The 57,671-nt window shown below is 34.6% G+C and carries 56 protein-coding genes and 2 tRNA genes (2 of these 58 cut by a window edge); 32 read left to right on the top strand and 26 right to left on the bottom strand.

The features are described 5' to 3' along the window. The 6 genes in view from rpl7ae to ACMT7R_RS08825 are tightly spaced (at most 40 nt apart) and all read left to right on the top strand, a layout consistent with a single transcriptional unit that may run on beyond the window. A protein-coding gene (rpl7ae, locus tag ACMT7R_RS08800) for a 50S ribosomal protein L7Ae (protein WP_415311267.1) crosses the window boundary here: on the top strand, positions 1-347 show its 3' portion. 34 nt of this gene lie to the left of the window's left edge; only the last 347 of its 381 coding nucleotides appear in the window; the start codon falls outside the window, past its left edge; the stop codon is at positions 345-347. 21 nt (positions 348-368) lie between these two features. Continuing rightward, complete coding sequence (locus ACMT7R_RS08805) at positions 369-581, top strand: 30S ribosomal protein S28e (RefSeq protein ID WP_134484477.1); 213 nt, start codon at positions 369-371, stop codon at positions 579-581. A gap of 36 nt (positions 582-617) precedes the next feature. After that, positions 618-830, top strand: coding sequence for a 50S ribosomal protein L24e (locus tag ACMT7R_RS08810; protein WP_134484479.1), 213 nt, complete (start codon positions 618-620; stop codon positions 828-830). A gap of 1 nt (position 831) precedes the next feature. Next, entirely contained in the window at positions 832-1,236 is a 405-nt protein-coding gene (gene ndk / locus ACMT7R_RS08815) for a nucleoside-diphosphate kinase (protein ID WP_415311268.1), read from the top strand. Beyond that, the gene (gene infB / locus ACMT7R_RS08820; protein ID WP_415311269.1) at positions 1,237-3,021 is read left to right on the top strand and encodes a translation initiation factor IF-2; all 1,785 of its coding nucleotides are present in this window, start codon (positions 1,237-1,239) and stop codon (positions 3,019-3,021) included. Positions 3,022-3,061: 40 nt separating this feature from the next. Then, on the top strand, positions 3,062-3,346 hold the full coding sequence (locus ACMT7R_RS08825) for a hypothetical protein (RefSeq protein WP_415311270.1): 285 nt from the start codon (positions 3,062-3,064) through the stop codon (positions 3,344-3,346). 5 nt (positions 3,347-3,351) lie between these two features. On the opposite strand, the gene hisS is transcribed toward ACMT7R_RS08825, so the two are convergent. Continuing rightward, positions 3,352-4,662, bottom strand: a complete 1,311-nt coding sequence (gene hisS, locus ACMT7R_RS08830) for a histidine--tRNA ligase (protein WP_415311271.1) — start codon at positions 4,660-4,662, stop codon at positions 3,352-3,354. Positions 4,663-4,741: 79 nt separating this feature from the next. Between hisS and ACMT7R_RS08835 the strand changes: the two genes are divergently transcribed. From ACMT7R_RS08835 to ACMT7R_RS08860, 6 genes are all read left to right on the top strand, one after another. Further along, positions 4,742-5,185, top strand: coding sequence for an archease (locus ACMT7R_RS08835; RefSeq protein WP_415311273.1), 444 nt, complete (start codon positions 4,742-4,744; stop codon positions 5,183-5,185). A 147-nt stretch (positions 5,186-5,332) separates the two neighbouring features. Beyond that, positions 5,333-5,683 (top strand): thioredoxin, encoded by a 351-nt coding sequence (gene trxA / locus ACMT7R_RS08840; protein WP_415311275.1) that lies wholly within the window; start codon positions 5,333-5,335, stop codon positions 5,681-5,683. 196 nt (positions 5,684-5,879) lie between these two features. Further along, positions 5,880-7,598: a succinate dehydrogenase/fumarate reductase flavoprotein subunit gene (locus tag ACMT7R_RS08845; RefSeq protein WP_415311277.1), complete on the top strand. Its 1,719-nt coding sequence runs from the start codon at positions 5,880-5,882 to the stop codon at positions 7,596-7,598. Then, entirely contained in the window at positions 7,598-8,089 is a 492-nt protein-coding gene (locus ACMT7R_RS08850; protein WP_415311279.1) for a succinate dehydrogenase, read from the top strand. Before ACMT7R_RS08845 ends, ACMT7R_RS08850 begins: the two co-directional genes overlap by 1 nt. Positions 8,090-8,151: 62 nt before the next feature. Beyond that, positions 8,152-8,505 (top strand): succinate dehydrogenase, encoded by a 354-nt coding sequence (locus ACMT7R_RS08855; protein ID WP_415311281.1) that lies wholly within the window; start codon positions 8,152-8,154, stop codon positions 8,503-8,505. 98 nt (positions 8,506-8,603) lie between these two features. Next, positions 8,604-9,380: a succinate dehydrogenase/fumarate reductase iron-sulfur subunit gene (locus tag ACMT7R_RS08860; RefSeq protein ID WP_415311283.1), complete on the top strand. Its 777-nt coding sequence runs from the start codon at positions 8,604-8,606 to the stop codon at positions 9,378-9,380. 15 nt (positions 9,381-9,395) lie between these two features. On the opposite strand, the gene ACMT7R_RS08865 is transcribed toward ACMT7R_RS08860, so the two are convergent. Beyond that, complete coding sequence (locus ACMT7R_RS08865; RefSeq protein WP_415311284.1) at positions 9,396-9,761, bottom strand: metal-sulfur cluster assembly factor; 366 nt, start codon at positions 9,759-9,761, stop codon at positions 9,396-9,398. A 108-nt stretch (positions 9,762-9,869) separates the two neighbouring features. Here ACMT7R_RS08865 and argH point away from each other — a divergent pair, with 108 nt between their 5' ends. The 6 genes from argH to ACMT7R_RS08895 all read left to right on the top strand — a co-directional run bounded on the left by argH (position 9,870) and on the right by ACMT7R_RS08895 (position 15,157). Then, positions 9,870-11,375, top strand: a complete 1,506-nt coding sequence (argH, locus tag ACMT7R_RS08870; protein ID WP_415311285.1) for an argininosuccinate lyase — start codon at positions 9,870-9,872, stop codon at positions 11,373-11,375. A gap of 73 nt (positions 11,376-11,448) precedes the next feature. After that, positions 11,449-11,772, top strand: a complete 324-nt coding sequence (locus ACMT7R_RS08875) for a DNA-binding protein (RefSeq protein WP_415311287.1) — start codon at positions 11,449-11,451, stop codon at positions 11,770-11,772. A 32-nt stretch (positions 11,773-11,804) separates the two neighbouring features. After that, positions 11,805-12,455: a hypothetical protein gene (locus ACMT7R_RS08880; protein ID WP_415311288.1), complete on the top strand. Its 651-nt coding sequence runs from the start codon at positions 11,805-11,807 to the stop codon at positions 12,453-12,455. Between the two features lie 52 nt (positions 12,456-12,507). Further along, the gene (locus tag ACMT7R_RS08885) at positions 12,508-13,425 is read left to right on the top strand and encodes a branched-chain amino acid transaminase (protein WP_415311289.1); all 918 of its coding nucleotides are present in this window, start codon (positions 12,508-12,510) and stop codon (positions 13,423-13,425) included. Between the two features lie 60 nt (positions 13,426-13,485). Continuing rightward, on the top strand, positions 13,486-14,442 hold the full coding sequence (locus tag ACMT7R_RS08890; protein ID WP_415311290.1) for a Gfo/Idh/MocA family protein: 957 nt from the start codon (positions 13,486-13,488) through the stop codon (positions 14,440-14,442). Positions 14,443-14,659: 217 nt separating this feature from the next. Further along, the gene (locus tag ACMT7R_RS08895; protein ID WP_415311292.1) at positions 14,660-15,157 is read left to right on the top strand and encodes an acyltransferase; all 498 of its coding nucleotides are present in this window, start codon (positions 14,660-14,662) and stop codon (positions 15,155-15,157) included. A gap of 210 nt (positions 15,158-15,367) precedes the next feature. On the opposite strand, the gene ACMT7R_RS08900 is transcribed toward ACMT7R_RS08895, so the two are convergent. Beyond that, positions 15,368-16,639, bottom strand: coding sequence for a hypothetical protein (locus ACMT7R_RS08900; protein WP_415311294.1), 1,272 nt, complete (start codon positions 16,637-16,639; stop codon positions 15,368-15,370). A 172-nt stretch (positions 16,640-16,811) separates the two neighbouring features. On the opposite strand from ACMT7R_RS08900, the gene ACMT7R_RS08905 reads away from it, so the two are divergent. The 3 genes from ACMT7R_RS08905 to ACMT7R_RS08915 all read left to right on the top strand — a co-directional run bounded on the left by ACMT7R_RS08905 (position 16,812) and on the right by ACMT7R_RS08915 (position 19,582). Beyond that, on the top strand, positions 16,812-17,912 hold the full coding sequence (locus ACMT7R_RS08905; RefSeq protein ID WP_415311295.1) for a DUF354 domain-containing protein: 1,101 nt from the start codon (positions 16,812-16,814) through the stop codon (positions 17,910-17,912). 48 nt (positions 17,913-17,960) lie between these two features. Then, positions 17,961-18,051 (top strand) — tRNA-Gln (locus tag ACMT7R_RS08910). A 544-nt stretch (positions 18,052-18,595) separates the two neighbouring features. Next, positions 18,596-19,582: a hypothetical protein gene (locus tag ACMT7R_RS08915; protein WP_415311296.1), complete on the top strand. Its 987-nt coding sequence runs from the start codon at positions 18,596-18,598 to the stop codon at positions 19,580-19,582. A 67-nt stretch (positions 19,583-19,649) separates the two neighbouring features. Here the strand turns inward: ACMT7R_RS08915 and ACMT7R_RS08920 are convergent, their stop codons facing one another. Continuing rightward, complete coding sequence (locus ACMT7R_RS08920; protein ID WP_415311298.1) at positions 19,650-20,309, bottom strand: MEDS domain-containing protein; 660 nt, start codon at positions 20,307-20,309, stop codon at positions 19,650-19,652. Between the two features lie 435 nt (positions 20,310-20,744). On the opposite strand from ACMT7R_RS08920, the gene ACMT7R_RS08925 reads away from it, so the two are divergent. Then, complete coding sequence (locus tag ACMT7R_RS08925) at positions 20,745-21,131, top strand: glyoxalase superfamily protein (RefSeq protein WP_415311299.1); 387 nt, start codon at positions 20,745-20,747, stop codon at positions 21,129-21,131. A 310-nt stretch (positions 21,132-21,441) separates the two neighbouring features. On the opposite strand, the gene ACMT7R_RS08930 is transcribed toward ACMT7R_RS08925, so the two are convergent. After that, positions 21,442-21,735, bottom strand: coding sequence for a hypothetical protein (locus ACMT7R_RS08930; RefSeq protein WP_415311300.1), 294 nt, complete (start codon positions 21,733-21,735; stop codon positions 21,442-21,444). 366 nt (positions 21,736-22,101) lie between these two features. On the opposite strand from ACMT7R_RS08930, the gene ACMT7R_RS08935 reads away from it, so the two are divergent. After that, complete coding sequence (locus ACMT7R_RS08935) at positions 22,102-22,584, top strand: RidA family protein (protein ID WP_415311301.1); 483 nt, start codon at positions 22,102-22,104, stop codon at positions 22,582-22,584. Positions 22,585-22,876: 292 nt separating this feature from the next. On the opposite strand, the gene ACMT7R_RS08940 is transcribed toward ACMT7R_RS08935, so the two are convergent. Next, the gene (locus ACMT7R_RS08940) at positions 22,877-23,194 is read right to left on the bottom strand and encodes a hypothetical protein (RefSeq protein ID WP_415311303.1); all 318 of its coding nucleotides are present in this window, start codon (positions 23,192-23,194) and stop codon (positions 22,877-22,879) included. A 407-nt stretch (positions 23,195-23,601) separates the two neighbouring features. Next, a complete protein-coding gene (locus tag ACMT7R_RS08945) occupies positions 23,602-23,865 on the bottom strand; it encodes a UBP-type zinc finger domain-containing protein (RefSeq protein ID WP_415311305.1) in 264 nt (87 codons plus the stop codon). Positions 23,866-23,966: 101 nt separating this feature from the next. Between ACMT7R_RS08945 and ACMT7R_RS08950 the strand changes: the two genes are divergently transcribed. After that, complete coding sequence (locus ACMT7R_RS08950) at positions 23,967-24,155, top strand: hypothetical protein (protein ID WP_415311307.1); 189 nt, start codon at positions 23,967-23,969, stop codon at positions 24,153-24,155. A 280-nt stretch (positions 24,156-24,435) separates the two neighbouring features. Continuing rightward, the gene (locus ACMT7R_RS08955; RefSeq protein ID WP_415311309.1) at positions 24,436-24,570 is read left to right on the top strand and encodes a hypothetical protein; all 135 of its coding nucleotides are present in this window, start codon (positions 24,436-24,438) and stop codon (positions 24,568-24,570) included. A gap of 301 nt (positions 24,571-24,871) precedes the next feature. On the opposite strand, the gene ACMT7R_RS08960 is transcribed toward ACMT7R_RS08955, so the two are convergent. The 11 genes from ACMT7R_RS08960 to ACMT7R_RS09010 all read right to left on the bottom strand — a co-directional run bounded on the left by ACMT7R_RS08960 (position 24,872) and on the right by ACMT7R_RS09010 (position 36,243). Next, positions 24,872-25,045, bottom strand: coding sequence for a hypothetical protein (locus ACMT7R_RS08960; protein ID WP_415311311.1), 174 nt, complete (start codon positions 25,043-25,045; stop codon positions 24,872-24,874). Between the two features lie 190 nt (positions 25,046-25,235). Further along, positions 25,236-26,741 carry a N,N-dimethylformamidase beta subunit family domain-containing protein gene (locus tag ACMT7R_RS08965; RefSeq protein WP_415311313.1) on the bottom strand — a complete coding sequence of 502 codons (1,506 nt, stop codon included), beginning with the start codon at positions 26,739-26,741 and terminating at the stop codon, positions 25,236-25,238. 1,062 nt (positions 26,742-27,803) lie between these two features. Next, positions 27,804-28,589 (bottom strand): hypothetical protein, encoded by a 786-nt coding sequence (locus ACMT7R_RS08970; protein ID WP_415311315.1) that lies wholly within the window; start codon positions 28,587-28,589, stop codon positions 27,804-27,806. Continuing rightward, positions 28,525-29,115 (bottom strand): hypothetical protein, encoded by a 591-nt coding sequence (locus tag ACMT7R_RS08975; RefSeq protein ID WP_415311317.1) that lies wholly within the window; start codon positions 29,113-29,115, stop codon positions 28,525-28,527. Before ACMT7R_RS08975 ends, ACMT7R_RS08970 begins: the two co-directional genes overlap by 65 nt. Before the next feature lie 136 nt (positions 29,116-29,251). Further along, positions 29,252-30,343, bottom strand: coding sequence for a cation diffusion facilitator family transporter (locus ACMT7R_RS08980; protein ID WP_415311319.1), 1,092 nt, complete (start codon positions 30,341-30,343; stop codon positions 29,252-29,254). Between the two features lie 269 nt (positions 30,344-30,612). Beyond that, positions 30,613-30,686: transfer RNA gene (locus ACMT7R_RS08985), tRNA-Pro, on the bottom strand. A 94-nt stretch (positions 30,687-30,780) separates the two neighbouring features. Beyond that, positions 30,781-32,160, bottom strand: a complete 1,380-nt coding sequence (locus ACMT7R_RS08990; RefSeq protein WP_415311674.1) for an NAD(P)/FAD-dependent oxidoreductase — start codon at positions 32,158-32,160, stop codon at positions 30,781-30,783. Positions 32,161-32,190: 30 nt separating this feature from the next. Further along, entirely contained in the window at positions 32,191-32,565 is a 375-nt protein-coding gene (locus tag ACMT7R_RS08995; RefSeq protein WP_415311321.1) for a hypothetical protein, read from the bottom strand. A gap of 175 nt (positions 32,566-32,740) precedes the next feature. After that, positions 32,741-33,037: a hypothetical protein gene (locus tag ACMT7R_RS09000; protein ID WP_415311322.1), complete on the bottom strand. Its 297-nt coding sequence runs from the start codon at positions 33,035-33,037 to the stop codon at positions 32,741-32,743. Between the two features lie 7 nt (positions 33,038-33,044). Further along, positions 33,045-34,763 (bottom strand): DUF790 family protein, encoded by a 1,719-nt coding sequence (locus ACMT7R_RS09005; protein ID WP_415311324.1) that lies wholly within the window; start codon positions 34,761-34,763, stop codon positions 33,045-33,047. A 115-nt stretch (positions 34,764-34,878) separates the two neighbouring features. After that, positions 34,879-36,243 carry a DEAD/DEAH box helicase family protein gene (locus ACMT7R_RS09010; RefSeq protein ID WP_415311326.1) on the bottom strand — a complete coding sequence of 455 codons (1,365 nt, stop codon included), beginning with the start codon at positions 36,241-36,243 and terminating at the stop codon, positions 34,879-34,881. 237 nt (positions 36,244-36,480) lie between these two features. Here ACMT7R_RS09010 and ACMT7R_RS09015 point away from each other — a divergent pair, with 237 nt between their 5' ends. Together ACMT7R_RS09015 and ACMT7R_RS09020 are read left to right on the top strand one after the other, a co-directional pair. Next, complete coding sequence (locus ACMT7R_RS09015) at positions 36,481-36,810, top strand: hypothetical protein (RefSeq protein WP_415311327.1); 330 nt, start codon at positions 36,481-36,483, stop codon at positions 36,808-36,810. Between the two features lie 54 nt (positions 36,811-36,864). Further along, positions 36,865-39,264: a helicase-related protein gene (locus tag ACMT7R_RS09020; RefSeq protein WP_415311328.1), complete on the top strand. Its 2,400-nt coding sequence runs from the start codon at positions 36,865-36,867 to the stop codon at positions 39,262-39,264. Between the two features lie 247 nt (positions 39,265-39,511). On the opposite strand, the gene ACMT7R_RS09025 is transcribed toward ACMT7R_RS09020, so the two are convergent. The 3 genes from ACMT7R_RS09025 to ACMT7R_RS09035 all read right to left on the bottom strand — a co-directional run bounded on the left by ACMT7R_RS09025 (position 39,512) and on the right by ACMT7R_RS09035 (position 46,355). Then, positions 39,512-40,468 carry a proteasome assembly chaperone family protein gene (locus tag ACMT7R_RS09025; RefSeq protein WP_415311330.1) on the bottom strand — a complete coding sequence of 319 codons (957 nt, stop codon included), beginning with the start codon at positions 40,466-40,468 and terminating at the stop codon, positions 39,512-39,514. A 1,249-nt stretch (positions 40,469-41,717) separates the two neighbouring features. Beyond that, positions 41,718-42,968 carry a glycosyltransferase gene (locus ACMT7R_RS09030; RefSeq protein ID WP_415311332.1) on the bottom strand — a complete coding sequence of 417 codons (1,251 nt, stop codon included), beginning with the start codon at positions 42,966-42,968 and terminating at the stop codon, positions 41,718-41,720. Positions 42,969-43,376: 408 nt separating this feature from the next. Further along, entirely contained in the window at positions 43,377-46,355 is a 2,979-nt protein-coding gene (locus ACMT7R_RS09035; protein WP_415311334.1) for a PQQ-dependent sugar dehydrogenase, read from the bottom strand. A 241-nt stretch (positions 46,356-46,596) separates the two neighbouring features. Between ACMT7R_RS09035 and ACMT7R_RS09040 the strand changes: the two genes are divergently transcribed. Beyond that, positions 46,597-47,361, top strand: coding sequence for a hypothetical protein (locus ACMT7R_RS09040; RefSeq protein WP_415311336.1), 765 nt, complete (start codon positions 46,597-46,599; stop codon positions 47,359-47,361). A gap of 96 nt (positions 47,362-47,457) precedes the next feature. On the opposite strand, the gene ACMT7R_RS09045 is transcribed toward ACMT7R_RS09040, so the two are convergent. Beyond that, the gene (locus ACMT7R_RS09045) at positions 47,458-48,975 is read right to left on the bottom strand and encodes an ArnT family glycosyltransferase (RefSeq protein WP_415311337.1); all 1,518 of its coding nucleotides are present in this window, start codon (positions 48,973-48,975) and stop codon (positions 47,458-47,460) included. Positions 48,976-49,305: 330 nt separating this feature from the next. Between ACMT7R_RS09045 and ACMT7R_RS09050 the strand changes: the two genes are divergently transcribed. After that, positions 49,306-49,758, top strand: coding sequence for a hypothetical protein (locus tag ACMT7R_RS09050; protein ID WP_415311339.1), 453 nt, complete (start codon positions 49,306-49,308; stop codon positions 49,756-49,758). A gap of 293 nt (positions 49,759-50,051) precedes the next feature. Beyond that, positions 50,052-50,921 carry a Kelch repeat-containing protein gene (locus tag ACMT7R_RS09055; protein WP_415311341.1) on the top strand — a complete coding sequence of 290 codons (870 nt, stop codon included), beginning with the start codon at positions 50,052-50,054 and terminating at the stop codon, positions 50,919-50,921. A gap of 284 nt (positions 50,922-51,205) precedes the next feature. On the opposite strand, the gene ACMT7R_RS09060 is transcribed toward ACMT7R_RS09055, so the two are convergent. From ACMT7R_RS09060 to mpgS, 4 genes are all read right to left on the bottom strand, one after another. After that, entirely contained in the window at positions 51,206-52,228 is a 1,023-nt protein-coding gene (locus ACMT7R_RS09060; RefSeq protein WP_415311343.1) for a Kelch repeat-containing protein, read from the bottom strand. 111 nt (positions 52,229-52,339) lie between these two features. After that, the gene (locus ACMT7R_RS09065) at positions 52,340-52,645 is read right to left on the bottom strand and encodes a beta/gamma crystallin-related protein (RefSeq protein WP_415311676.1); all 306 of its coding nucleotides are present in this window, start codon (positions 52,643-52,645) and stop codon (positions 52,340-52,342) included. A gap of 57 nt (positions 52,646-52,702) precedes the next feature. After that, complete coding sequence (locus ACMT7R_RS09070; protein ID WP_415311345.1) at positions 52,703-52,852, bottom strand: hypothetical protein; 150 nt, start codon at positions 52,850-52,852, stop codon at positions 52,703-52,705. A 137-nt stretch (positions 52,853-52,989) separates the two neighbouring features. After that, entirely contained in the window at positions 52,990-54,210 is a 1,221-nt protein-coding gene (mpgS, locus tag ACMT7R_RS09075) for a mannosyl-3-phosphoglycerate synthase (protein WP_415311346.1), read from the bottom strand. A gap of 535 nt (positions 54,211-54,745) precedes the next feature. On the opposite strand from mpgS, the gene ACMT7R_RS09080 reads away from it, so the two are divergent. Together ACMT7R_RS09080 and ACMT7R_RS09085 are read left to right on the top strand one after the other, a co-directional pair. Continuing rightward, a complete protein-coding gene (locus ACMT7R_RS09080) occupies positions 54,746-55,738 on the top strand; it encodes a Kelch repeat-containing protein (protein ID WP_415311347.1) in 993 nt (330 codons plus the stop codon). Positions 55,739-56,348: 610 nt separating this feature from the next. Next, positions 56,349-57,671 carry the 5' portion of a PQQ-dependent sugar dehydrogenase gene (locus tag ACMT7R_RS09085; protein WP_415311349.1) on the top strand. 417 nt of this gene lie beyond the right edge of the window, so the window shows 1,323 of its 1,740 coding nt (coding positions 1-1,323); it begins with the start codon at positions 56,349-56,351; its stop codon lies off the right edge, out of view.

Raw genomic sequence — 57,671 nt, forward strand, 5'->3', positions numbered from 1 at the left:
CAAAAGATCTTGTCAATGCTATTTATGAGGCAGTGAGATTAGCTAAACAAAGTGGTAGAGTTAGGAAGGGAACTAATGAGACAACAAAGGCAATTGAAAGAGGAATCAGCAAACTTGTAGTTATAGCAGAGGATGTTGAACCTCCAGAGGTGGTGGCACATTTACCGATTTTATGCGATGAACGATCTTCCAAGTATGTTTTTGTACCTAGCAAAAAGGAATTGGGTAGTGCGTTAGGAATAGATGTAGGATCTGCAGCCGCAACGATAATAGATGCCGGAGAATCTCAACAAATTCTCGAACAAATTACAAATACTATTGATAGCCTAAAAAACAAGCCCGAGTAATACAGGTGTGCATTTAATTAAATGAGCAAGACCGAAGAGAAGGTTATTCCAGCCGAAGTCATCCAAATTGTCGGGAGAACTGGTATAGCTGGAGAAGTGATACAAGTACGTGTAAGAATATCTGAGGGAAAAGATAAAGGAAGAATTTTGACCCGAAATGTTAAAGGTCCAGTTAGAATGAATGACATTTTGATGCTCCGAGAGACCGAACGAGAAGCAAGAAAGATAAAGTAATGCTTAAAATAGGGAGTAATTGTAGGTGGTTAAATAATGAGTAAGAATATTGCTTCTTTAAGAAATTGTTTTTTTTGCGGAAAACGCGTTGATACTGGAAAAGGAATAATGCTTGTAAAAAACGATGGATCGATTCAATGGACCTGTTCTTCAAAATGTAAAAAAAACCTACGCAACTTAAAACGCGATCCACGATTGTTCAAGTGGACAGATAAGTATATCAAAGGTGGCATCAGGAAGCAAAAGTAAAATGGGAATTGAACAAACCCTAATACTTATCAAGCCCGATGCATTTAAACGAAAATTAACAGGTAAGATTCTTCAACGATTTGAGGAAAAAGGCTTTGACATTAAGCAGTTAAAAACATATGACTTTACCACTGAAAAAGCACAGGAATTTTATTCTATTCATAAAAACAAGCCATTTTTCAATGAACTTGTCTCGTTTATATGTTCAGGCACAGTAGTAGCTTGTATATTGGATGGTAACAACGCCATTAGTACTGTTAGAATAATGATCGGCCTGACCAAATCATTTGACGCTTCTCCCGGAACAATTAGAGGTGATTTTGGATTAGGAATTACTGACAACATAATTCATGCATCGGATTCGCATGAAAGCTTCATAAAAGAGTCAAATGTAGTATTTTCCTAAGTGCATCTACGTCAGCCAGTAGTAGTAGTATTGGGTCATGTAGACTCAGGCAAAACGTCATTACTAGATAAGATACGAGGCACTTTTGTTCAATCACGAGAAGCTGGTGGTATAACTCAGCATATCGGGGCTAGTTTTTTTCCTATCGAAATAATTCAAGACCTGACCGGTCCGTTGTTCAAGAAATTGACCTCGCATGATAATTTAATCCCTGGATTATTGGTGATTGATACACCCGGACATGAGGTTTTTGCAAATCTTAGAATGCGAGGTGGGTCCGCTGCAGATCTTGCGATTGTAGTGGTAGATGTAAATAAGGGGTTTGAACCCCAAACAATAGAAAGTATTAATATTCTTAAAAATAGGAAAGTTCCTTTTGTAGTAGCAATAAACAAGGTCGATCGTATCACAGGCTGGAAAAAGGGAGCAACAAACTTCATAACTGAAGAAATCAAAGTCCAATCAAAAGAAGTTCAGTTAGATCTTGACAATAAGACATACAGTGTGTTAGGTTCTTTATCTCAATTAGGATTCAGCTCCGAGGCATTTTGGAGAGTTAAGGATTTTACTAAAGAGGTTGCATTGGTGCCTGTCAGCGCATCAAGCGGTGTTGGCATACCTGAGCTATTAACAGTATTAGTAGGCTTGAGTCAACAATTCATGGTCAAAAAATTAGAAAGGCATGAAGGATCTGCCAGAGGAATAGTTCTAGAGGTGAATGAAGAAGTAGGATTAGGACCGTCTGCTAATGTGATACTATTAGATGGTATTATAGAACAGGGAGATTCAATAGTAGTAGCAAAACGTGATTCAGTAGTTGTTACAAGGATTAAATCATTGCTTTTACCTAAACCCCTTGATGAAATGCGAGATCCACGAGACAAATTCCGTCATGTGAAAAAGGTGATTTCAGCGGCAGGACTAAAAATAACATCACCAGACCTTGAGGGTGTAATCGCTGGAAGTCCATTATATGGTCTTTCATCTACAAATGATGAGGCGCGATTAAAAAGTTTAGTCGAGTCAGAAGTTAAATCTGCAATAATAAATACCGATTCTAATGGTATTATTCTTAGATGTGATACTATCGGTTCAATTGAAGCCATATCAGAGATGTTAAGAAAAGAAAACATCCCAATAAGATCTGCAGATATCGGTCAGATTAGCAGAAAAGACGTAATGACTGCATCTGCTGTTAAGGAAAAAGATAGATATCTAGGGGTAATTTTGGGTTTTAATGTAAAGATTTTGGAAGATGCCGAAAAAGAATCAATAGAAAGGGATATCAAAATTTTTAATGAAAAAGTAATTTACAATTTGGTACGAAGTTATACTGATTGGGTATCATACCAAAAAAATCATGAAGATTCTATTTTATTTAATGAACTATCACCGGTTTGTAAATTTGAATTTATGAAAGGGTATGTTTTTAGAAGAAGTGACCCTGCTGTATTTGGAGCAGAAATTAATATCGGTAAAATGAAACAAAAAATGTCTATCATGACCCCTGAGGGCAAGAAGGTGGGTGTGATTCATCAAATCCAGGATAAGGGTAAATCCATCGAAGAAGCAACTCGTGGAATGCAAGTTGCTGTCTCAGTGAACGGTCCCCAGATAGGGCGACAAATCAACGAAGGGGATGTTTTTTATACTTATTTGGATAGCAGGCAGGCCAAATTGCTTCTTAATCGATTCAATAGTAGATTAGATGAAGAGGAAAAAAAGATATTGGAATTAATTGTTAGTATACGTAGAAAAATGGATCCAGCATTTGGATATTTGTAATTTCCTCTTTGTTGTAACTCATCTGATATTTATATAGTGTATGACTGTAAATAATGTAAAATATATGACTGACTTCAATATCATTGGAAAAATCTATTTTGCTCCTAACACCTCTGATACTGAATTAATAGAAAAGGCCAAATTAAGATTAAAAGAGAATGGAATACCTGAAGATATAATTGAAATCAATTATAATGTTCAAGAACTAAATGAAGGTGATTTATACATAAGCTATGACCCTCCAGATTTGGTATTGAGAAAAGTTTATGCCAAAACTCAAAGCGGTTTTATCAAGATGAAAAGCTTGAAATCTATTAAACTTTAAATTACTTAATCGTGGTCTGCTTGATTTAACTCTTTTATCAATTCATCAAAGTTTTTGTCAACTTTAACCTTTGTATCTTTCTCTCCAGATGTATTTCTAAGAACAATCTGTTTCTCGTTTTCTATTTCGTCCTTTTTGAGGATGATGATGTTTTTGCTTTTCTTGTTTTCGGCTTCTACTATTTGTTTTGAAAATGATCTTTTCAACAAGTCATATTCTATTGGTATATTTTTTCTTCTTAAAACTGACGCCAAATGCTCAGCATACCCAAACAAATCTACGGAATCATAGATTATGAAATTAATATATTTCCTCTCAATATTTACAAGATGTCTCATAATATTTTGATGCTTCATTGCCATGATCATGCGTTCAACGCCACCAGCTGCGCCTGTTGCTCCTGCGTCCTTTCTTCCAAAAACTTCTGTAAGATTGTTGTAGCGTCCCCCTCCAACAATAGAACCAAAATTGTTGTTTGTATCCACTGCCTCAAAAACTATTCCAGAGTAATAATCCAATCCCCTTACTATCCCAAGATTAATTTGAACATTAATTACTCCTTTGTTTTTTAATGAATTGGTGATTTTTTCTATTTCATCCCATGCTGACAGGCCAAAGGGTCTTATTACCTTGTCAATCTGATCAAATGAACCCCTGTTATCGGCAAATTCCATAATCTTTAGTAAAATTTCTCTGCCAATCCTGTCTTCATATTCCTTTAATACCTGTAGCTTTCCTTTCTTAGGTATTTTATCAATTGCTCTATAGATCTCAAAAATACTATCATTTTTTGAAATTTTGAGTATTTTTTTTATATATTCTTCTAAAAGTGATCTGCTATTGATTTCTATAACTATGTTTCTTAAGCCTAGTTTATTCAGAAAGACCGAAGTAAACTCGATAATTTCAGTATCAGCTTCTGTGGAAGTAGGACCGTAAATTTCGATATCCCACTGATGAAAAAATCTATATCTTCCTGCCTGTGGTTCATCATACCTCCAAACACCCCCAAATGAGGCAATTTTAGCTGGGATCTTAAGATCTCTTCTTGAAGCAAAGTACCTTGTTAGTCCAATTGTTATATCAAATCTCAGGGCAACTTCGCGATTCCCTTTGTCTGTGAAGTTATAGATCTCTTTAGTTATCCCTGGACCAGACTTGGATTCTAAGGTAGACAATAATTCTAATGGGGAAGGTTCCATAATTGTGAAATTAAAAATTTTTGCAGATTCAATGAATGCATTTCTTATCAAGTTGATGTTTTCAAACTCTTCGGGTTCCAGATCCCTCATTCCCCTTGGCAACAAAAATTTCATTATAGACTAGAGTGCTGTGATTGTTTCAATTTAGATTTTCCGGTTCATTATAATATCTATTAATTATACATTTATCCACATGTCTCAAGGAAGCGTTGAATATCTTGACCACATGACGGATGCATATCTTCGTATACGTGGGAGTAACTTGGAGGAAGCATTTGAGTATGCTGGAAAAGGATTGGTTGGTACAATGTATGAACTTGAAGGAATAGAAACTAACAAACAAGTTCTCATAACGGCAGGAGGAAAGGATCTGGAAAATCTCTTGTTTGATTGGCTTGACAAAATCTTGTTAATTGTGTTAATCGATAGAATAATTATGTCCGAATTTAAAGTCAAAATCATTCATGATGATAAGACCGGTCATTATGCCATCCATGGTTATGGAAAAGGGGAGCAAATAAACCAAGATAGACATGAACTAAAGGTCGAAATCAAGGGGATCACATATCACGAGATGAAAATTCTTGATAATAAGGATAAAGGAGAGGTGATGTTAGAATACATCGTAGACTTGTGACGATTACTCTGTATATTTGTATTTTGGTTTAGATTCTGTGAACCTATTAGTTGAACTTTTCTCCTAAGTTCTTTAGGACAATTAAAACGCAATTAAAGCGTTAATAAAGTCTTATATATCAAATATCGATATAAAGAATCCGTAAAAATGACAAATGAATCAGGATCTACTACCTCTAATACTATAGTTGAACTATCAGAAAACAATTTTGAATCATTTATTTCCGAAAATAAAATAATATTAGTTGATTTCTGGGCAACGTGGTGTGGTCCTTGCCAATTTATGTTACCAATATTTGATAAACTTTCAAAAAAGTACTCGGAAAAAGTTCGGTTCGGTAGATTGAATGTAGATGACAATCAGTCCATTGCAATGCGTCTGGAAGTATATGCTATTCCTACATTTGTTATGTTTGTTGATGGTAACGCCATTGACAGAGCAGTTGGTGCAGTCGGAGAAAAAGGATTGGAAGCACTATTACAAAAGAATCATTCTTAGTTAAACAGCAAGTAGGTACATGCGAAATAATTTATTCTAGATTTACCTTTTTCTATAAGACTGATGCCAATGTTGATATTTATACAACCATGCCTAACATTATTTAAAAGTAGCAATTGAGATGAAAACTCGCATTCGATTATTAGAAAGAATTTATTATTGATATAATTTAGTTATTTTAAGTGAGACAAAATACTTGACCGAGACTCTTTCTTATGATATGATTATAGTAGGATCAGGGCTGGCGGGACTCAGGGCTGCAATTACTGCGGCATCTAAAAATAAAACTCTAAAAATTGCTGTCCTGTCGAAAGTACAGGTAATGCGTTCTCATTCTGTATCAGCTGAAGGTGGAACTGCTGCAGTACTTTATGATAATGAGGGCGACAATATAGAATCTCATATTTATGATACCATAAAAGGGAGTGACTTTTTGGCGGATCAAGATGTAGCAGAAAGACTAGTTAATTGGATTCCAAGGGAGATCATTCAACTTGACAGATGGGGAATGCCTTGGTCTAGGCGTGAGAATGGACGAATTGATCAGAGAAAATTTGGCGGATATTCTTTTCCAAGGGCTACTTATGCTCAAGATAAAGTTGGATTTTATGAGATGCAGACTTTATATGATACCTGTCTTAAATTTGACAACATATATTTCTTTAATGAGTGGTTTTGTACTTCTATTCTCCATGAAGGGAATAACTTTCAAGGCTTTACTTGCATAGAAATGAGGAGTGGGAAATTTGTGAAAATTACTGCCCCATCTGGAATAATCTGTACTGGAGGTGCTGGGAGGATTTTTAGCTTTTCTACGTATGCTTATTCCTCTACACCTGATGGCTTGGATATGGCTTATCGTGCTGGAATGGCATTGAAAGATATGGAATTTGTTCAATTTCATCCCACAGGAATTTTACCTTCTGGAATATTAATTACAGAGGGTGCTCGTGGAGAGGGTGGCTATTTGATCAATTCGGAAGGTGAACGCTTTATGAAAAACTATGCAAAAGAAAAGTTGGAATTAGCACCTAGGGATGTAGTATCTCGTTCTATGATTACTGAAATCCAAGCAGGGAGAGGGTTTAAACATATTACAGGGGTTGATTGCCTGAAATTGGACCTTACTCATTTAGGTGAAGAAAGAATTAAGGAAAAGCTTGCTGGAATCAGGGAAATTGGAATAAAGTTTTCCGGTATTGATGTAATAGATGAACCAATTGAAGTAAGACCTGTGTGCCATTATATGATGGGAGGGATTCACTCGAATGTAGATGGAGCAACTGAGTTTAATGGATTGTGGGTGGCAGGCGAGGCATCGTGTAATAGTACTCATGGAGCCAACAGATTGGGTGCTAATTCTACTTCTGAATGTCTAGTTTGGGGTGCAATAACAGGAGAACTGGCTGCCAATTATGCCTTGAGTAAAAAGAATGTTTCAATAAATATCGATGCTAACCAAGTATTGCAAGAAGAAAAAAGAATCTATGACGGAATATTTAGAGGCAGTGGCGATGTCAATCCCTATGAAATCAGAAAGACTTTGACAGACACTATGGATGAAAAGGCATATGTTTATAGAAATGAGAATGATTTGATAGATGGACTAAAGAAAGTCCGTAGTCTTAAATTATTGTCATGGAAACATGTAGATGATCAAGCAAAGGAGTACAATACTAATTTTACGAATGTGATGGAGCTTGATTCAATGTTACGGGTTGCGGAAGTAGTTTTGTTGGGTGCAATAAATAGACGTGAATCTAGAGGAGCACATTCGAGAATTGATTATCCTAATCGGGATGATAATAACTTTTTAAAACATACTCTTGCATACTATGTTGGTGATAAGGAGCCAAAAATGGAGTGGCACCCTGTTATATTTACAAGATACGCTCCAGTGGAGAGGAAATACTAATGGGACTCAAAACCGAAGACGACAATAATTCTGAAATTAATCCAAGTAATAACGTCAGGGTAGATAATGGGCGTGAAGGTTTAAAGGGCTGGCTTAATCCCACACGTTATGGTTGGGAGAGAGTTTCCTATTGGCTGCAGAGGTTAACTGGAGTTGGTCTATTGATATACTTTGTAGGGCATATATATGAAACTAGTTCTCTAGTCAATGGAATAAATGCATGGAATAGTATGTTGGAGTTGACTCAGACAACCGGAGGACATATTTTTCTAATATTAGTTATCGGAGCAAGCACTTTTCATACTGTTAATGGAATAAGGCTCATTTTTACAGAGTCGGGAATAGGATTGGGCAAACCTGGGCGTCCAGATTATCCATATGACGCTACTTCGCTGAATTATAAACAAAAGTCTGGAATATGGGTTGCGTTGATATTAGCTGCAATTGCCATGCTTTATGGTGGAATGGTTATGTTCGGAGAGGCTGGCTAGAAATTTGTTAATGGATTGTGGAGATATGGTAATTAGAAATTATTTGGAGTATTGTGTATAAAATGCCGCTATTAAAATTACGAGAGAGTCAGATAATGAAAATTCATTATCTGACTGGAATATGCGCAGTTTTCTTCGTAGCCGTTCACATACTATTTAGGCTAGTCATGCCATTTGGACAGAGTTTAGAATATGAGAATGTAGTAGCCAACTATCACAACGTGTATTATGTTGTACTGCTAGAACTAATATTGATTTTTATTTCCATTCACGGGTTCAATGGTTTACGTATCATTTTATTAGAGCTTAAACAAGATCAGTGGTGGGAGTCCACAATGACTATATTGGTGTTGGCTGCAATGATTGGTGTCGTTGCCTATGGTACAAGAACTATTATCATCGGAAGTGGTTTGTGAAATGCCGGGAAAGTATTGTAAACCTAGCTTTTTCAACAAATGTGTTAAAATGATGACCGAAGAAAAGTACCAGTACAAGAGTGAGTGAAATGAGTGAAATGAGTGAAGAAACAAACCGAATCAAATTAAAGGTATTTAGAACGAATTATAACAAATCAGCTCCTTCATATTTTGATGAATTTGATGTCACTGTTAAACGATGGACGACAGTTTTAGATGCCTTGTTGGATGCAAAAAGCTATTCTGATAGTAGTATAGGAATACGATATTCTTGTAGAATGGCTTCTTGTGGTTCATGCGGAATGAAAATAAATGGTAAACCTAGGCTAGCTTGTTATACAAAGATATCTGAGCTAAATGATCAAACAATAGTTTGCGAGCCTTTACCCAACTTTCCACACATAAGAGATTTGGTAACCGATTTCACACAATTCTTTACACAACATAAAAAAATTGAACCTTATGTCCATAACGAAGATGTACCAAATGAGATCGCCGAAAATGACGAATTAGTCGAGTTTAAACAGACTCCAGAAGAAGTAGACAAGTATTTACAATTTTCATATTGTATCAAATGTGGCTTATGTTATTCAGCTTGTCCTACTGTGGCAACTGATTCTAAATTCCCTGGACCCCAGGCATTATCTCAGGCTTATAGATACTTGGCAGATACTAGAGACGATGGCAGCTCAAAGAGATTCAGGATTATAGATGAGCGACATGGGATTTGGAGATGTCATTTTGCAGGATCTTGTAGTCATGTTTGTCCCAAGGGCGTTGATCCTGCGTTAGGAATCCAGCTTCTGAAAGGACATTTAATGGGCGTTTCAAAGAACGATAAAAAAATAGCTTCTATTAGATCAAAGGATGAGTAATCGTTAAAGTGTAATTTACTTTTCGGTTCCTTTTCCCTCTTTTCCCTCTTTTTCTTCTATTTTATGCTCTGACGGTTTCTTGCTTTCATTAACCTGTTTATTTATGGCCTCTGCCATGAAATGATTACTTACGTTTATCTTCACATCTTTGATACCGTCAACTTTAAAGATGTTGTCTCTTACATCTTGTGCAATCTTAAATCCAAATACTGCTGGACAGAAAGGACTTGTAAGATGCAAATCTATGTTAACTTTTCCCTTGTCTATGTCTACTTTGTCTATTAACTCTAGTTCCATGATAGATACTCCTATTTCTGGATCAACTATCTTTGTAAGTTCATCAAATATTTGTCGTCTGGTTAATTGCAAATCTTGAGACATATTAATAATATATAGTTGGTTTTCCTATTTAATAATTATTTGTCAAATTTAGTAATTTAAGTTTAATAATTTATTAAATTAAAATAACAGCGCAAGTAAAATTTTTAGATGTATCGGTCTCGGCCCACCGGAAATTTGGATAGTAAAGCTCTGTCCTATTTGTCATCTATAACTGAGGATTCTGATCTATTCTATTATGATCTTTTGGGAAGTCAAGCTCATGTCATAATGTTACATGAATCCAATATCTTGTCTAAAAAAGAGACAATAGAAATTCTTAAAGCAATTGGTCGGTTGATGTCCAATTCCGCTGCCTTAAATGAATATGCTGCTGATTCTACAGCTGAGGATATTCATGAAATGATCGAATCAGCTGTAATTAATATAACGACAATGAATGTAGGAGGTAAGATTCATACCGCAAGGTCCAGAAACGATCAGGTTGTATTGGATATTAGGATGAAACTCCGTGATGACCTAAATAGGATATCTTCAAATTTGCTCGGTTTGATACATTCTCTTTTATCGAGAGCAAAGGAAAATATTGAAACAATAATGCCGATGTATACTCACTTACAACAAGCTCAACTAGGCGTATTGTCACATTATTTGCTATCTTATTGTTTTTCATTGTTGAGAAACTTTGAAAGATTTTCTGAAAACTATAAACGAATTAATGTTTCTCCGCTAGGGGCTTGTGCAATAGGTGGCAGTAGCATGGGTATCGATCGAAATAAAGTGGCATCAATGTTGGGATTTTCAGATATTGTTTACAACAGTGTGGATGCTACTACTTCACGCGATTTTTTGGTCGAATTTTCATCCAATTCCCTTAATACAATGCTGGATCTTTGTCGAATATCTGAGGATTTTATCATATGGTCTACATCAGAATTTGGATTCATATCACTAGATGATCAGTTTAGCTCATCTTCCTCCGCAATGCCGCAAAAAAAGAATCCAGATCCTCTAGAGTTAATTCGCGGAAAAACCGCAATGATGGAGGGAAATCTTGTAGCAATTTCTTCAATCATAAAGGGGTTATCGTCGGGTTATAGTAGAGATTTGCAAGAAATAAAACCATTATTGTGGAAGACTTCGTCAACTTTGGAGACTTCAATTGAAATCATGAACGGCATTGTATCCACAATCTCTGTAGATCAAGATAAGATGTATGCCGCTTCAGCCAAAAGCTATGCTATATCCCTTGACATCGCAGAACAATTAATCACCGAGGGTGATATTTCTTTTAGGTTATCTCATAAAGTAATAGGTACTATTGTCGATTATGCTTCAAGGAATGGGAATGTCCCTTTAAATTCGTTGACCGTCTCTGATATTACAAATTCCCTTAAAAAAATTGACTTTTCTCATGAAATTCTTACTCCGGAAAAAATACTGAATTTGATCAAGCTAACTACACCCGAAAATTCGATAAAGTTTAGAAAAACAAAAGGCTCACCAAATAAAAATGAACAACAAATAATGATTGATCATATAGAAAAAATCATCTTTGATTATGAAAAAGAGCTTGAACTTCGGTCAAACAAGTTACAACTGGGGATGGATCAATTGGATAAAAAAATAAATCAACTGATCAATGAATCTTCATAACACTTAATAATAGATTATTCGCTAATTATAAAAAATCTTAGATTTAAATTATCCTCTGGAATTACTTTTATTGATGTCAGAAGTACAATCACAACCAAACCAACAAAATAAAGAAAGCTCCCCTACAAGAGATGCAATTTATATTGGAAAAAAACCATTGATGGCATACGTAACTTCAACACTTATTCAACTAGCAAATCAACCTTCTGTAACTATCAAAGCGCGTGGTTTGAGCATTGGCAGAGCAGTAGATGTATCTCAAATAATCCTAAAGCGGATGGAGAATGCCGGTTATATTATTGGGGATATCAGGATCGGATCTGAAACAGTTCAAGCAGAAGATGGCAGAACAAGAAATGTTTCAACGATAGAAATCGAGATAAAAAGAAATTCTTAAATATCTTTGTATTAATTTTTGTTCCGTGTGCTATGGAAAAAAAAATTGCTGCAATATTTTTAGCACATATTAACCCATTAACAATTTCGCACGAGACTATTATTAAGAATCTTTTGCAAAATTACAGTGTTCATATATTTCCAGTAAGATTTTTAAAAAATAATCTGGAAGTTAATACTCGAAGTTTTCCCTTCTCATACGAAATACGAAAACAAATGATACTCGAATCATTTGACTTTAATGAAGATATTCATGTCCATGGTGATTACGCATTCCATTCGCCTTATTTGCAGTATTTTCCTCCATTTGTTTCCCCTGCATTTAAAAAACTTAGAAGCAAAATACTGATTAACATACAGGAAAATTCATTCATAACCTATACTGGAGATAGGGCTGAGAGGGTTTTGTTGTCAATATTTGGTTTTAATCCAGTCAAAGCCAATAGACAGGTTATTTCCTCCACGAACGTAAAAAACTTGTTATATAATTCAGTTGTGCATGAAGATGAACGATCGGCTGATATTGAATACAATCAAGAAAATGTGAGATGGAATGATTTTGTCTCTCCAAAGGTTGTGGAAGTCATTAAAAGAAATTGGGATACCATAAGAACCTTTTCGATCTCCAAAGACGAAACCATACGCGTTATGGGAATGAAGTTTCCAAAGAATGGATTTATATGAACAATCCAATTCAGATTTAACACTTTTATAGAAGTAAAAAACTTGCAAAACTATGAACAGTAAGAATGCCGATTTTATTTGGTTTGATGGTGAGTTCAAACCGTGGGATTCAGTAACCGTACCCATAACTACTCATGCAATACATTATGGAACCTCAGTATTTGAGGGAATAAGAGGATATTCGAATGATGAAAACCTATTTGTTTTCAAACTTAAAGAGCATATGGAAAGATTAATTCAATCTGCAGAGGTTTATTCTATAAATTCCAGATTTACTCTATCCGAAATATGTACATCAACAGTTGAGCTTCTAAAAAAGAACAATATCCGAAAATCTTGTTATATCAGGCCCTTGTTATTTATTGGATTACATGGAATAGATCTTAACGTGACCAAAAATTCTCCTTCTCACTTGGCAATTATTGCGTTTCCATTTAACAGATATTTCCCAGAAACAGGAATTAGGACATGCATTTCATCCTGGAGACGGATAAATGAGAACTCTACCCCACCAATGGCAAAAGCCGGTGGCAATTATATGAATTCAGTGCTCGCAACTCAAGAATGTAAAAGAAATGGTTACGATGAATCAATTCTCTTGGATTATCAAGGTAACGTAAGCGAAGCTCCAGGTGAAAATATTTTTTTGGTTAGGGGAAACAAGATTTATACTCCTCCGCTCTCAGATTCGGTGTTAGAGGGAATTACAAGAGATACTGCTATAACCTTAGCAAGAGATTTAGGATATGAAGTACAGGAACGATCCATAACTCGAACAGAACTATATATTGCAGATGAATTGTTTGTAACCGGTACGGCTGCAGAAATTACACCCATAATAAGTGTTGATAACCACATGGTGGGTGATGGACAAGTTGGCGAGATTACGAAGAAAATTTCAGACTTTTACCAAAAAGTTGTGGTATCTCAAATTTCGGATTATAGGGAATGGCTTACCCCAGTATGGTAAAAAAATTACAAAACGTTTGGAAAGCGGCTTTATTTACGAAATTATGGGGAGTACAAAAGCATGAGTGAAAAACCAATAAGAGTGGCGGTAATTGGCACAGGCGGTTGGGGAAAAAACCATGTTAGGGTTTTAAGCGAGTTAGGTGTATTAACTGCTATCTGTGACTCTGATGAAGATAGGGCAGAATTACTCTCAAAAAAATATAAGGTTAATTCTTATTCCAACTTGGAGCAATTGCTTCAAAAGGAAACAGATCTAAGTGCATGTCTCGTATGCACTCCGACTAAAACACACTTTCAGGTTGCCCAAGAGATCATGAAAAATAAAATAAACGTATTTGTAGAAAAACCATTATCCTTTTCCTCAGTCGAATGTGAAAAACTCACTGAATTATCTAAACTGAATAACGTCATTTTGACTTCTGGATATATCGAACGTTTTAATCCTGCAGTACAAAATCTGAAACAGATTATTGATGAAAACACTTGCGGCGAATTATTAATGATGGAATTTCACCGTGAAAACCGTATGCCTTTACACATTAAAGATGTGGGTATAATTTATGATACATCTGTACATGATATCGATACTGCAATGTTTATTTTTAACGATAAACCAAATGTTGTCTTTGCACGCGCAGGAAAACGCTTTCATAATTCAGAGGATTTTGCTACGATTATGCTGGGCTTTCCAGATCAAAAAGTTGCTATAATCGCGTCAAATTGGATTACTCCGAAAAAAGTTAGACGATTTTCTGCAGTTTGTTCTGAAGGGACTATTACGGGTGATTTTCTAACCCAGGAAATAAGAATAGATGATGAAAATAAGACTCTGATCCCAAGAAGAAATTTCAAGGAACCCCTTACACTCGAATTGGAAAACTTCATAAAGGCAGTTTCTGGAGAGATCACAAAATTTCTAGTTACACCCGAGGATGCAACAGCGGTAACGAAAATTGCAGAAGCAGCATTAATATCTAGTAATACAGGCAACCCTGTTTATCTATCATTTAACTAAATCGTCTGAGAAGGCGAGTTTCATCATAACTATAATTACCCATGTAAAGTATGTGCCTTGTAATGGATGTCACTCGATTAGAGTTTCGTTTTCTTTTTGATATATTACAATGGGGCGTTATTTTTGATACGTGACTGCACATACAATCGTAAGATCTAAAACATTAATTCATAAGTAAATTATAAATTGAAATGTGTGAAAGTTTATGTGAATAACAATGTCAGAAAACACTGATAAGACTCCTGTAATTAACTTTGTATCACCAAAGGCCACCATAGGCAACAACGTCAAAATTTGGCATTTTGCATATATAGGTAATGATACCATTATTGGAAATAACGTCATGATTGGCTCTCTAACTCACGTGGATTATGGTGTAAAAATTGGTAACGACTGTAGGATAGAGGGATCGGTTTATATTCCACCACTTACAGAAATTGGAAATAACGTTTTCATTGGACCAGGAACCACCTTTACTAACGATCCATACCCAATGAGCAAAAAGATGGTTGGGGTGATTGTTGAAGATGGTGCTATAATTGGAGGACGTTCTGTTATTAAACCTGGAGTAACGATAGGTAGAAACAGTGTAATTGCCATGGCTTCCGTTGTAACCAAAGACGTACCTCCAGACGTAGTGGTGATGGGACATCCCGCCCAAGTAAAGTATAGCCGTTCTCATTATGACCAGAAAAAGAATAAATGGGAAGAGTAAAACTGACTGATAATTGATATCTGATTGTCGGGTCTCAGTTATGGTTATGACTAAAATAACATATCCCCCCATCCAAGGTCTCACATAGTCTATATTTAATTTCAAATATCGTACCTTTACTACAGCTTTCCTCCTTATGCTTATTTAATTAGCAAGTTAAATATGCTAGTGGTGATAATATAAAAAACACTTGCTAGACAGGTTATTTAATTAAATTTCCGTCGTATCAAATGCTGAATTAGCAGCTATTACTATTATTTTATAGTTTGGATGATGCTGGTTGACATTCATGTTCATTCTATCAATAATTTTAGTTTGATCTAAATTTGAACACGCAATTATGATATTGTTCAATGAATTAGGAATATAATTTTCTGCATCCTGTATTTCAACCTCTGCAATGTAGTCTCTAAGCTTTGATTCTAACAATTCCCGTAAAATTGTTTTATCTCCTCTAATTTCATGATTATCGATTGTCCAAACAATTGTTACCTTGGTTCTACTTGCCTTTATCTCCCTCATCTTTAACTGGGTCCTAGTTTCATCAACCAGGTTCTTGACATATCCTTCAATTGATTTTATTGTTCCATTAACCAAATAATTTAATGCAGTAGAACTCGGAAGAGAGTGATTGATAACCCTGAGATCAAATAGACCATTTGCTATCTCATCAAGGTAAATATGTTTCCTAGTTTTATTAAGAATTTCTTTTCTATCTTCCCTCAATCTAGCTAATCTAGTGACTTCGTTAATACATGTCAAACTTGAATATTTAGTAATTACATTTATTGCATGATTCAATTCTGCAGATATAATGCTGCCAACTCTTGTATCGATTTTGACGTTATCATTTTTACTAGCAAGATCCAAAATTCTGTTTGGGGATAGATCCGTATCGGTTTGTTGGTAAGATCCAACTATTGTTATAGTTTCTGGGTTGCTATCAGAAAACGTCATTGGAACATAGTAATATAGAATATCCGTTCCAACAATCAAACCAGATTGATGCTCAATAAGAGTGATTATCTCAGAATTTCCTCCAACACCAAGAGGAATATTAACAACTATTGTTGTATTTTTACTCAAATATGCAATCAGTTCTTTAAATTTTTGAATTATCTCATTTTTTACTTCTTGATTAATTTTCCTTATTCTGGGTGCGAAAAAAATAACGGGTGCATTGACTATGGCTTTATCAAATGGTTCCAAATTTAGAAGTGGTTCTTCATCAGTCAGTAGGTTAATACTTGAATATTCTTTTACTATCTCAGGAGTCAGAATTATACCAAGTCTGGAATTCTCATCGATGATTATAACTTTAGACTGTTCTTGTATTATTTTTTTTGCAATTTCATAGCCCTCAGTACTTAATCCGTAAATTACGATATAACCATCCTTTGTAATTTCTTTGCGATTTACGATTTTCTTTTTATCGTTGAGAATATTGTTAAAGTAGTCTACTGGTACTTTTTCGGAATGCATTGACTTTTCACCTTCATCAGGTGCCCTCTCTGAAATCCTTTACTCCCCCAATAACTTACTTTTCCCTTTGTTTATTTAGTTTTGGATTTGTTGATTTTTACTGCAATTTCGATCGGATAATTGAATTGTTAAAGCGAAAGAATTTTTTAACATCCCAGACTTATTCCTCAATGTGAAGATTTGGTTTGACATTTTAACTCCTAAACAAATAATGTTTTTCAGTCCCGCAATTACAATTTTGCAAAAGGAGGGTCATGATGTTCTTGGTACCTCTAGAAACTATAGAGAGGCAAACGAATTATCTGAATTAAAAAAGTTACATCTCTTAAAAGTAGGAAGTCATGGAGGATCAAACCTTTATGATAAACTCTTTCAAAGCTCAAAGCGAATAGTAGAATTAACAAAGATCATTTCAAAATTTTCGCCCGAGTTGGTAGTTAGTTTTTCATCCCCCGAGGCCTCTCGTGTTGCATTCGGCTTGGGAATCAAACATATCGGATTTAATGATTCGCCACATGCCGAAGCTGTTGCGAAACTGACAATTCCATTAGTATCAACCTTGTTTTCGCCGTCTGCAATACCTTTAGCAGCTTGGAGAAAATACGGGATGTCATCAAAAAACATAGTCCGCTATAATGGACTTGACCCAATTGCTTGGCTAAGCCAAGAATATGAGATCAATACGGACAAATCACATTCTTCTTCCTTTGATAAAAATTTCTTTTCAAGTTTAGGAATTGATGATAAAAGAAAATCAATACTTGTAAGGTTAGAAGAATCAAAGGCTGCTTATATATCAGATAAAAATTTAAGAATTCAACCCTTATCTTTTGTAGATCAAGTGGTTAATTCTTTTGGCTTAAAAAATAATGTTATAATTCTTTGCAGGTATCCAGACCAAATCAGAGCAATGTCAAAGAGATTTGCAAATAAGGCTATAGTACTAAAACAAGTTGTAGATGGGGTAAAGTTATTAAAACACGTGGATGTATTTGTCGGAGCTGGTGGTACGATGACTGCAGAATCTGCCTTATTGGGCAAGCCAACAATTTCTATTGCTCCAATCCAGTTCTATATTGATGATTATCTAAAGAAAATTGGACTGGTCCAGCAAGTCTTTACTCCAAATCAACTTGACAAATTGATAAATTCATTTCTGTTTGACCATAAGAAATGTAAAGATGTGAAGAATAATGCAAAAAAAGTAATGAAGGAAATGGAGAATCCAATCGAAAAACTTACTACTTACATCTCTAGCATGAATAAGAAATAGATTCGTAAAATTAATAACATCCGTACATACAATATAGAACTGCCCGGAAGCCCGGTAGTATTTTATTAATGCCGAGTGTAGTGGCCAAGCATAGAGGCCTTTGGAGCCTTTGACCCCAGTTCGAATCTGGGCCGGGCTACTTGAGATATTTTGATAGTTGGTTTAGGATTTGTATAATTATTATTATGTCTGTAAATTGATTTAGGTGAAATAATTGTATGATTGTGATCATGTTTATCTATTTGACCATCAAATTTCCAATCTTTAGAAAATGTATACAGTTTTAGTTTTGAATTATAATAAAGTTACAGGTATTTCAGTAATATCCTATTTTCTTCAAGGTATCCGAAGAGCCCAGTAGTATATAGTTTGAATTGAGACCTTTGTGACAAATATTACATCTAGTCAACTAACAATTACAGAAGAAACTTGTATTTGATCTTTCAATAATTTGTCACTCTTGCTGGATTTAATAGAATGTATTGATAAAGATAGAGGAGTGCGAAGTGAGGGATTCGAATCTCTATCTTTAGTACACGACTTGATTTAATAAATAAAGTAAATTCAACTTGTTGATTCTCATAAGATTAGAAATAATACTTATTACGAATTAAGACACGATCTTGATTTTGATTTAGTTAATCATGATGTTTTTATCCTTTAATACATATTACTCATCATAAATGGATGTGTTTACCTTAAATCAGATTAAGGAATCACGCCAGTATCGTCCAATAATAACTGAAGTAATTCATGGATGGGACCAAATAGCAGAGCTCAGCCTAAACGCAGTGGAAATATGTGAAAAGGGTTTTGACAGTGTTTGGGATGCTCAATTTACAACTTTTCTTCTTAGCAACTTTAAAGAAGGATTTTCTATCGGGCGAAAAAGAATGAAAACAAGAGGAATCAAGTCAAGATTTGTAATAGAATTTACACAAGAAAATATGGATGCATTCGACCTTTATGATTTAGGTGAAATTCGACATCTAGATGGAATTCGAGGAAATTTTGGAATAATGGATTCCAGATGTTATATGATGTATATATTACTTACAGAAAATCAACCTCCCACTCAAGGAGTATTTAGTAATTTCAAATCTCTGGTAGAGAAACAACAAAAGCTCTTCGAACAACTATGGAGTATGGGAATATCCCTTCCGTCTAGGATTAAAGAGCTTGAACATCAAAATGACAATTTTGTTATCACAAACCCTGATGAAATAGAAAACGAAATTATTTATCTGATTGAGCAAAGTAGAAAGGAAGTACTTGTGTTTTCATCCATCAAGGTCTTGAATCAGATACTTGCAAAAGGTAACATCGCATTCCTTACAACGTTGACTCATTTGCTAAAGAAAGACGTACATATCAAATTTTTGATAGATTATTTTGATGGACCATGGGTAAAGGCCATAGATTCAGTGAATAAAGCAACTAAAAATAATCATATTCAGTTAGCGTTTGTTAAGGGACTAGTAGGCAAATTTGATGAAACAGTAATCATAAGCGACAACAAATACATGTTTCAAATAAAACCAGCTGAAAATAGAGGGCAGCTAGAAGGAACATACTCAGAAGAGAAACATCAAATATTTGTTCAGGAGATTATGTTTGAAAAGTATTGGAATGAAGTCGATAGTCTTTCCAATATCCAATATAATAAGTAGGTAAATCCTATATCTTTGTCCATATTTGATAGTTGTTTGAATTTGGTAATCGTTATACGATGTGTTTTCATTTGATTTTTTGTATATGCTCCGGAATTAATTTTCCATTACTGTCTATAATTATGTCATGGCTATGAAATAATTTAGAAATATATGCCTTAATTGGAAATTGGCTTAATAATGATCCGGGATGTGGACACAAATAGGAACCTTCTAAAGGATTTTGGCTACACCATTCTTCGACTAAGATACACGGATCCAGATGTTTATTCTTAAGTAACAACATTGCACAATCTCCAGTTATCCGTATACAGTTGTTGACTCTATTCTTGTCTTGCTCAGCGCCACTGATCAGCTCATTCTTTAGCTTGTCAAAAGATTCCAAATTCCCCACCATTGCATCCACATAATAAGGTGCCAAGTCAACAATCTTCAAATTTCCTTTTTCTAGATTTTCTTGGTAATTTGTAATTTGTGATGAGAAAGTATCCAAGTAGCCTCTATTTGTTAGACTTACAGAAGCATGGACACACATTTGACCTCGCTTTAATCCTTCATTGATATAAGTCGAAATTGCATTATCTAAGTCATATTGGTTTTCATAAATTAAGATTATATGTGAACCGGTCGGAGGATCGAGTAAAACATTCTCGTTGCTCTTTTGATATAGTGTAGGTGAAGGGTTTCCTTTTTCTAATATTTCCCCTGGTTTAGATGAGCTGTCCATATTATAATAGACATGTGGATTAGAAAAAAGCAAAAAAACTCATCAATATTTAATGGTAATTGCTATAATAATTTTGCTCTATTATGACTCAATATTCTTCAAGTACTTTCCAGATTACTAACCAAACATAAACCGTTTTACTAATTTTCCACTAAATCAATTTTTTTACCGATTCCTTCAATACCGGTTATCTCCTTTTTATCATTATTTAAATCAGGTATTATGGTCGAATACAGTCATTTACCCTTTACCTTTTGTCGCCTGAAGGCCTGAACGGGTCGATGATGGTTTCTGTTGTTGCTTTCATTTCCACCTTATCTTTATATTCATCTAAAGGTACGGGACTTTGATGAATATTCAATCATTTAACTTTTCATACCAACGGATACTTTCAATTGGTTGTCTGGTTTGCATATAGGGGAGGATGAATTGTAGATGGAAATGAAACTTGAATTGATTGCAATTCCGGTAGCAGATGTCGATCGTGCACGAGATTTTTATAAAGATAAAATAGGTTTTACTTTAGACCATGACCATACAGTGAATGAGAATCTACGTTTTGTTCAAATGACCCCTGTGGGCTCTGCCTGTTCAATTTGTTTTGGGGTCGGTATTGCGGACAATATGAAACCTGGTAGCATTAAGGGTTTACAAATGGTAGTCAAGGATGCTCAGGCCGCTCATGATGAGCTTAAAGGTCGTGGAGTAGACGTTACTGATGTTGAAACTCAGGTTTGGGGAAAGTTCATTTACTTTAATGATCCAGATGGAAACGCCTGGGCACTTCAGGAATTACCACCACGGGGCCAATTTAAGGTATAGAAATCAGAAAAATCTCTCAAGGGCCTTGAGATTAGAATTCTAATACAAGCCCTTAAAAGGAAGATTAATTGCTTTGTGGATTTGGAATCAATACCAGAATCAACTTCACTAGGAATGGCACGTTAATTTAAAACAATAATTTGACTCGATGGGTTTGCGTCCTAGTCTTTCATCCTTTAGAGGCATCCCATTCTAATCAGATTATGAACACAAAGACACTGTCATCAACACGTTTATTTATCTTTAAATTTGTGTCGTCCAAAAGCCCACTCAGGGTCTTTGGGTTTTTATGCGAGGGTGATTACGAAAATTAATAATCTATCTTGCCTTTCAACAAACCGAGTCTTTCAAGTTCATTACTCTGTGCTATGAGTAACGACATTATAGTTGACATCATCATCACTGCATCGCTTTCCGATTTAGCTCTTATCGAGTTTTGGTATTTGTGATAAGAGTCTGAAATCATTTTTAACATTAACTGTTTATCCTCTTCTGAATTCAGATTAGAAACAATTGGATCTAGTTGGTTTATAATTTTCTGATAAATTTCATCATTTTTAAGAAAGGGATCATCAGTAGAATCGATATATCGATACATAATCATTTTAAAGACGTAGGTAAGTCAAAAGGATTTACCCAAACATTACTATGATTTTCAGAATAGGTTATCTAAAATTAGAAAGATTTGGAAATATATCTTGGCTTGATCTCATATTTTTTCTCATTTTCCAACCCCGCAAGGACCTTTTACTTGGTCTATAATTACAACAAGGACAACAAGATTATATCATTTAATTAATATCTTACCATTACTGGCCCTGTTAACTTAAGCGTTTGAATTAGGGTAAATTTGAATTGTCATTGAGCCAAACTACTCACTTTCGACAAGTTTGTTTGGAGTTTATGCACGATTTGAGACATAATGTTCTGATATTATTCATCCTAATCCATATGAAATATTGGAAAACATTTGAAAAATCACGTTAAGTTAACAGGGCCCTCAAATCAGTTAAAACTTAGTCAGGACAACCAAATAGCGAGTATGAGACATAATATTTCATCTGGGACAAAATGGGAATCAGAAGTAGGTTATTCTCGATTAGTCAAGATTGGTCCACTGATATTTATATCAGGAACTACCGCAGTAGATGAAAATGGTGATATCGTAGGTGAAGGAGATCCATACAAACAGACCATATATATAATTCATAAAATAGATAAAACTTTGGAGCGAATAGGTGCAAATCTATCCTCAATTGCTAGAACTAGAATATTTACCACAAATATTGATGAATGGAGGCAAATTGGTAGAGCGCATGCTGAATATTTTAAAGATATAGGGCCTGTAACCACTATGGTAGAAGTTAAGAGTCTTCTACAACCCGAATTAATAGTCGAGGTAGAAGCCGATGCCGTTATTGTTGAATATGAGGGTAACAGGTACGGATTTTGAAAGGGCCTGCTGATTTGCTAGCTAATATTTAGAATTTGAAATCAGATCCTAATATTTGAAACATTTAATCTTAACTTTATTTTCTCTTATTTGAATAATATACTTGGTGAGGATTTGTAACTGAATTTTTATTCGTTAGAATTGATTTAAATTAATTGGAAATTATATCCCTTCATATCTAAATCCTATAATTAACGAGAATTGCTTTGTGCTTAGATAACTCATAACATCTTTACCTCCTATCAGAGGTAACAATTAACGTCGAGTCAAAATACTAAAACAATTAAAAAAATTAGGGAGGGCCACTAGTTTTGTCATTACATGCGAAATAACTGCCTTCACCGGATGATATACAGCCTTGAATAAATCCTTGGTAGTAAGCATGGGCATAATGTTCCCCATTGATGCCGCAATCATTTTGTTGGGTTTGATTGTATGTACCGCTGCTTCCAGCTTCAAAACCAGAATGGTAACATATTTGATTCTGACTATCGTTTTCATCGTCATCGTCGTCATCATTACTACTGTATGCCACATAGGTGCTGATCGACATAGGTACCATAAATGCACTTAAAAGAACCATAGCCAATACATAGAATCCTACTTTCATCTTATTGAGGTAGTTGTAACCCATCTAGTATTTAAATTAGTAGCTACTCAATTGTGGGCCGTTCCCCCAAGGGTTTTGATTCTCTAAAGTGAAATATTCCAAGCTGATGGCTAAATCCATGCCTTAACTCTTCAATTTTTCCAATCTTGAATTAGACTTAAGCTTCATGTTCTAAGCTTCATGTTCTGTATAATTCTTTCTTTTAGGATCTGTCTTATTGCAGGAATGGTCATACTGTTTCAGCCCTGTAATCTCGGCAATATATGCCGTCGTTAATGACTCTATGAATGCAATCGTTGTCTTGCCACTATCCTGACAATTCTTGTAACCTCAATTGGGATTCAATTGCTCGGTTTTAATATTATTTTTACCAACTACCACTATCTGTTTAACAAAATATCTGTCAACTAGCCATATCTTCTATGTTCATAACACCATTTCCAAGATTTGTTTGGTAACTCGATCATTACAGGGTGTTTGGTTTCTTCATAGTGTCTTCGTGCATGCAGACCGGTTGAAGAATCACAGCATCCTATATGTCCACATGTTAGACACCTTCGCAAAGCCACCCAGTATAATCCCTCACTTTTGCACTTCTTACACTCAAGTGTACTTGGAATGTCATTCTTTTTCTCTATTGAATTTTCTATATGGTCACATCCTTTAGTCATAGATTATAATGTCTGCAATTAGATTTAAGGACTAGTTTACTCTGGATTGATTCGCTAAAGGTAATAGAGATTAAATAGTATGTTTATCATGTTTTTATATTATGCCTCAAAACAATAAGAATAGCAATAATAACAGGGGTTTAGCATCAGCTAATGCAGAAACAAGAGCGAGAGTTGCTCGTGCAGGAGGAAAAGCAAAACATGATGAAAGAGGATTACAGGCTGCTAATGCAGAAACAAGAGCGAGAGTTGCTCGTGCAGGAGGAAAAGCATCGCGTAAAAATTCCTAAAAACTTATATCAAAATTGGCTTTGTATTAGCAAACTCTGATCATAATAGGGACTAACTAGTGTTATAATCATATAGCGAGCGACCTTCATAGCCTCCGTATTATAGGATAAGGTCATATTAATCGAATTCTAATCCAGAAGATTGCGAATCAATTACTCATTATGCTATGTATTATTTCATTCATCATATACTAGAGGTAGGCTAAAAGAAACAATAGCTCCCTTTTCTTCATTATCATAGCTAATTTGTGCCCAAATCTGTCCACTGTGTGTTTCAATAATGCTTTTCGCTAAATACAACCCTGGAGCAATTCATTGGCTTGACGTTGTGGGAAACTTTGAAAATGATCCTGGAAAAATATCTGGGTCTATTCCCTTTCCTCTATCCCTTTTGATATTACGGCTAGCATCATAGTCTTCATTGCTTCTTCCGGGTTTTCCTTAATATCAAATACCTTGACTTCTCTATTGTCAACAAGTATACGTTTAGAGTCTATATCATTTCTCTGAATCCTGTTGATTGAATTGGTAATGGATTTTCCATTAGAAAACTTTTTATGACATTGGTTAAAAAATTTGATATCACTTCAAATATTCTAATTTTGTCCCCATAAACAGGTATCAGGTCCTCTGATGGTTCAAAATCTATATGTTGCTATCTTTTGGTAAACTATCAGAGGAGAGTTTATTTCTGTATTCGATATAAATGTCTTTAACTACATCTTTATTTTCTCATTCAAGTTGAAATACTCTTTAAGCTCTAACTTGTAACTTTCAATTCTTGATATATCTAAAATATTACATACCAGTTTTTGAAGCCTATCTGAATTTCTCCATGTTGAAACTAGGCATGATCTGATTCCTTGTATCCGATTTTCATCCTTGGTCACATGCCAAATTCCTCATTAAACGAATTTTGCTTTTCTATTGTCGGACTGTTGAAAAAGTGATGGAAAATAAATCGTTCCCATTAACTCGAGATTCCCAGATATTGCTGGCGTTGATGTGCTTAGCTCATGTGCAGAAACAAGACTAATGTAAATTATTATACTATCGCGACTACAAATGTCCATATTTAATTTATTGGAATATCCAACTAGCAAGGTTTTGAATTTGTTCAATCAGATCAGGTGATGGTAATACAGTAACGGTAATATTGTTGGTCTTACTAATCAATTGGCTTGACGTGGTATCCGAGAGTAATTTTTTTTCCATTGTTAAGTCGAGTGTGGTTGGGAAAGTTATATTTATTGATAATGGAAGGGTATATGACTGAGGAGCAATACCAGCAGGAGCTTCAACTATGAGGCTAGATATTGCGGTATTTAGAGGCAAAATATCCACCTTGTCCTGTGCTAACTTTGTTATTAAATTATCATTTGAAATACTTCTTGATAATTCAATGGAAGCTTTGGAATTCAAGATTGTCTCAGATTGTATATATATCTGAATTGTTTTTTTCTCTCCAGGCCTCAATTCAACTGTTGTAGGTATTACATTAATTGTGAATTCAGGAGAAGGTTCAGTTTTCATCAAATTATTGCTTATATCCAAATCATAGGCAATCGGAATTATCACTTTATCAAAATAGTTTAGAAACTTCTCATTATGTGTCAACGTGTGTCCCCAAATCCCCAGGTGTACTACCTTTCCTTTTCCATAGTTCATCATATATGTTGCAACAGTGGCATTCTGATAGTTGTCTGTAAGGTTATAAGCTTCAAAATCAAGCAATATTTTGGCATCTGGATTAGTAACATATTGTTCTTCAGTGTGATTATAGTTAAAAGGATTGTTTCTAAAATATACTTTTTCCCAAGAGGGAATGTCCAAGAAATTACTACCCATCCATTCTTTATTCTCATCTAACCACCTCTCAGATGTACCATGTGTTGCAGAATTGCCATCAATTTTCCAATCATGACCATTAACCAGGGATATGCTATCTGAACTTTTATTGTAACTTACCTCTGCATACAAGACATTCGCTTCAGTAAATACTATAGTACCACCATTTGATACAAACTTTTTGAGGTTGTTGTATTCCGATTGCGTAACATATTCAGAATGAAACAAAAACAAAACATCATAAGCATTTTTCCCGTTATTTTGAAAGATATTTCCTTCATGGACATCAACATCAGTAATTTTTGATATAAAAGTAAAATCTTTTTGTAAGTGTTGTAATAAAACGTTAAAGTAATTGATATATGGTATATCATTATATTCAGGGTGTGTATAGAATGGAAATGGTCCATGTGGAATAGGTCTATCCTTTAGGAGATCAAGATCTGTTGTTATTAAGACAATACTTCGATCATCGTCCCAAAGTAAATTACTATACTTTGTATAAAAATTATAGAAAGAACCATTTTGATATGCAGCGTATGTAAAGGTAGGTTCGACTAATGCAACTCTTTCTACGGGTTTATGTGGAAGTTGACCATCAACTAGCTTGATAATATTAGCTGAAGTAGCATTAGTTTGATTTACGTTCATAGATGAGGGGCCACTAGTATTTAATTGTCCTTGGGTTTGCGCATGACCATATTGATCTACTGAAAAGGATATAGCACATAGTCCCATTAACAGTGATAGAAATAAAGAAATGAATAGTATATTCTTATTAGTTTGAGATACAAAAAACCCATTAACCTTGTACCATTCGTGTGGACACAATTATACAAAATAGATTTTATATTAAATATTTATGTATATCCACTTTCTACTCTGGCAAGAGTCTTTCCAATGGTCTCATTTCGACGGTTATCATTATAGCAGGGTACAAACCAAAAATGGTTGCTAGACCTATAGTTCCTCCAATAAACACACAGAATCGTACTGTTGCATCCAACCAATTCATCTGGCTTTTATTAAATTAACCTAAAAAGTAGTAACAGAATAGATATATACAATGATTAAGTTCTAAAAATTTTTAGTCTTAATATTTGGTAATGAAAAATTATATCATATTTAATCAATGTAATTTATAAAATTTTAGTCAAAAAATGTAAATTTGATACTAAGAATATTGAAAATGATTCAAAGATCAAACATTTTGAAAAATATTAACAGTTAATTTATCATCTATTATGATTTCAAAATATCAGTGCTCTAATCTACCTATGCCGTCTAATTATGCTTATCAATCAATGCGCTCTTGTTATGTGAATTCCCATACTAGTGGACGTCAAATAGAAATTGATATCCAATCAAGACTTTAATTTGCCATATAGATTAAGAAACACTGGTAGAGATAGTTCAGCACGAATCTTTTCCATGAAAAGAAACCTTATAATCTAGTTAAATGTCGTTAAGCAAATTCCATTTTGGTTTGCTATGAGAATTTCAACAAGGAGACAAGTTTAATCAGTTTAACGTTTTCACTCTGCTAACACCTTTTCCTAAATTTTTAAATCTTTATTGGTTAATATTTTCACTTATTATAATGCCTATATTTTTTTGATGCTCAATCAATTCTTAAATAATATTAACAGATTACTAAAACTGCCTTGACTTTGAGTCTGTAGGTATATTTTGTTGCTTGCAATTTGAAAGAAACAAAAAGAATAACAATATAAACTAAAAGAACTATGATTTATGATATGAGTCGTTACAATAGTAACTAGATTTTTCTCATGAAAAAAATTATTGTTGGGCAGCAGCATTATTGCCCGTGTTGTTTTGACTTTGTGTATTTTGGTTGTTTCCTGAACCTGATGTGCTGCCACCAGAAACTACACCACTATTCTGAGTAGAGGATTGTGATTGACCTATACCTTGACTGGCTTGGTTACCACCACCACTACCGCTACCGCTACCGCCTTGTTGTCCGACTGCGTTACTTCCGGTATTTGTTTGACTTTGTGTATTTTGGTTGTTTCCTGAATCATTGGTATTTCCACCAGAAACTACACCGCTATTCTGAGTAGAGGATTGTGATTGACCTATACCTTGACTGGCTTGGTTACCACCACCACTACCGCTACCGCTACCGCCGCCACCGCTTTGGGCTGCTGCGTTATTACCTGTATTTGTTTGACTTTGTGTATTTTGGTTGTTTCCTGAACCTGAAGTATTTCCACCAGAAACTACACCGCTATTCTGAGTAGAGGATTGTGATTGACCTATACCTTGACTGGCTTGGTTACCACCACCGCTACCGCCGCCGCCTTGTTGTCCGACTGCGTTACTTCCGGTATTATTCTGGGTTTGTGTATTTTGGTTGTTTCCTGAACCTGATGTGCTGCCACCAGAAACTACACCACTATTCTGAGTAGAGGATTGTGATTGACCTATACCTTGACTGGCTTGGTTACCACCACCACTACCGCTACCGCTACCGCCGCCACCGCTTTGGGCTGCTGCGTTACTTACCTGTATTTGTTTGACTTTGTGTATTTTGGTTGTTTCCTGAACCTGATGTGCTGCCACCAGAAACTACACCACTATTCTGAGTAGAGGATTGTGATTGACCAATTGCTTGATTTGCAATATTGGCACCGCTACCTTGTCCTCCTTGTTGTGCTAATGCATTGTTTCCACTATTTGCTTGGTTTTGAGCATTCAAATTATTACATGATACAAATGTTCCTGTTCCAGAAACACACAATGCATTTTGATTTGATGATTGTGATTGACCTATACCCTGATTAGCTGTGTTGCCCCCGTCATCATCGTCATCATCGTCATCATTGCCACCGCTTTGGGCTGCTGCGTTATTACCTGTGTTTGCTTGGTTTTGAGCATTCAAATTATTACATGAAAAAAGAGTACCATCGCCAGAAACGCATACACCCAATTGTGTAGATGATTGTGATTGACCTATACCCTGATTAGCTGTGTTGGTTGATGCAAACGTATTCATAGTTATTGAGGTTGGACCCAAAAATAGTATAAACGAGATCGCCAAGACTGTTGACGCAATTATTGCTTTATTTACATTGATGATATTTTTCATCAACTTTGAAGTATTCATAAAAGTATATAAACTGAATTCTATGTTTTTCAGACATAATATTGTACAATGATTTTTATATATACAAATTATACAAAAAATATTATCATTTGTTTATCACCTAATTTTTTTAAAAAGATTATTTTGGATTTTCCTCTTGTTTATTGCTTCTATTCATATAAGCGGGTCTCTTCAGTTTAATATTTCTAAACCTGTCCATTCTTGAAGTTACCTTAGTTTCTGAAGCTGAATAAGGGTGTGGAATTACTACGACTCTTTCAATGGATGGAAATTGAGAACTGATTACTAGCTGAATTTTTAAAGATAACATTTCCACTTCTTCAAGTGATTCCTTGCCATCAACTGCTATATGTATTTCAGCTTGATCAATCATACCAGAAGAACGAAGTAAAACATCTCTAACAACGATTTTTTCGTCACTAAATTGCTCTGATATAATATTCTTGATAACTACTGTAAGTTTTGGATTTTGCCAGGAGTCTATTAGTATCAACGATGATTTTTTTAGAGATAAATAGGAGACAGAAAAAATATAACACGCTATAATCATCCCACCTATTCCATCCATCTGTACAAATCCAAACTGTGTTGCAACAAGTATACTGAAAAATCCTATTACAGATGCCGATCCGTCTTTGATTGAATTTCTTGCATCGGTCTTAAGTGAAAGTAGATTGTACTTGTTAGCAATAATGCGCATCTGAAATGCTCTGTGCAGAGATAATGCACTTGCTCCTGCCAATACTGCCATGACAAGGTAAGGATGTTTAATTTCATGAGGGTGAATTAATGCTTGATAAGAATTGTAAAATATGATCACACCAATTACTATCATTCCAATTGCAGCTATTAGTGCTGAAAAACTTTCAACTTTGTGATATCCAAAATGAAACTTCTTATCGGCCGGTCTGTGTGCAATTCTCAAACCTAGTAATACTATAAAGGAAATGGCTGCATCAGATATTGAGTCAATACCATCGGCAGTTGCAACAACACTACCGCTAAAAATACCGGTTATTATCTCAACAATACCTATAGCCAATAAAGTTACAACGGAAATCTTTGCAATTCTTTTTCCCGCAATTATGCCTTCTTGGACTAAATTGGGCGATTGCTGTGGCCTATTGGTACCGCCTTTGATTAAATTTTCTTTTAGTTCCGCAAGATCATCAGTAGATTTATTTTCTTTCTTGTCTTCTAAATCGTCCAAATTAATAAATTGTTATTATTTCATTATAACACTATTTAAAATTTGCTAGCTCACAACTCTTTATAAAAAAAATTGCTAAATATTTGATTGGAATGTTTATATAATTCATAAAATAATTGAAAAATTAAATTAATTTGAATATTCTCAAATAATTGAATAATGATTCTGTTCTTTCGTTTATTTCAGTACCTTTATTTCGGAAAAATTCCATTGGGAGTTGTGGTAGCAGAACAATTTGTGTCGATATCAATTTCCTTAGTTTAACGTAATGGGATCAGCCGGATTTGAACCGACGACCTCCAGCGCCCGAGGCTGGCATCCTACCAAGCTAGACTATGATCCCTCCTTCTTTATTTCAGAATATCATATGATCCTATATTTATTATGTCTCGGTCAATCGATCTTGCTTTCCGCTGAATGAGAGTCAATACTCATGACTATACAAAATCAATATCTATCTCATCTCTGCATGTGGTTAATAGTTTATCATCAAAAGGAGTAGCAGACCGACCGAACATAGTGTCCCTGCAATCCTTTAGTATTCCATTTTCTAAAAGTTTGAATGCAATAGCATAACTAATAGGGAAAGCACCTGTCGCACCTGGTGAATTATAATTAAGTATGTGCAAAATGTTATCTCGCATAATGAAAATCGGGTTTGGTACAAAACAGCCGTCTTTGTCTATCAAAACTGATCTGATTCCAGCAGTACCACGAATTCTAAACTCTTTCGGATCAATAGAAGGAAGAAATCTTTTGACCCTATTAATCATGTATCTTTTGGAAATACTACTAAATGCCTCCTTAGAAATTAGATCTAGCAATTCCTTTCTAAGTAGTGTCTTGTGTATCCGATGACCTTTTTTGGTCATCAATCGATATATCTTAGGAAGTAACTCTCTTGCATTGTCAAAATTGTTGTATCCATAAGGTGTAAAAACTGGACACGCATTAGGCCCTATTTCTCTTGTGCCACTAGCCCTAATTATCCAATGTGGATCTAAAAAAGGGAATTGCTGGAATTGAGGTACAGAATAAATACTATGACTAGTCAAGCTATCGTATTTTGGGGGGGCAATCCAGTATTCTCCCCTAAAGAAAAGATCCTGATATGGATTCTCCAAGTGTAAACTGTTTAAAATATTAATTGAATTGCTACCGGAGGCATTTATTAAAAAGTTACAATCAATTTCTTTTTTCGTTCTTTGGGAAGAATCAATATATTCTACTATTATAGATCGACTTGAAGGAGCATTGTTTTTTATGCGAGTGACCTTTGAACATGTAACGATTTTTACTAGTTTATTATTGTTTGATATTTGCTCGGCCAGCGTTTGTGTAATTCGACCGTAGTTCACAGATGCATCCTTATTACACAAAATGGCCGCTTGACATTTTAGATTGGGTTCAATTCTAGATACTTCCCTTTCGTTTAGAATTTTTATTTCAGAGTCACTAAGACCATTTTTTAAACCCCATTCAAAGTGCATTAAGAGAGTTTTTTCAGATTGAGTATCAATTGCAACTTCCATAACTCCATCTTCAACAAACAAGAGATCGTTAGAATGACAGTATTTTTTCCAAAAATCATATCCATATAAGGCGGCTTTGGCCCAAATTTTTTTCTTTTCGGGATTATAAATAAATGGCGCATGTACTTTACCTGTGTTTCTCGAACTTGTATGCAACCCTGGTTTATCTTCCTGTTCTATGATGGTAACCTTTGAACTAGATATTGAAGAGATTGCAAAAGCTAGTGTGGTTCCAAGAATCCCAGCTCCTATGATTACAATGTGATCGTTATTGTTAATTGTCAGACACTTTTTCCAAAGTCTAAAAAGTTATCACTATACTCCAGTCATTGTTACCTTACCCATCATCAACGATTGGTTAATTTCACTTATTTCATGACTCTTATGCTTTCTTCGTTCAATAACATACCCCGATTTGGAGTGATAATAAATTATCATGTCGGTAGGATAGAATGAAATAATGGAATGATTATCTGAATCAGACGCAAGGTGTCTCAGATGAATGTTCTCCCATTCAAAGAGCTTATCTATATCACCATCAAAATGAAAGTTACTTCCGCAACTACATTCTACATTTCTCCAACTTTCTTTGATATTTCTAAGCCATCTATCTTTTTTTAATCCTGTTCTTTCCGTATCTTCAGGTCTCTTCTTCAGATCGGATTCAATGCCATTTTTGGATGATTGCAATTCTTAAATCCCGGCGCCCCAAGCCATATATAGGATCCTTTTGTTTTAAATCTGTTACTTTTCTTTTTTATGACTCGGGGCAAATCAACCGACCTATTGCCGCTTTATTTGGCAAGTCTGATACTTTAGGTGATCAGGATTTTTTTAAAAGCAGATAAACAGGGGGTAATATGCATTACCTTCTAAAATCGATTTTAGCATTTGAATAATCTAGACTATTCCATTCGATATTGAAACCCAAGAAAGTAAGCAATTCTATGTGTATTCTTTCCGGCAATCCCTTTGAAATCATTAAATCACAGGCTTCTCCAACCGTCTTCTTCCTTTTGATGTCATCTATAATCTCTTTTGTAAATTCCTCTTTAAGCAAGAGATCATTTATCATTAGGAGTTTATTTTTGATCAGTTCGTCGCCAAACTGTTTCTTAAATTTAAAATTCTTATCGATTAAATCTACAAGTTTAATTTTCAAAAACTTGTTATCTGAGTGTTCTTTTTTTAAATAATTCTTCTAGATCGCTTAATGATGTGATATTCTTATCAGAAGTGCTAAATTTTTCCAAGAACTTTACAACATTTTGAATCAGTATACTTTGACTCGATTCATCTAAAAGCTCATCATTTATGTAATAATTATCAATATTTTTCAAAAATGAAATAATGTCTTTAAAAAAAATTTTGTCCCTTTTATATGAAGTTATTAATACATTACTATTTCCTTTAACTTGAGATATTTTCTGACTATCATTAATTTCGTAAGACATTAGGTTTTCATGATTAATAACAAGGATCATGTAAAAATTCTCCTCTTTATTTTTATTTTTTACTACATCGTAAATTTTTGATAATTTCCTTTCGAGGTATTCTTTTGTCCAGAAACCAATGATTTCCACAATCACTTTATAGTTGTATTTAGAGAACAAAAAGTCAGGAATAAATGCCGTTTTTTGTCCTGTTACAAGAGGTTCTGGTTCTCTTTCGATTGTCCAACCCGTATTAAACAACTCAAATTGTTCTTGAAATATGCTTTCTATCCTGCTATCAAAAAGGATTCTCGAATTAGTACCAGATGTACTCGTATCGGTCATTATTTTGCCTAAAAATTCTCTATTCAAGTCCTGATCATCGTATTTTTTACTCGAATTTGCCTTATTCAAGACAGGGTTTTGAGCTGATAAATTATATGCAGGCACAAACGAGTTTTCATAAATATTAAGATCTGTATGCGCTGGAATAGATTCTGGGTACGCATTTTGGGTAATTTCAAATTCATAAACAATTTTTTTTCCACCATGTGTTATTCTTAAGATATCTGCATTTATATCCCATCTATCGGCCGTCATTATAATTGGGAATAATTTCGCAATAGCAGTTCCATATCTGTCAGTAAGTTTTAAAACATTTAGAGCACCTTCAATTATACATACAATTCTTTTTTTCTTGGTTAGTTTGTTATTAGATTCTTCATAATCTTCTTGTCGTGATCCTTCCACTTCTAACCAGTACATCAACCCGAGTCTCTTAACTTCTCTCAATACCTTTTTCCATATCGTACCTGCATTTGAGGCAACATCTAATACCAATTTCATCTTCAGACACCCAAATAATAAAGTCTGAATGAGAGAAATGTTATACATTAAGAGTAACTTAACTTCTGTGATAGGTACAAATACCTTGATTACTGAATTTTCATCCTGATCTGACCACATCATTTTTGATAGCATATCAGGTGAAGTTTTTAGGTTATCAGATATATTTTCTAATAGTACTTTTCGTCTATTCTCATTTATTGCAATGCCTTTTGAAGCGGATTCATCAAATACTATTCTTCTTATCTCTGATGCTGTTAGGTTCTTCATCAAGCCTCTTGTATCCTTGATATTGTGTATGGGATCATTTTTAGTACTTTCTTTCGCTTTCAATCGCGGTTGTGAAAATGATTCAAATACACATCTTCTTTCTAAAATTGTTGCAAGCCCTCTGACAAGCTTGTAATCTTTATAAGTGATCTCTAAATCCTTGAGTGATTGATCCAACTTCTCCTTGGCTAGTTTATGGTGATAGCAGTAATCAAAAACTTGGATTATATGCGATGCTAATTCCAAATCCTTTGAGTTCTGTGCGATGGAACACATTACTGGATATATTCTGTGATTCTTGTTGTCTAGTCTATATCTCAGCAAATCGTTTGGGATCAATTTTGCAATTTAACACCTTGGGTTCCTATTTAATAAATCTCCAAAAAAACATTATTTTTCTTTCCTTGATGTATTACTTTATCACGTAATAATCATTTAATCCTTTTTGTATTTATTAGCGTTGTACCTTTCTTATTCCTTTGTTTCTCTTGCTGCTGGTAAAAACTTCACTAGTATCTGAAGAAATTATTTCAATAAGATTAGCTAAATTATCAATATCCTGTTTAGGTCTTAACAATCTTCCAAGTCTTTGAATGAATTCTCTTTTACTACCTGTTCCACTTAATATTATTCCCATATTAGCATCAGGTACATCTGTTCCTTCATCGAGAACCTTTGTTGTAACGATTACTCTATATTGACCTTTCTTAAATTTATCTAGGATTTCTTTTCTCTCCTCATTCTTGGTTTTATGTGTAATAACAGGTATCAGAAATCTGTTAGAAATACTGTAGGCCAACTTTGTATGAACTGTGAATATGATAATCTTTTCTGATAGGTGATTTTCTAGGATTTTCTCAAGCTCTATTATTTTGGCTTGACTATTAAGTGCAATGTCTAAAGCTTCGTTTCTCAGAAGTAGTGCTTTTCTGAGGTTGACATTGGTTGCAGATAAAATGATGAGTTTCTCCAATCTTGTGGGATAGTAAATTTTTGATTCTTTTAATAATTGCTTGTATTCATAAAGAGTTCTATTGTAACGAACCATTTCATGTGGTAACATATTGACTTTGATCTTGTTCAATTTGAATTTTGCCAAATGCTTTTGCTGTGATAATTCGTAAAAGTCTTTTTTAAACACTATGTTACCAACTAGTTTATATATATTGACATGTTTGTTGTCCTCCCTCTCTATCGTTGCGGTCAAGCCCAAACGAAAAGGAGAGATAAATTGTTCCCCGATTAAAGAGTATTTGTCAGACCCAAGGTGATGTACTTCATCAAATATTACAAACTCAAATTTGTTACCCAGATAAGACGATTTTAAATATGCTGAATCATATGTCGTAATAGTAATGCTCTTGATTTCTTCATAACCTCCTCCCAATTTTCCAACATGACCTTTGTCTCTTAGCATGATCGATACCGCTTCAAACCATTGTTCCATCAAATTTAGGGTGGGAACAATTATCAGTGTTGAAGTATTTGCCTTAAGAATGGCATGTAATGCGATTATAGTTTTTCCAGCACCGGTAGGAAGTACAATACAACCCTTCATATCGTTTATGGCCCATTTCGTTAAGGCTTGGCTTTGATAGTCTCTCAGCTTTACTACATTATCGGTGTGAAATTGATTTTTTTGAAGAGGTACTACGTAGTTAGCTACTCTGTCTTCGTATTCAATTTTGTTTTTTCTAAAAAAATTCTTAATATTTGAATAGTCAAGACCTAAGGCTCGGTGCCTATTAATTCTGGGATCAAATACAGAATAAGGACTATGGAAGGTGCCCTCTATTAAAATAGTGCCCTTATCAAACAATAATTTCGTAGCATTTCTGTTTTTATATATAAATCATAGATGCATTTTTTTATTTAAATATATCATCGAAATAAAAGTCATGATTTTGATCCATCTTTAAGAAATCAATTTTTATGACTGATAAACCCAAAAAGTACCAGTATTTGGATTGTAAATCTATTGGTCAAATAGTGGTTAAATAATTGAACAGATAATAAAATTAAAAAGATAGTTTACGGCATATAATCTGATAGAAAAATGTCGGGTGAAGAGAGATTATCACAATTTCTTAATGAAGGTAAAGATTGGGAAAGAAAACCTACTAGTATTCCCGGTGTTTTCTTGTTTAAGCTGCCTGAATATCGAGGTAGACCTCCTACTATTGCAATCGAGATCAATCCCCTCAACTCTAATGGTGCTCCTAGTAAAAAGAGAGGCATTGTAATTAAATCCTCAGAAGAACTTAATTCAATTCTTGAATTAATAGGAAATTCCAAAGTTTCTCAACTAGCACAATCAATTGATAATGTAAATCCGGAAAGAAAAGCTGTAGTAAAAAGTGATTCAACCGATGTTTTCGAAATTTAGATTTTTCAGATCTAGATATGACGATCTATACCTCTGACAATATTTAGCCTTACTTTGGTCCAATCATATTTTTCTCATCCTTTACTACGAAAAAATTCACTTGTCTTTCGACAATATCAACACGATATTGTACTAAAAGCTTTATACAAGAATTCTCTGGTTGTAATTCCAACTTCTCTAGGAAAGACCATTATCGCGCTTTTGGTCTGTCTTGATATACTTCTCAACTGGAAAAACTCCAAAATTCTAATTCTAGCCCCCACTAGACCACTCGTTTTTCAACATTTTAACTTGTTTAAGAAGTATACTCCTCTGTCAAGTCAGTGTATTGCACTGACTGGCAAAATTGCACCAGAGATTAGAAAGGCGTTATGGGATTCCTCAGGATTTAGAGTATATTTTGCTACACCCGAGTTGGTTAATAATGACCTTGCTAATAATTTTTTGAAAAAGAATGACTTTTACCTGATAGTGTACGATGAAGCTCATCGGGCAGTCAAAGATTATAGCTACACTCGTATATCTAGTCAATTTTATGATGAAAGGCCGGAACAAAATGATCCTCCCCTTGTACTTGCATTATCTGCGAGTCCTGGTTCCACAGAAGATAAAATCAAAGAAATTTGTGCCAATTTGTTTATAGAACAAATGATTTCAAAGGAAGAGCGGGATGAAGACGTGTTTCCGTATGTTTACGATACTGACATAGAATACTGTCATGTGACTTTAGATAACTATCATTTGGAAATTTCCGCGCTATTGACCTCCATGATTCATGATAATATCAATTGGCTGATTAAAAATAAGTTACTGAAAAAAAAGCGAGCAGACAGTGTATACAAAAAGGATCTATTGTCACTTAGAGATTATATAACTTCAAATCTCGATCCAAAAAATACAAATCTTTTCTTAGTTACCGCATTAAAGTATCAAGCACTTTCCATGATATTACTTTATTGCCGTGATCTAATCGAATCTCAAGGAGCCTTTGCATTGAGAAAATTTCTAAATAATGCTAGAGATAACTCTACTACCAAAGCTTACGTTAATTTATTTTTAGATACTAGGTTAAAAGAAATTGAAGAAATATTATTTAGAAATGGCAACAAAATCGCACCCAAATTAGCTCATGTATTATTAATTGTTGAACAGTTTCTAAAACCAGAATTAACGAATGTATCTGATAATACAAGAAATACATTACCCGAGTTTAATCGAGATCATACTACCAGTTCTTCTCTACTTGAAACTTCGTTCACCAACAATAATTCGATTTCTCTTAAAACCCAAAAAAAAATTCTCATTTTTTCACAGTATCGTGATACTCTAGAAGAAATTACAAAATTTCTGGACGAAAATGGCATACAGTCTAGGGGGTTTTATGGACAGTCTAACCGAAACGGGATAAAGGGTCTCAGCCAGGATAAACAATTATCTATACTTGATGATTTTCGTGAAGGTAAATTCCCGGTACTGGTTGCTACTTCTGTGGCTGAAGAGGGACTAAACATTCCTAATGTCGATCTCGTGTTGTTTTACGAACCAGTTCCAAGCGAAATACGGTTTATTCAAAGGAAAGGCAGAACCGGAAGATTTTCAAATGGAAAGGTAGTGATTCTGGTTTCGGATGATTCTGTAGATATAAAATACACCGAAGCCTCCAAGAGAAAACTACTCAAAATGCGATCAAGTCTCCGAAATACAAATTTCTCATTAAACACCCACAAAAAAAGACGCTTTGATAGTCATAACAGAATGCTCGAGTCAGAGATATCTCTACTGTATACAGAATCTGATCAATTTTTGCAATTCGGTAATGGAAAGAAGGAAGAAGGGTCTGATGTTGATATTAAATCCATGAATGATAATCCTATTGTGGAGTACATCTCTTCCAATTCTAATAAAAAGATTAAAACTCTTGTAAAGAGACTGTCGTATAATTATCCTAGGTACAGCAGCGCTGGAAATACTGTTTCCTCACTTTCGAGAAGGAATCTGGAGGATTTGTACGAAGTATCATTGAATTTGGATAGGAAAAAAATAGTTCATAGAGTTAAAAGACAAATCCAAGAACTACTAGGAAAAGCCGGAAGCGCTGGATTGACTGTTTCAAATTTAGAAGAACAGATCAAAGCGGACAGGATGATAGTTGGTGAAGCTATTGATAGCTTGAAAAAGATGAAGCGAATAGTGTTCCTTAATAAACATAAAGATACGGTCGCCCTTATCGAATCAACCAAATTTTTGCCTGGAAATAAATATTCTGTATTCATTGAAAAAATACTTATGGGCAAGGCAGTTGTAAGAGTAAATGATAAGTGGTATGCCTCGCTTGTCCATCATGACTATTTTGGTCCCAGATCCTTGTTAAAAAAAGGTAACACCCTTGAGATAATTGGTGAAATGTATAGAAGCGAGGGGGTGTTACATTTAATTGTAAAGAAAATTTTGTAAATTATTCGTGGATATTTGTACCTTGCTTCAATAGTTACTTGCATGAGTATTCTTAATTGGTGAAATGAAAGTTTGATTTACATGTTAATTATTTACATTGTAAATTGATTATACCCGTTGTAATTGAAATGTATATTACTTACACTGCAACCAGCATTCAATGACAATTGATAAAGTTATTATAATCTTTGATTGAAAATTAGGAAAACGGAATAATCGGTTATGATGATGAGTTTATTCTTTACAGTTATCCATACATGAAGCGGTGACTTGAAACGTTTCCATCCTCTTGACTGCCACCTCCTCCTCCTCCTCCTACTGCTCGCTGTTCCTGTTCGGCTTTGATTATTTGTTCTAATTGCTTTTTCAATTTTTGGCCCTGTTCTTTTAACTGTGTAGTTTCAATTTTCAACTTGTCATCGTTAATAAAATTGTTAAAAGATTCAATCAATAGAGAGGCACCTTCTGGATCAGGTATTCCACTTGAGGATGGGATAAGGATTGCAGCACACGGAATTTGGTATGATAAACATGCTGATAGCAATCCACCTGCAATACCCCCAATGAAGGTAGTATACTTTTTGCTCGAATCTTCTATGGCACTTCTATTAAAATTGCTTTGAGGATTTATGTTGTGATCAGAAATATGTTCGTCCTGGTCCTCTTTAGATGATTGTATTTCTTGCTCTTTAGATGATATTACTTCTTGTTCATTTGTGTTGTTTTGTTCCATATTCTCGCTAGCCAATATTACAGCCTTTCTGTCAGAGGCAGGAATGCCTTGAACAGGAATTCCATCTAAAACCATTACTTCTTCTATTGAGTTTTTTATCGCCCAATCCATAACGGCATCCAGAACAAAATGGGTACCATCCATCATTATGGGTGCTTCACAAACTAAAACACACACATTTCCTTGCTTATTTGCATATAGTCTGAACGGATGCCTAAGCTTTCCATCAATAAATATTACACCAGGTGAGATATAGTGAGACTCAACAAATGCTATTTGATACATCTCAAGTTTGTCTATTATATAACTAGTGCTAATTGAACCAACTAAACCTGGACCTGGAAAACCAGCAATCAGTATTGTCTTGTCTTTTTTTAAGTTATTTAAATCAGCAATCGTAATGATTTTTGTCGAAGTAGGAGTTCCAGATGTATTATCATCACCAGAATATGCAGTAGACAAGGAATTCATTGATCAACTATACCTCTCATGCTTGTTATTAATAATATGGTTAATAATAATAATGATTTCCTATCTCAAGAGTTTAAAGATTTCGAAAAATTATCTCTGGTATGTCTAATCATCTTTATCCCTTATCCATTTATATCATCTATTGACGCTAAACTATCTGTTTTAGTTTTAATTTTATTGCAAAAATAATTCGATTTTTAATTAATTGTAACGATCAGTATAGTTTCTCAAAAATAATAATCATTTCGGTTTGTACTCAGTTAATGGTTTGGTGGGAACATGCTAGTATTGAAGTCCGGGTCTCTTGGATACTGCTGAATCTTTGTTCCTTTGTTTGTTTGTTTCATCAAACAGTCCATAATCTCTTGATCACCTCCTTTCCATCTCTAGATCATAATAGAATAATCTGTGAATTGAGATAAACCAAATCACTAGATTGGTTTATGAACCCAAGGTTAAAGTTCTCATTTTATTAGGACTCATTGTTATAGGATATGCTAGTGATTTCTCAATTATTCAAAAATCTTGCAGAAAAGGATTTTCATAATTAATTCTAGATTTTATGATGCTATTTCCGATTCAATTCGCAAACGTGACACTTTTTCTTCAAAGATGGTTTATCTGGTTGTCTTTGTTCATTTGGTTTGTATATCTATTTGGACACAAGCAAATAGATAACAAACAAGCAAGTGCTTACTAACTCATTTTAGCAAGAAGTTTGCATTTCATATTTGTAAGATGATTTAATATTTCTAGATAAAACATGTAAAATGACTATCTGGCTACAAAAAGATTATTTGCTTAATATTAGCTTGATCTGATCTTATAATAAGATCTATACCAGAACTAAAAGGCAAATCTATTTCTTTTATAACTCTGTTCATATATTATTAGTATATTGCTACACAATCAAATGATTGTGAATATTGTCATTAGAAATTTAGTTTACTTTTCTTTGGAAGAAGAATTAACCTGTGTCTCTTGCGACACATTTATTTAATTAATTTCCCTCAATAGATCTATACCTGCCTACACTTAAAAGTAGATCATAGTACCAAATATCAAATTTCATCTATAACACAAGTATATTTTTGATTTTACTTCCCTTAGCAGATTCACAATATTACGAGCGTTACATTTGAAACGATATGTTCGTACCAATAATCAGATAAGAACCACAAATTCCAAACGGTAAATTATTTCATTCCAATCCAACAAAACTAATCGGATCAATTAAGGTAAAAACCGGCTATCCCCATATATTCTCCTTAAAAGTCAATTTTTTATTAAACAGAAAATTACTGACCGAAGCAATACTGACTCCTAATAATAACGCAATGTCATAAGAAATTCCAGATTCGCTCAGTAAATATATTGATAAGAATTGTATTAGGATGCCAAGGGAACTGCATCCGACAAACATTCCGTACTGTTTGATGAATCTGGATCTTTCAATATCATTGTCCTCAAAAGTCCAAAACTTGTTTAACAAGAAATTTGTTGTAACTGAAACAGCAATTCCTATTGCTGTAGCTTGTAAATATCCCAAACTTCCTAAAATTCCATTTGACAAGAGGATTGAAACTAGGTAGTTTAGAGCAACTCCGCTCGCTCCTACTGTATAAAATCTGGCTGCCTTTGAAAGGAATCTGACTGACTTTCTCTTTTCAGACTGAGTATCTTGTCTCTTTGATTTCCTTCCGTATCTATAGAGTTTCCAAACCGCTTTTAAATAATCAAATATTATTGGGAGATTGAGTTTACTTTGGCCGTATTTTCTATCCCTAAATGTATAGGGAATCTCTTTTACACAAATATCGCTCTTCTTTTTTATCAGAATTTCTAATAATATTTTAAAACCATTTGTATTAAATTCCACATCTTCTAATGCGTGTTTGGGAAATGCAAAAAACCCAGACATGGGATCATAAACATTTCTTAACGACAAACCATGTCTGGCAATAAAATTAGCGCCTACGCTAAGCAAGAACCTTTTAAGCGGCATTCCATTTATTGCTCCTCCACGAATATACCTAGACCCAACTATAATGCAGTTAGGTTGTTTTTTTAACTCACTTATCATTTTATTTATTACTTCGGGAGGATGTGAGAAATCTGCATCCATGATCAGGACATTCTGACCTCTTGATGAACTAATTCCATTTACCAAAGCAGCTATCAAACCTGCCTTTTCTTTTCTATGAATAACTTTAATGGATATATTCTTATTCCAATTACTTGTGGATTGTGATTCTGTTTTGATATCATAATCCTTTAGATTCATTTTTTCTTCAATGTATTTTTCTACTATATGTCCTGTTCCATCAGGAGAGTTGTCGTCAACTATAATAATTTCTACATTAGTTTCAGCGGGAATATGGGTTTGAATCTGATTCAACAGATCCCTTATATTCATGGATTCGTTAAAAGTAGGGATAATAATAGAGACAAATTTTTGATCGTCTCTAGTTTGTTGTATAGTATCATTAACGTTTAGCATTGTCACTGGTATTCCCTCATCTCACAGTAACTAATTTAATAAGATACTATATAATGCATACGATTGTTTTCTAAAACAAGAATATGTTTATCAAATTCAAAGATCTTATTAACGTTTAAATTTTAACTCCAAAGTTTTATTTATATACAAGATAAAATTGTATTGAAACTACATATTGTAAGAATTTTGTATTCCCACAAAGCTGGTTTTAAAAGATTTTTTGTATCTCTTGTTACCGGCTAGGATTAAGGTGCAAGTCTATAATAAAAGTGATAGATAAGCTTTATGTCTTTGAAATACATTTGTTAAAAGAAAAATATATCTACGCGGTCGCCAGGCTTTTTAGTTTATGATCCTTTACTAGTAGTCTTCACTACTAGGTATTTTTAAGGATAAACTCACTCAGTCCTAATTGGGAATTATTCTGTATAGGTTTCCGTGTATATGAGATAATACATACAGATATCCATCTGGACCTTCTCTAATGTCAGTAGCTACGCCAAATCCTTTTCCAAAAACCAAGGCATCAAGTTCTTTGTTATTGTTTGCAACTTTGTCAGATAGTTCCCCGTTAAGGTCCAACTTGGTTCGATCTTCAATCAAATTGAAATTATAGAGGTAATCGTTATTGTAATCCGCAACAAAGAGATCATTTTGATACTGCCTTCCTAAAGTATCATTTTTGAGGAACTCTAAAGCCGTTACTCCCACAGACATGTTCCAAGCAAACTCTGGACTACTATAATGTCCTTTATCAGCAAAGGTTTCCAAGTTGTTTGGAATTGTTACCATCTTGCTACCAAAATAACCCCTCTCTGGAGGTAATGGCTGAGCATTTTCTACAGGCCACCATCCTTGGACTCTTAACCATCCACTATTGAATCCGGGTTCTACGAGGTTTATTTCGTCACCATAGCCGGGACCATTTTCAGTGTCCCATAATTTGTTGGAAATAGGATCAAAAGCAAGTCCAAATCCATTTCTTACTCCATAAGCAAAGTATTTGTTTAAGGGACTGTGATCGGCTAATAAGCCCGTGGTTTTGTTTTCACCAGTTAAAACGGGTTCTCCAAACGGAGTAATACGTAGTATCCCTCCTCTACCATCGGGAGGATGACCAGTGGGAACATTCGAGGATTCTGCATTTACAACACTGGCTTCAAAAGTTCCAGTACAAAATTCCTCTTCCCAACAACTATCGCCATCGCCAGAAAGTATGTAAATATTTCCATCCGGACCTACTTTTACTACTCCGCCATTATGATCTGCTCCAGGTCCTACAGGGATATCTAGTATAAGAATAGGATTGATTAGTTCACTACCTGTCCATTCATATCTATAAACTCTATTCCCTAATGGATTCGTTGTCTCATCACAAACTGTTGCACCCGAACATTCATCGTTTCCATCTTCCAAAGCTTGCGTGTAGAAAAGATAGGCATACGTCTTTTCACCTGTAGCGTTATTTAATGTCTGGTTGGCAACATCCATACCAAGTAATCCTCTTTCAATCTTATTTGCAACATTTAAATCCAAAATTGGTTCTTGCAAAAGATTTCCATTTACTATCCGCTTGATTGTGCCATTCATTTTTTCTAAAACCAAAATATCATCATTCCCTACAAAGGCCATGGTCGTAGGATAACTAAGCCCACTTGCTACTATTTCTACCTTCAAATTGGGATTGGTAACCGTTGGCAAATCAATCTTTGGTGTTTTCAAACTCGAGTTTGTATTATAGGAGGATTCATTTGAGCCAAGTGCAAATGCCATTTGGTTACTTGCTTGGTTTGATCTAACTTCAATTAGTCCTAGCCCTCTACTTTCTTTCATATTTATAAATGGATACTGATTTGTGTCATAGATTCTGGTAGGACTATCAACGAATAAACCAGTTCTATCTGAATTATGATAGATTTTTCTTATCTCGTCTAAATGTTCACCTTGAACAGAATAATCAAATATATCATGTTTTAATTGACTATCTACAATCATCAACACGTCATCCGTTTTTAACGGCTCTCTCAAATATCTATCTGGAAATACGTCCTTTACAAAATTTGTTTTATCATGTACATACATAGGAATCCATGAGAAACTGCGAATCCAATGCTGACCCATTAGAGTAATACTTTCGTCAACATCCGAGTTGGCTGTAACATAGTTTGAGACAAATGCAGATAACTCAAAAAAAACTTCATTGGTGTTGGTACTAATTAGCATTATAGTACTTATCAATCCAAATACCCCTATTCCTGTCACTATGACAATTAGTATAATTGTTTGTGATATTGAATTGCCATAGTGCTTATTATTCTTCAAAGATATCTTATTGCTGGCTGTTACTATTATAAACCCTGCTGAAATTGCCATTATGGGTAACAATTCTATAAAATGAAAGTATTTCACAATGCCACCAATAAAATAAATGAATGAGAAATACGGTACAGACCAAAATAAGAAGGTAACATCTCGTTTTACTAAAGTAAGGGCTATTCCTCCGCAAATTCCTAAAATTATTAATACAGGATCAGCTAGAAAGATAAAAGTAATTGTACCATTAAAATTCCTTTCTCCCCTTTCTACTTGATATAAAATTCCATTAATTCCATTCTCAAGTTCGCCAATATACATCATGTACGCTGGCCATATTAGAGGGATTACAAAAACCGGAATCAGCCAAATGCCTAATTTTTTTAGACTCTTGTTGTTTTTGTAAATAAGATATCCTATTAATGGAATAAATGTTATTATTGGTATTTTTGTAAATATAGCCAACCCAAGAGTAATACCTGATAATATTACCCACATAAAGGCTAGAGAATCATTATTGGTTTTGTTTTTATATGCTCTACCTGAATGTATTGCCAAAAGTATGGATGACAGAACAAACGGAAGTAATATAGTGTCTAGCAACACCATTTTTAACATCCAGGTGAGAGGCATTATCGCAAACAGTATTGCTGCCACGAATCCGACCTTACGTCCAAGCCACACTTCCCCAATCTTATAAACTAAGATCGTATCAATTACTGCTAGAATTCCCATCAATATTCTGGGCGTAGTATACAACTGTTCTATCGATTCAGGGGTTTCAGTCACTTGATTGAGTTGGTAATTATAATTAGAGATTTTTAGAATTGATGCTAAAAAGATCTGTCCAAAATAAGGATGGTCGTAAGGATGGTCATAAATTGCGCTTGACTCCTGTGGGCCTTGACCTTCCATAACCTGGAGAGCTCGTCTCATGTAGTGATCCTCGTCTATATATATAGTAGGAAATCCTGTTGGATTCCATAAATGAGTAAATGAGGATAATGCGATAGGGATTAGGATAATCAAAGCATATTTGATTTTATTACTTTGTTGGCCTGCAAATTTATTCAATGATCAATTTCATCTTCCATTCATTATTTTGAAAAAGATAACACTGTAAATTCAGGCCACAAATCCCAAATAAAAATATAATTGATATTATCGCTTTTGAGATTGTTACTATAGTTTTTATTGGATAGGTTTATTTCAAAAAAATCGACTACTATTATTAAACCAATAACGCTTTCTTTTCGTTCTTGAAACAGAAAATACCATGTAGATATAAATATAACATCCTTCTCGATCCCAGAACATGATGAATTTACTATTTGGGAGAAAAAAATCTACTCTTTTAATTTTGTCCTACTTTATTGTCGTGATTTCTGCTCTATTCTATGTTAATATTGAATATCTTAACATCCAGAAAGTGTTAGGTAGCTCTAATAGTGTAAAATTAGACACAGCTAGTCATCTAGCAAAAGAAGATCATCCTATCTTTTTTGAACCGCTACCAACTAATATTTCAGTAGCCGTCGAACCAAAGGATACCGGCACACTCTACTTGTCTGCGCTCATTTCTGATGGTAAAATCAAGTTAACAAGAGATCTTAATGATGAATTATTTCCTTTTCAAACCACCAATTGGTACCAGCTAGTTACACTTGCTCCAAATTATTTCGAGACTGCAAACAATACTGTCTTAGAGTTTGACAATCTAATTGTAGGTAAACTGGATGATTTTGATAATTTCGATGATTTATTAAGTCAAGCTCAATTATACTCTGATGTTCCTGTTAATAGGACTTTTATTCTTGATCTTCCTCATAAGGATGTCAGCTTCATGCAACTTCAAATACCATTCCCAAACGGGACTTCTGGAATATATTATGGTCTTTTTGATGGAAACCAGAAAGGAGATAGATCTGATATTAATCTACATCTTAATCCTCAATCGACCCTGAAAATATTGGATTCCGATTCAGCCATCGATGTACAAACAAACGAACAGCTTTATAATGTGACAAAAACCTTAGCTTGTAATGATCTCTATAAGCTAGGATATGAAAAATGTCAATAACAAGACAACTAGATCCTGTGATTAGAATTGATTTGCTTCGGTTTAGCTGACAACAGAGATAAATTTTGTAGGTTTAAAAATGGGATATAAGGTCCGCTAATTGGACCTCATTTCTATCGGACTTCCACCCAAGTTAAATCTCATACTAGTGTAAGGATATTGATAAAAGTCATAATTCTTACTGTTTCCAGTAAAGTATTTTGAAGTATTCAATCCAGTAAATGCTGTATATAGTTTTTCAGATGTTGCTAAGTTCTGATTCCAAGAATTGTTTCTTGACTCAGCGTTGTTTGTAAGATAATCTCTAAAATATCGATCCAAAACTAAAATTACTGTACTTGCATTTTTTATATCTTTATTTTCACTATAGCTGTAAAATGTATTCTCATATTGATACATGAATTTATAAACCCATGAATAAATTGGACTGGCAATTATTACGGTTGATTTGTTTGGTGTCCATTCATTATCAAAGTTTGCTTCATTCTGAATTTCGTCGTATTGGAGAACATCGTTTGAAATATCCGTTTGGTTATTATACATATTTTCGGTCCTGGTCTGATGTTCCGGATTTCCAAGCAGTATCGAATTCAAGTAAGACATTGCTTCAAATTGAAAAGATGATACATTTGTAGAAATTAAGGCAAAAGTAGAAAAACCCCCAAAAACAATTACTATTACAGGTATCAAAATAGTTACTGCTTTATACTTGGAAAAATACCTTATCAGCCATTCAAATAAAACTCCAGAGGATATACAGAGAAATCCAAATATTGGAATCAAATAAAACCAATTTACATATGAAATAAAAAAGGTAAAGAAGATCACAAATGGTATTATTCCCAAGATCAGGAAAATGTCCTTTTTAATTATCGCAAAAATCAATCCCACCAGACCGAGAGTTAGTATAATCGGGTCCACCAAGAAAATATCGTACAAAGAGTTTAGGATCGAGTCATTTTGTCTTTCAATTTGTGAGGTAATACCTAACATCCATAGATCGATTTCTCCCTTAATTAAGGCGTCAAGTGGCCAAATCAGAGTAATGATTATTACAGGGGCAACAAATAAAGCCGTTTGAGATATCTTCCTATTGTATTTATATACATAAAAAATTAAAAGTGGTAACATTGCGACCAACGGTGCCTTTGTAAATATTGCCAACCCCATTAGTATTCCTGAGAGAAGGATTAAAATCCATGAAATTTTTGGCTTTAAAGAATTTAAAGAATTCAGGTACACCACGATCAAAATTGAACTTAAAACAAGTGGTAACAACAGTGATTCTAAATAAATCCGCCTCAATGCCCACGTAAAAGGCATAACAGAAAATAACAATGTTGAAATGATAGCAACTTTTCTCCCATAACGGATCTTCGTTATGACATAAATAAGCAATGTATCAATGATTGCAAAAATTCCCATAATTATTCGTGGGATGGTATATGAAGAATAAATTGATGAGTAATTCTGGACTTCTGGCCCTATTATAGAAGGAAAATCAATAACTTTTAGAATACTTGCTAGTAAAATGGGGCCAAAGTAGGGGTGATCATAAAAAGAAGCATGCCAGTCTGTCATTCCTGTTGTTAAAAAATGCATTGCTCTAAACATATATGTCCCCTCGTCAACATGAACAGTTGGAAATCCTATAGAGGTTCCATAAATGAGTAAATGAAGTTATTAGTAGTATCGATATGAGGATATAGAATTTATTTTCATAAAATGATGTCATTCTGTCAAAAAAAGACATTCGTTTTCTAGTTTGCTCCTCTTTTTTTGAGCATCATGAATTTTTTGATGTATATCTATAATCAGCCCCAATAGTTGAAATTTATGTTCCTTGTGTAAATTATCTTAATAAATTTATCAGAAAGGACCATATTCTATAAACTGAGAATTACCACATCTATTATATTGTTTTAATGATTTTCTTATCTATAAATGAAAATTGAAAATACAATTTCTAAAAGCAAATTAGGTACTCTATTTGTGATGATGTTTTCTGCTGTCACGTTATTATTCATGGCTTCACCTGCCTCAGTTTTTGCACAAGAAAGTGATGCAGCAACAGCTGAATCAGATAGTAGAGATCCAATCGCAATAATTAATGAAATCAGGACATTAATAACTCAAGCAAATAATCAATATGCAGCACAAGACTTTGTAGGTGCTGAAGCATCAGTACAGACCGCATATTTAGATCACTATGAATTTTTGGAAGGTCCACTAGCAGCACTTGATCCAGAATTAATGGAAGCCACTGAAATCTTGATAAGAGAGACATTGATAGGTGCAATCCAAGATAGAGCTCCATTGACTGAGGTTCAAAATCTTATAAACAACGTTAATACAAACTTGGATCAAGCTGAAGTTTTGTTCCAACAACAACCTTAATTTTTTTAACAACTATTTTTCAACCCTCTTTAGAATATCTTACTAGTAACGGTACCTATTTCCTTGTATCTTGTAATATTTGCTGTTTATTTTATGAGTAATTTCAAATCAGAGGATCAACAAATCCTTTATATTAAATAACAAAAAAATTTGTAATTATGAATTCTATTTCAAGACTATGTTTTGTAGTCTTTCTGGGTGTATTCCCACTATCAACAGTTTTCTTTCTGACTTCGGTCCAATTTTCGTTTTCACAACTAAATTCAAGTTCATTCTGGACTAGGGGTGCTGATATGCCTAGTTTAACCACAGAAACCACTGCTGCAAGAATTGATGACGGGATATATGTGATAGGTGGATACGACGAAGAAGGCGAAGGGGTTGGTATGGTTGAAATGTATAATGCAACAACCGATACATGGGTAGACGGCATAGCACAATTACCTCTACCACTTCACCATGTTTCAGCTGCTTCCTTTGGAGGAAAATTATATGTTGCAGGTGGTTACACAGGTGATTGGACTGCGAGTGACAGACTTTTCATTTATGATCCTGTAACAAATCAATGGACTCAAGCCAATCCCATGCCTACTCCGAGAGGATATCCAAATGCAGAATTTGTTGATGGTATATTGTATGTAATGGGTGGAGATGGAGGCGAAGGTTACGCAAGGGCTTTAAATGCAACGGAGGCATACGACCCTGTAACAAACCAGTGGACAGTTAAATCAAATATGCCCACTGCTCGCCATCATGCAGCTTCAGCGGTTGTTGATGGGGAAATCTATGTAATAGGTGGCAGAATTGGAGAAGAACTAAACAATGTAGATTTAATCGAAAAATACAATCCAGTTTCAGACAGTTGGGAAGTTGATCTTCAACCAATGCCATCAAAAAGAAGTGGAAATGCAGCGACTTCGTTGAATGGCAATATCTATGTACTTGGAGGAGAACAAAATAAGGGAACATTCAATGACAATGAACGCTATGATCCTAGTACTGATACCTGGACCAAGGAACTACCTATGATTAATGCTAGACATGGATTAGGTGTAGTCTCTTTCGATGATAAGATTTATGCTATTGGAGGTGGGCCTGAGCGTGGATTCTTTACTTCTGGTATCAACGAGATATACCATCTGAATCATGATACCACTTCCTGATACTAGACCCTTATATCTACTCTCATTTTCTTTGCATTTTCTTTTGTTTGCCTCTTACTGCATTAGAATTTAACAATGTATTTGTCTTTTTGAAAAAGCATGATTTTGTATATCAACAAAACCGCTATAGATTATCGAAAAAAATCTTGTTTACTTGGTTAATACAAAGCATTTATGAAATGAAGTTTTTATCCGTTTGCCGCTTGTTCCTTAGATATCATTGCTACTTGCAGAGGAAGGAATTGAACTGATCAAGATGCGCCATCCCATCAACTCACTTATTATTATTTGTTGAATCTCTCGGTATTATTCGCAGGATTCAGTATTTCGTTTATGTTTAAAGCTTGAAGGCCTTGATGTTGACCACCAAATACATATAATTTGTCTTTATATGCTGCTACAGCGAGACCCGATCTATCTGCCTGCATACTTGGCTCTGTTGTCCACCGGTTTGTTAGAGGGTCATATCTTTCAACATTCTTATTCGAACCATCAGCCATTTGACCACCAAATACATAGATTTTTCCGTCCAATGATTCAGCAGCAAACCCGCTCCTTCTGATCGGCATGGGATCCATTGAGGACCACTTGTCTGTCTTTGGATCATACTGCATATTGTTATCTAGATTGGTCAAAGCATCATTGATTTCGTTAGGTACCCCGTTACCAAATAACCTCCCTCCTAAAACATAAATCTTGTTATCAACAACTGCAGAAGCTGCATGATGGATGGGCCCATTCTGAGCTGGTATGGGATTCTTCGTCACCCATGTATCGTTTTCTATATTATAAGCAAAGTTAGTTGTAGTGGGGTTATGATCAAAATCTAACCCCGAGATTGCATAGATGGTTCCATTAACGACTTCTGCTACATGACAGCATCTTGGTTCGGGTAATGGCGTTCCATCAGTCCACTCATTGGTCGCAGGATCGTAAATTAACATTTTGTCTGTTGTGATCTTATCTTGCAAGAATCCTCCCACTACATAGATTTTTCCATCATAAACAACCGACGGTGCATGATCTAAATCATACGGTAGAGGAGCACCAGTAGTCCATTGATCGGTATTTGGATCATAAACTTCTACAGTGTCTACTGCTCCATCGGCTCTGTAATCTGCCCCACCAATGACGTATATTTTGTCATCAAGTATGGCCGCCGTAATCTCGGTTCTATTTGTTAACATTTCTTCACCTAGAGTCCAAGTCGAGTTTTCAACTCCTTTCACATCTGCTGCTAATGAAAATAAAGCTGTAATAACAACAGTAACTGTTAGTGAAAATAATAACCTAATTTCTGAACCCATAATTGAGGGAATTTACTTTATAAATGTCTTATATCTTTTTGTCAGATTATCAAGAATGATATGTATCAAATAAATATATGAATGGATATGAGAAAAAAATATTACCATTAATTATGATCCATTCACTATTACTTCCGGCGTAATATTCTTGAGTTCTAAGGTCTCTGGTGATAGTGCTCTTATTGACGAGATTTGATCATTTAACCATCCCAGAGTTTGAACATTATGATCTCCAGGTCCAAGGATCATGCAGTTACCTGCATAGCTTACATGTTCACAGACTTCTACCATGTAGCCACTTGTATTGTTTTCATCTATTGAAATTATCAAACTGCTTATAGAATCGTGAAACTCGTCCTCTATCTCTGGTGTATTTTGATCTATAATGGTATTATTGCCAGTAAAGTTCTTGTGAATAAAGACTTGCGCTGCAAAATGACTGGTCGTATTTGCAACTGCTGTATTATTTGCAACTCATGTTCCATCGATATTGGACTTTTCAATATCAACAGCAGATTGATTATCTGTGCTCGCATTTACAATTTGAAATTGGGATATAGTTAATCCCGTTAATAAGGTTCCAATCGTGAATAATAAGATAGTATAATCCCTTGTATTTTGCATATCCAAAAGGAATTGCGAGAAGGTAATAAAAACTAGTATAGGATTCTATATTTTGAAATATAATTACCCAAATTCCAAAACTGGATTTAGAGTACCATATGGTTTTGAAATGTTAATTTGTAAAAAATATAACTTGTTTAAGATTCACTGGTGTTGAAGAGGTGTAATAATTTTGGACTATCAATTACTAGCTCATTGAATTTATCTATTGGAATTATTTTGATAGGGTCCATTATGTGATTATTGGCACTTCCATTAATCCTAGAGTTAATTTGGTTTGTTTTTTGTTGTAAAACAAGTAAATGATTTTTGATATCTCTTGTAATTTCTGTATTACAAATTTTGCTATTATTGATTGCGCTCAGCGATTCTTGAAGCATACTTGTGACATGATCGTCGCCCTTGTCCTCATGAAAGTGAGGATTCCTAGTCTCTATTTGAAATATTTCTACGTTATCCTTGTGGGCACTTTTAGAGCCTTTTATTATTCCTCCAAAATTTTCTAGTATATTAACTAGTTCGTAAGGTTCTACTGAATATCCACTTGCAAACTCCATATTTTCTGCAAGGGACATTGAGAGTGCATGTTCTCCTGCGTTTCCTGTTGTTATTATGTCTGTTTCATAACCAGTAATGTAAGAAATCAAATCGTTCAGGTACTTGTTACTATGCTCAGAGACACGTCCCCATCGGGGGAAATAAACTTTGTTATTTGCAATTTTCGGTTTTGAACGCCAGCATACTCTTACGTTACTCAAACATGATTCTGCCATCGCAAAACCTGAAGCGAATATTTTTACATACTCATTTACCGCTCCAGGAAAATAATTATCACTATCAATAAATCCCACATATTTTTTTCCTTGTATTTTTGCTAGCAGAATGCCAATAACCATTCCCTCTGCCTTACCGCGTCGAACTTGACTATGTTGGTCTAGAATTGAAGTGTAATTTATCTTGTGAAATATTCTACTAAGATTTGGATCTCTTTGATGTATGATGGATATCTTTTTATTAGAAAACTGCGAAAATTGCTTGACCATTTCTACTTCCATGGCATACCTGTCCACTGGAGTCCTTTGGCTATTTGACACAATAATAATCAGACATTCATTTGGAATACCACTCAAAACGCCTTCCAATAGACTCAATTTTTCGTTTTTTACTGGAATTACTATTGCCATATTTGCACATTTCTTTGAGAGCTTTCTGTTGTCAAATGCTGTGGTAGAATTGTTGTTTTGTTGTATTTTGGAATTTACATTATATCCTGAATCTATTTCATATATCTTCTGAAGTGAGTGAATCTTTACTGCACCGATTGTTTCAGTATGTTTTGGTGGAAAGTCTAGCCTCATCTATCTTAATTCCTATATGCATGATGATTTAATAACATGTACATGAGTTTCAAAAAATGAACGATGCATTTATTTAACCTTTGCTATTTCAATTTCTTTAAATTGAGATTTTTATCTATGTTTATTGATTTGTTAGGACGTTATTGATGAATGTAATTGAGTTTATATAGTGTTAACTTTCATTGAAATGTTTATCAGTTATGATGCCTACACTAGTAACAATAATATCATGTTGTAATTACTTATAGATATTAGAATTTAATACGAATTCGTTAGGTGTTACCTCAATTTATAGTTAAATGGTATAGTAACATTGACTAATAAAATAAAATGTCATTAGTCAGCATAGTCAAATGTTATTTACTAGTATTATTTAGTCGTAAGCTGGATTGGTTCAAATATTGATAGTGGTTACAATATTTGATAAGCTAAACTTGATAACCATTAACTTATCCAGATCATACTTTTAAATACATGTTATCTTTTTTGAGGATTGTCATTTCTTTTATATTTGTTTTGCATGGATTGCATGTGTATGAGTAAAAATCCTTATGACTTGGCCTTTGCTTTCGGTCTTATATGTTTTGGAATATCACTTTTATTGGTAACAAGTGTTCATACCAATGTGATGGCTCAAGAACGTGGTGCAAATGGAACTTGGATGGTAGGATCGCCTATGCCTAATCCAAGAACTGAGGTTACAGCCGAATATTTGAACGACACTCTATATGTCATTGGTGGCTTTACTGTAGATGGTAAAATTACGAATTTAGTGGAGAGATATAATATATCTAGTAATTCTTGGGACAAGAATAGTAAACCATTGCCCATTCCGTTACATCATGCCTCATCAGCTACCGATGGTAATAGGATTTACGTTATAGGTGGATATACCGGAGACTGGATTCCAAGTAACAAATTGTTTGTATATGACTCAAATACCAATAACTGGACTACTGGTCCTTCCATGCCCACTGCAAGAGGTTCTCCCGTTTCGGATTTTGTTGATGGTAAATTGTATGTCATTGGAGGAGATAGTTATGATAATTCTTTGTCAAATGTAGAAACATATGATCCAAAAACAGAAAATTGGACCGTTCTTGCGTCAATGCCCACTGCTCGCCATCATGCTGCTTCAGCAGCTGTTGAGGGGGAAATTTATGTGATCGGAGGAAGAACTGCTGGATCCTTGGTGAATGTCGACATAGTAGAAAAATACGATCCTAAATTTGATAAATGGACTACGGATTATAATCCTATGCCATCAAAAAGAAGCGGTATTGGCGCAACTTTTTTGAATGGTTCCATCTATGTTTTAGGCGGAGAACAAAACCAAGGCACATTCAATAATAATGAACGATATGATCCAGAAACTAATACGTGGTCTCTAGAATCGCCTATGCCTACTGCTAGACATGGGTTAGGCGTTGTTTCCATTGATGACAGAATTTTTGCTGTTGGTGGGGGTCCACATACCGGATTAACGGTTACAGGTCAAAATGAGATTTATTTTTTGAAAAAGAATTGATTTAGTGACTTTTGATCCATTTCTTTTCTCTATTTTTTTCGTTTGGTTGCTTGCTTAGTCGCTCCTATCGGGTTATATCTCTCCAAAGGCTTGATTGTAATTACTTGTTATTTTTTGACCTCTTTATATCAAATTAAGATCTCCTCACTAGATGGATGAGTTTAATCAACTTGCCGTGTTTTCATACTCATATATCAATGCGGAAAAAATGATAAAATCTTTTCAAATTACATTATTTGCATGTTTCTTTTTTGTCATGATAAATAAGATTAAAGAAGACCAATTAAATGATTCAGCAATAAGCGAATCCAAAACTATTCTGAGGACTTTTATAATTATATTCCAATTTGAAAATCATTCTTACTTAAATTCACCTTTTTGGTGAATTCTTGCTGTCCACTCATAATAACTTGCAGCTGGAGCTTTGTGATATATTATTGTTCAGATACTAGTTTTATGTTATGTTAAAATCCTGAGATTATAGAGATTAGAACGATTTAACAACTTTTCTGCACATGGCTGATTTCGAGTTTATATATACGAAACCTTAATTAAATTAAAATATTTCTTATTATTATTAGACCGCCTGATGATTAGCAGACACAAACCTTTGATAGCATTTTTTGCGATATCTTTAATCTTGATTTCCTCTATTACTTCTTCTTCCATTCAATTTTCCTTTGGTGCATATGCAAAAGCGCCTTTATCACCAGCAGGACCAACTGTAAATGACGATAGTCTTACTGTAGAAAGAATAGTTGATGATTTAGAATTTCCTACCAGCATGGCGTTTCTTGGCCCTAATGATATACTTGTAACTGAAAAAACCACAGGCCAGGTAAAGCGGATCACAAATGGGTTCTTATCCCCGCAACCTGTGCTTGATGTGCCTGTAGCAAGTGCCATAGAGAGGGGATTATTAGGAATTGCCATAGCAAAACAACCCGACGGAAAAACCTACGTTTTTCTTTCATATACTGAATCAGGTGATGGCGTTGACGGCAGTGATATTGAAAGGTTTGTCGATCCATTGGGTAACAGGCTATATCGATATGAGTTTGTTGATGGTAGGCTGATTAATCCTGTGCTGTTGTTAGATTTAACTGCCATTCCACCAAATGGTAGAGGAGAACATAACGGTGGTAAAATCCGTATTGGCCCAGACGATAACGTGTATTTTATGGTTGGAGAAGTGGGAGGACACAGAACCCAATCTCAAAATATTCTTTTGGGTCCTGCACCAAATGGTTTGGGCGGAGTACTAAGGGTTACCCAAGATGGTGGAATTGTCGATCCCGAAAATCCTATTTTTGGTGAAGGCCTACCATTGAATGTTTACTATGCAATGGGTATACGCAATAGCTTTGGAATGGATTTCGATCCTTTAACGGGTAATCTATGGGATACCGAAAATGGGCCAACAGGAGGAGATGAAATTAATCTAGTTTTTCCCGGTTTTAACAGTGGTTGGTGGCAAATTCAAGGCTTTGTAGACGATGATATATTGGGCCATGGAACTACTGAAAGTGATTTAGTGTCTTTTGGAAGTAGCCAATATGCTGATCCAAAGTTTGTGTGGGAAACACCCGTTGGCTTGACTGCTTTGAAATTTCTGAACTCACACAGATTGGGCGATGAATATGCAAACAACATGTTTGTAGGGGATATTAACAATGGTTTATTGTACAGATTTACACTCAATGAAGAGCGCGATGCAATTTTTATAAACGACACTTATGTGGGCGATATCGAAGCACTACAAGATAATCATATAGAAGATGCGAAGGAGAATCAACCTCTAATATTTGGACAAGGTTTTGGTGGCATTACCGATCTTCAAGTTGGCCCTGATGGTTACCTATATGTATTGAGTTATACTGGCTCCTTGTTTCGAATATTGCCCATAACTGATAGCGTCAAACCTCAACCTCTT

It is taken from the genome of Candidatus Nitrosocosmicus sp. FF01 (genome assembly GCF_047711275.1).
In the GTDB taxonomy this organism is placed as follows: domain Archaea; phylum Thermoproteota; class Nitrososphaeria; order Nitrososphaerales; family Nitrososphaeraceae; genus Nitrosocosmicus.

What these genes read in the sequence shown, in the direction of transcription:
- ACMT7R_RS08920 (WP_415311298.1), bottom strand. Translation starts at nt 20,309, where the DNA reads ATGGACAGCTCATCTAAACCAGGGGAAATATTAGAAAAAGGAAACCCT.
- ACMT7R_RS08900 (WP_415311294.1), bottom strand. Translation starts at nt 16,639, where the DNA reads ATGCATTCCGAAAAAGTACCAGTAGACTACTTTAACAATATTCTCAAC.
- ACMT7R_RS09040 (WP_415311336.1), top strand. Translation starts at nt 46,597, where the DNA reads ATGATGAATTTACTATTTGGGAGAAAAAAATCTACTCTTTTAATTTTG.
- ACMT7R_RS09045 (WP_415311337.1), bottom strand. Translation starts at nt 48,975, where the DNA reads ATGTTTAGAGCAATGCATTTTTTAACAACAGGAATGACAGACTGGCAT.
- trxA (WP_415311275.1), top strand. Translation starts at nt 5,333, where the DNA reads ATGACAAATGAATCAGGATCTACTACCTCTAATACTATAGTTGAACTA.
- ACMT7R_RS08835 (WP_415311273.1), top strand. Translation starts at nt 4,742, where the DNA reads ATGTCTCAAGGAAGCGTTGAATATCTTGACCACATGACGGATGCATAT.
- ACMT7R_RS08955 (WP_415311309.1), top strand. Translation starts at nt 24,436, where the DNA reads ATGCTTTTCGCTAAATACAACCCTGGAGCAATTCATTGGCTTGACGTT.
- ACMT7R_RS08940 (WP_415311303.1), bottom strand. Translation starts at nt 23,194, where the DNA reads ATGAAAGTAGGATTCTATGTATTGGCTATGGTTCTTTTAAGTGCATTT.
- ACMT7R_RS08975 (WP_415311317.1), bottom strand. Translation starts at nt 29,115, where the DNA reads ATGAAAAATATCATCAATGTAAATAAAGCAATAATTGCGTCAACAGTC.
- ACMT7R_RS08945 (WP_415311305.1), bottom strand. Translation starts at nt 23,865, where the DNA reads ATGACTAAAGGATGTGACCATATAGAAAATTCAATAGAGAAAAAGAAT.
- ACMT7R_RS08810 (WP_134484479.1), top strand. Translation starts at nt 618, where the DNA reads ATGAGTAAGAATATTGCTTCTTTAAGAAATTGTTTTTTTTGCGGAAAA.
- ACMT7R_RS08805 (WP_134484477.1), top strand. Translation starts at nt 369, where the DNA reads ATGAGCAAGACCGAAGAGAAGGTTATTCCAGCCGAAGTCATCCAAATT.
- ACMT7R_RS08880 (WP_415311288.1), top strand. Translation starts at nt 11,805, where the DNA reads ATGGAAAAAAAAATTGCTGCAATATTTTTAGCACATATTAACCCATTA.
- ACMT7R_RS09050 (WP_415311339.1), top strand. Translation starts at nt 49,306, where the DNA reads ATGAAAATTGAAAATACAATTTCTAAAAGCAAATTAGGTACTCTATTT.
- ACMT7R_RS08925 (WP_415311299.1), top strand. Translation starts at nt 20,745, where the DNA reads ATGGAAATGAAACTTGAATTGATTGCAATTCCGGTAGCAGATGTCGAT.
- ACMT7R_RS09025 (WP_415311330.1), bottom strand. Translation starts at nt 40,468, where the DNA reads ATGAATTCCTTGTCTACTGCATATTCTGGTGATGATAATACATCTGGA.
- ACMT7R_RS08825 (WP_415311270.1), top strand. Translation starts at nt 3,062, where the DNA reads ATGACTGTAAATAATGTAAAATATATGACTGACTTCAATATCATTGGA.
- ACMT7R_RS08950 (WP_415311307.1), top strand. Translation starts at nt 23,967, where the DNA reads ATGCCTCAAAACAATAAGAATAGCAATAATAACAGGGGTTTAGCATCA.
- ACMT7R_RS08860 (WP_415311283.1), top strand. Translation starts at nt 8,604, where the DNA reads ATGAGTGAAGAAACAAACCGAATCAAATTAAAGGTATTTAGAACGAAT.
- ACMT7R_RS08885 (WP_415311289.1), top strand. Translation starts at nt 12,508, where the DNA reads ATGAACAGTAAGAATGCCGATTTTATTTGGTTTGATGGTGAGTTCAAA.
- ACMT7R_RS08930 (WP_415311300.1), bottom strand. Translation starts at nt 21,735, where the DNA reads ATGATTATGTATCGATATATCGATTCTACTGATGATCCCTTTCTTAAA.
- mpgS (WP_415311346.1), bottom strand. Translation starts at nt 54,210, where the DNA reads ATGAGGCTAGACTTTCCACCAAAACATACTGAAACAATCGGTGCAGTA.
- ACMT7R_RS08850 (WP_415311279.1), top strand. Translation starts at nt 7,598, where the DNA reads ATGGGACTCAAAACCGAAGACGACAATAATTCTGAAATTAATCCAAGT.
- hisS (WP_415311271.1), bottom strand. Translation starts at nt 4,662, where the DNA reads ATGAAATTTTTGTTGCCAAGGGGAATGAGGGATCTGGAACCCGAAGAG.
- ACMT7R_RS08855 (WP_415311281.1), top strand. Translation starts at nt 8,152, where the DNA reads ATGCCGCTATTAAAATTACGAGAGAGTCAGATAATGAAAATTCATTAT.
- ACMT7R_RS09070 (WP_415311345.1), bottom strand. Translation starts at nt 52,852, where the DNA reads ATGCAAAATACAAGGGATTATACTATCTTATTATTCACGATTGGAACC.
- ACMT7R_RS08895 (WP_415311292.1), top strand. Translation starts at nt 14,660, where the DNA reads ATGTCAGAAAACACTGATAAGACTCCTGTAATTAACTTTGTATCACCA.
- ndk (WP_415311268.1), top strand. Translation starts at nt 832, where the DNA reads ATGGGAATTGAACAAACCCTAATACTTATCAAGCCCGATGCATTTAAA.
- argH (WP_415311285.1), top strand. Translation starts at nt 9,870, where the DNA reads ATGTATCGGTCTCGGCCCACCGGAAATTTGGATAGTAAAGCTCTGTCC.
- ACMT7R_RS09030 (WP_415311332.1), bottom strand. Translation starts at nt 42,968, where the DNA reads ATGCTAAACGTTAATGATACTATACAACAAACTAGAGACGATCAAAAA.
- ACMT7R_RS09060 (WP_415311343.1), bottom strand. Translation starts at nt 52,228, where the DNA reads ATGGGTTCAGAAATTAGGTTATTATTTTCACTAACAGTTACTGTTGTT.
- ACMT7R_RS08890 (WP_415311290.1), top strand. Translation starts at nt 13,486, where the DNA reads ATGAGTGAAAAACCAATAAGAGTGGCGGTAATTGGCACAGGCGGTTGG.
- ACMT7R_RS08915 (WP_415311296.1), top strand. Translation starts at nt 18,596, where the DNA reads ATGGATGTGTTTACCTTAAATCAGATTAAGGAATCACGCCAGTATCGT.
- ACMT7R_RS08875 (WP_415311287.1), top strand. Translation starts at nt 11,449, where the DNA reads ATGTCAGAAGTACAATCACAACCAAACCAACAAAATAAAGAAAGCTCC.
- ACMT7R_RS08965 (WP_415311313.1), bottom strand. Translation starts at nt 26,741, where the DNA reads ATGGGACTATGTGCTATATCCTTTTCAGTAGATCAATATGGTCATGCG.
- ACMT7R_RS09055 (WP_415311341.1), top strand. Translation starts at nt 50,052, where the DNA reads ATGCCTAGTTTAACCACAGAAACCACTGCTGCAAGAATTGATGACGGG.
- ACMT7R_RS08865 (WP_415311284.1), bottom strand. Translation starts at nt 9,761, where the DNA reads ATGTCTCAAGATTTGCAATTAACCAGACGACAAATATTTGATGAACTT.
- ACMT7R_RS09015 (WP_415311327.1), top strand. Translation starts at nt 36,481, where the DNA reads ATGTCGGGTGAAGAGAGATTATCACAATTTCTTAATGAAGGTAAAGAT.
- ACMT7R_RS09080 (WP_415311347.1), top strand. Translation starts at nt 54,746, where the DNA reads ATGAGTAAAAATCCTTATGACTTGGCCTTTGCTTTCGGTCTTATATGT.